This is a genomic window from Pseudomonas sp. 8209 (genome assembly GCF_028682105.1).
Classification (GTDB): domain Bacteria; phylum Pseudomonadota; class Gammaproteobacteria; order Pseudomonadales; family Pseudomonadaceae; genus Aquipseudomonas; species Aquipseudomonas palmensis.
Genome location: NZ_JANIAH010000014.1, coordinates 1 through 57,671, shown reverse-complemented (window position 1 = coordinate 57,671; position 57,671 = coordinate 1). Strand labels below are relative to the sequence as shown.

Annotated in this window: 45 protein-coding genes and 2 pseudogenes (1 of these 47 running past the window's edge); 32 read left to right on the top strand and 15 right to left on the bottom strand. The window is 66.3% G+C overall.

Annotated elements, in window-relative coordinates; translation table 11 throughout:
- The 15 genes and pseudogenes from NP552_RS24800 to NP552_RS24730 form a co-directional block, all read left to right on the top strand.
- Positions 1-5,138, top strand: partial view of a filamentous hemagglutinin family protein gene (locus NP552_RS24800; protein ID WP_274097256.1) — the end only. It extends 7,495 nt beyond the left edge of the window; only the last 5,138 of its 12,633 coding nucleotides appear in the window; the start codon falls outside the window, past its left edge; it ends in the stop codon at positions 5,136-5,138.
- A gap of 288 nt (positions 5,139-5,426) precedes the next feature.
- Positions 5,427-6,218 carry a CHAP domain-containing protein gene (locus NP552_RS24795; RefSeq protein ID WP_274097255.1) on the top strand — a complete coding sequence of 264 codons (792 nt, stop codon included), beginning with the start codon at positions 5,427-5,429 and terminating at the stop codon, positions 6,216-6,218.
- A gap of 76 nt (positions 6,219-6,294) precedes the next feature.
- Positions 6,295-7,431, top strand: a complete 1,137-nt coding sequence (locus tag NP552_RS24790) for a hypothetical protein (RefSeq protein WP_274097254.1) — start codon at positions 6,295-6,297, stop codon at positions 7,429-7,431.
- A 7-nt stretch (positions 7,432-7,438) separates the two neighbouring features.
- Positions 7,439-8,644 (top strand): hypothetical protein, encoded by a 1,206-nt coding sequence (locus NP552_RS24785; protein WP_274097253.1) that lies wholly within the window; start codon positions 7,439-7,441, stop codon positions 8,642-8,644.
- A complete protein-coding gene (locus NP552_RS24780; protein WP_274097252.1) occupies positions 8,641-10,464 on the top strand; it encodes a pYEATS domain-containing protein in 1,824 nt (607 codons plus the stop codon). Before NP552_RS24785 ends, NP552_RS24780 begins: the two co-directional genes overlap by 4 nt.
- A 561-nt stretch (positions 10,465-11,025) precedes the next feature.
- Positions 11,026-11,340 (top strand): annotated as a pseudogene (locus tag NP552_RS26200) (transposase); the annotation flags it as partial.
- Between the two features lie 87 nt (positions 11,341-11,427).
- A complete protein-coding gene (locus NP552_RS24770; RefSeq protein ID WP_274097287.1) occupies positions 11,428-12,966 on the top strand; it encodes a ShlB/FhaC/HecB family hemolysin secretion/activation protein in 1,539 nt (512 codons plus the stop codon).
- A 30-nt stretch (positions 12,967-12,996) separates the two neighbouring features.
- Positions 12,997-14,802 carry a DUF2341 domain-containing protein gene (locus tag NP552_RS24765; RefSeq protein WP_274097250.1) on the top strand — a complete coding sequence of 602 codons (1,806 nt, stop codon included), beginning with the start codon at positions 12,997-12,999 and terminating at the stop codon, positions 14,800-14,802.
- Between the two features lie 10 nt (positions 14,803-14,812).
- The gene (locus NP552_RS24760; protein WP_043860333.1) at positions 14,813-15,238 is read left to right on the top strand and encodes an ExbD/TolR family protein; all 426 of its coding nucleotides are present in this window, start codon (positions 14,813-14,815) and stop codon (positions 15,236-15,238) included.
- Between the two features lie 8 nt (positions 15,239-15,246).
- The gene (locus NP552_RS24755; protein WP_240619904.1) at positions 15,247-15,921 is read left to right on the top strand and encodes an energy transducer TonB family protein; all 675 of its coding nucleotides are present in this window, start codon (positions 15,247-15,249) and stop codon (positions 15,919-15,921) included.
- A gap of 53 nt (positions 15,922-15,974) precedes the next feature.
- On the top strand, positions 15,975-17,657 hold the full coding sequence (locus tag NP552_RS24750; protein WP_054916077.1) for a putative porin: 1,683 nt from the start codon (positions 15,975-15,977) through the stop codon (positions 17,655-17,657).
- Positions 17,658-17,681: 24 nt separating this feature from the next.
- Positions 17,682-18,341 carry a hypothetical protein gene (locus NP552_RS24745; RefSeq protein WP_043860179.1) on the top strand — a complete coding sequence of 220 codons (660 nt, stop codon included), beginning with the start codon at positions 17,682-17,684 and terminating at the stop codon, positions 18,339-18,341.
- Between the two features lie 17 nt (positions 18,342-18,358).
- Entirely contained in the window at positions 18,359-18,835 is a 477-nt protein-coding gene (locus NP552_RS24740; protein WP_043860180.1) for a YbjN domain-containing protein, read from the top strand.
- Entirely contained in the window at positions 18,832-19,788 is a 957-nt protein-coding gene (locus tag NP552_RS24735) for a peptidylprolyl isomerase (protein WP_274097249.1), read from the top strand. Before NP552_RS24740 ends, NP552_RS24735 begins: the two co-directional genes overlap by 4 nt.
- Before the next feature lie 54 nt (positions 19,789-19,842).
- Positions 19,843-20,811 carry a LysR family transcriptional regulator gene (locus tag NP552_RS24730; RefSeq protein WP_078480219.1) on the top strand — a complete coding sequence of 323 codons (969 nt, stop codon included), beginning with the start codon at positions 19,843-19,845 and terminating at the stop codon, positions 20,809-20,811.
- Positions 20,812-20,864: 53 nt separating this feature from the next.
- Here the strand turns inward: NP552_RS24730 and NP552_RS24725 are convergent, their stop codons facing one another.
- Together NP552_RS24725 and NP552_RS24720 are read right to left on the bottom strand one after the other, a co-directional pair.
- A complete protein-coding gene (locus tag NP552_RS24725) occupies positions 20,865-22,490 on the bottom strand; it encodes a methyl-accepting chemotaxis protein (RefSeq protein WP_043860182.1) in 1,626 nt (541 codons plus the stop codon).
- 127 nt (positions 22,491-22,617) lie between these two features.
- Positions 22,618-23,529 carry an AraC family transcriptional regulator gene (locus tag NP552_RS24720; protein WP_274097248.1) on the bottom strand — a complete coding sequence of 304 codons (912 nt, stop codon included), beginning with the start codon at positions 23,527-23,529 and terminating at the stop codon, positions 22,618-22,620.
- Between the two features lie 106 nt (positions 23,530-23,635).
- On the opposite strand from NP552_RS24720, the gene NP552_RS24715 reads away from it, so the two are divergent.
- Genes NP552_RS24715 through NP552_RS24695 form a run of 5 tightly spaced genes read left to right on the top strand, consistent with a single transcriptional unit; the run spans position 23,636 to position 28,074 of the window.
- Complete coding sequence (locus NP552_RS24715; RefSeq protein WP_043860184.1) at positions 23,636-24,196, top strand: carboxymuconolactone decarboxylase family protein; 561 nt, start codon at positions 23,636-23,638, stop codon at positions 24,194-24,196.
- A gap of 51 nt (positions 24,197-24,247) precedes the next feature.
- Positions 24,248-25,315, top strand: a complete 1,068-nt coding sequence (locus NP552_RS24710; RefSeq protein ID WP_058541149.1) for an acyl-CoA dehydrogenase family protein — start codon at positions 24,248-24,250, stop codon at positions 25,313-25,315.
- Positions 25,312-26,160: an ABC transporter ATP-binding protein gene (locus NP552_RS24705; protein ID WP_043860186.1), complete on the top strand. Its 849-nt coding sequence runs from the start codon at positions 25,312-25,314 to the stop codon at positions 26,158-26,160. The genes NP552_RS24710 and NP552_RS24705 overlap by 4 nt, the downstream gene beginning before the upstream one ends.
- Positions 26,126-27,322, top strand: coding sequence for an ABC transporter substrate-binding protein (locus tag NP552_RS24700; protein WP_274097247.1), 1,197 nt, complete (start codon positions 26,126-26,128; stop codon positions 27,320-27,322). Before NP552_RS24705 ends, NP552_RS24700 begins: the two co-directional genes overlap by 35 nt.
- Positions 27,322-28,074 carry an ABC transporter permease gene (locus tag NP552_RS24695; RefSeq protein WP_054916072.1) on the top strand — a complete coding sequence of 251 codons (753 nt, stop codon included), beginning with the start codon at positions 27,322-27,324 and terminating at the stop codon, positions 28,072-28,074. Before NP552_RS24700 ends, NP552_RS24695 begins: the two co-directional genes overlap by 1 nt.
- A gap of 69 nt (positions 28,075-28,143) precedes the next feature.
- Here the strand turns inward: NP552_RS24695 and NP552_RS24690 are convergent, their stop codons facing one another.
- The 5 genes from NP552_RS24690 to NP552_RS24670 form a co-directional block, all read right to left on the bottom strand.
- Positions 28,144-28,974 (bottom strand): AraC family transcriptional regulator, encoded by an 831-nt coding sequence (locus tag NP552_RS24690; RefSeq protein WP_054916071.1) that lies wholly within the window; start codon positions 28,972-28,974, stop codon positions 28,144-28,146.
- The gene (locus tag NP552_RS24685; protein ID WP_043860190.1) at positions 28,971-29,294 is read right to left on the bottom strand and encodes an AzlD domain-containing protein; all 324 of its coding nucleotides are present in this window, start codon (positions 29,292-29,294) and stop codon (positions 28,971-28,973) included. Before NP552_RS24685 ends, NP552_RS24690 begins: the two co-directional genes overlap by 4 nt.
- Positions 29,291-29,989 carry an AzlC family ABC transporter permease gene (locus NP552_RS24680; protein WP_058541146.1) on the bottom strand — a complete coding sequence of 233 codons (699 nt, stop codon included), beginning with the start codon at positions 29,987-29,989 and terminating at the stop codon, positions 29,291-29,293. Before NP552_RS24680 ends, NP552_RS24685 begins: the two co-directional genes overlap by 4 nt.
- 83 nt (positions 29,990-30,072) lie before the next feature.
- Positions 30,073-30,759: a hypothetical protein gene (locus NP552_RS24675; RefSeq protein WP_043860192.1), complete on the bottom strand. Its 687-nt coding sequence runs from the start codon at positions 30,757-30,759 to the stop codon at positions 30,073-30,075.
- A gap of 36 nt (positions 30,760-30,795) precedes the next feature.
- A complete protein-coding gene (locus NP552_RS24670; protein ID WP_078480214.1) occupies positions 30,796-31,749 on the bottom strand; it encodes a LysR family transcriptional regulator in 954 nt (317 codons plus the stop codon).
- A gap of 117 nt (positions 31,750-31,866) precedes the next feature.
- On the opposite strand from NP552_RS24670, the gene NP552_RS24665 reads away from it, so the two are divergent.
- The 3 genes from NP552_RS24665 to NP552_RS24655 all read left to right on the top strand — a co-directional run bounded on the left by NP552_RS24665 (position 31,867) and on the right by NP552_RS24655 (position 36,291).
- Complete coding sequence (locus tag NP552_RS24665) at positions 31,867-33,081, top strand: MFS transporter (RefSeq protein WP_274097246.1); 1,215 nt, start codon at positions 31,867-31,869, stop codon at positions 33,079-33,081.
- 54 nt (positions 33,082-33,135) lie between these two features.
- On the top strand, positions 33,136-35,496 hold the full coding sequence (locus NP552_RS24660; protein WP_274097245.1) for a DNA polymerase II: 2,361 nt from the start codon (positions 33,136-33,138) through the stop codon (positions 35,494-35,496).
- Positions 35,497-35,739: 243 nt separating this feature from the next.
- A complete protein-coding gene (locus NP552_RS24655) occupies positions 35,740-36,291 on the top strand; it encodes a DUF4174 domain-containing protein (RefSeq protein ID WP_043860195.1) in 552 nt (183 codons plus the stop codon).
- Positions 36,292-36,370: 79 nt separating this feature from the next.
- Here NP552_RS24655 and NP552_RS24650 read toward each other — a convergent pair whose 3' ends face one another.
- The gene (locus tag NP552_RS24650) at positions 36,371-36,817 is read right to left on the bottom strand and encodes a GNAT family N-acetyltransferase (RefSeq protein WP_043860196.1); all 447 of its coding nucleotides are present in this window, start codon (positions 36,815-36,817) and stop codon (positions 36,371-36,373) included.
- Positions 36,818-37,055: 238 nt separating this feature from the next.
- Here NP552_RS24650 and NP552_RS24645 point away from each other — a divergent pair, with 238 nt between their 5' ends.
- The gene (locus NP552_RS24645; protein ID WP_054916065.1) at positions 37,056-39,278 is read left to right on the top strand and encodes a TonB-dependent receptor; all 2,223 of its coding nucleotides are present in this window, start codon (positions 37,056-37,058) and stop codon (positions 39,276-39,278) included.
- A 39-nt stretch (positions 39,279-39,317) separates the two neighbouring features.
- Here NP552_RS24645 and NP552_RS24640 read toward each other — a convergent pair whose 3' ends face one another.
- Positions 39,318-40,229, bottom strand: a complete 912-nt coding sequence (locus NP552_RS24640) for a LysR family transcriptional regulator (RefSeq protein WP_274097244.1) — start codon at positions 40,227-40,229, stop codon at positions 39,318-39,320.
- A 120-nt stretch (positions 40,230-40,349) separates the two neighbouring features.
- Between NP552_RS24640 and NP552_RS24635 the strand changes: the two genes are divergently transcribed.
- Positions 40,350-40,958, top strand: a complete 609-nt coding sequence (locus NP552_RS24635) for a LysE family translocator (protein WP_043862636.1) — start codon at positions 40,350-40,352, stop codon at positions 40,956-40,958.
- Here the strand turns inward: NP552_RS24635 and NP552_RS24630 are convergent.
- Positions 40,955-41,125, bottom strand: coding sequence for a DUF6026 family protein (locus NP552_RS24630; protein ID WP_221181553.1), 171 nt, complete (start codon positions 41,123-41,125; stop codon positions 40,955-40,957). The genes NP552_RS24635 and NP552_RS24630 overlap by 4 nt on opposite strands.
- 191 nt (positions 41,126-41,316) lie before the next feature.
- On the opposite strand from NP552_RS24630, the pseudogene gnd reads away from it, so the two are divergent.
- The 5 genes and pseudogenes from gnd to nudC form a co-directional block, all read left to right on the top strand.
- Positions 41,317-42,303, top strand: a pseudogene (gnd, locus tag NP552_RS24625) (phosphogluconate dehydrogenase (NAD(+)-dependent, decarboxylating)); the annotation flags it as partial.
- Positions 42,300-43,799: a glucose-6-phosphate dehydrogenase gene (zwf, locus tag NP552_RS24620; RefSeq protein ID WP_054915455.1), complete on the top strand. Its 1,500-nt coding sequence runs from the start codon at positions 42,300-42,302 to the stop codon at positions 43,797-43,799. The pseudogene gnd and the gene zwf, both read left to right, overlap by 4 nt.
- A 10-nt stretch (positions 43,800-43,809) precedes the next feature.
- Positions 43,810-45,609, top strand: a complete 1,800-nt coding sequence (locus NP552_RS24615) for a glycoside hydrolase family 15 protein (protein WP_054915454.1) — start codon at positions 43,810-43,812, stop codon at positions 45,607-45,609.
- 134 nt (positions 45,610-45,743) lie between these two features.
- Positions 45,744-46,556: a crotonase/enoyl-CoA hydratase family protein gene (locus tag NP552_RS24610; RefSeq protein WP_274097243.1), complete on the top strand. Its 813-nt coding sequence runs from the start codon at positions 45,744-45,746 to the stop codon at positions 46,554-46,556.
- A 30-nt stretch (positions 46,557-46,586) separates the two neighbouring features.
- The gene (gene nudC / locus NP552_RS24605) at positions 46,587-47,417 is read left to right on the top strand and encodes an NAD(+) diphosphatase (RefSeq protein WP_058541138.1); all 831 of its coding nucleotides are present in this window, start codon (positions 46,587-46,589) and stop codon (positions 47,415-47,417) included.
- Here nudC and NP552_RS24600 read toward each other — a convergent pair.
- The 5 genes from NP552_RS24600 to NP552_RS24580 form a co-directional block, all read right to left on the bottom strand.
- Positions 47,385-48,164: a TSUP family transporter gene (locus NP552_RS24600; RefSeq protein ID WP_043859924.1), complete on the bottom strand. Its 780-nt coding sequence runs from the start codon at positions 48,162-48,164 to the stop codon at positions 47,385-47,387. The two genes, nudC and NP552_RS24600, sit on opposite strands and share 33 nt — an antisense overlap.
- Before the next feature lie 166 nt (positions 48,165-48,330).
- Complete coding sequence (locus NP552_RS24595; protein ID WP_043859923.1) at positions 48,331-49,098, bottom strand: SDR family oxidoreductase; 768 nt, start codon at positions 49,096-49,098, stop codon at positions 48,331-48,333.
- A 28-nt stretch (positions 49,099-49,126) separates the two neighbouring features.
- The gene (locus NP552_RS24590; RefSeq protein ID WP_123752467.1) at positions 49,127-50,194 is read right to left on the bottom strand and encodes a phosphotransferase family protein; all 1,068 of its coding nucleotides are present in this window, start codon (positions 50,192-50,194) and stop codon (positions 49,127-49,129) included.
- Positions 50,195-50,372: 178 nt separating this feature from the next.
- Positions 50,373-50,690, bottom strand: coding sequence for an SCP2 sterol-binding domain-containing protein (locus tag NP552_RS24585; protein WP_043859921.1), 318 nt, complete (start codon positions 50,688-50,690; stop codon positions 50,373-50,375).
- Between the two features lie 55 nt (positions 50,691-50,745).
- The gene (locus NP552_RS24580; protein ID WP_043859920.1) at positions 50,746-51,456 is read right to left on the bottom strand and encodes a histidine phosphatase family protein; all 711 of its coding nucleotides are present in this window, start codon (positions 51,454-51,456) and stop codon (positions 50,746-50,748) included.
- A 197-nt stretch (positions 51,457-51,653) separates the two neighbouring features.
- On the opposite strand from NP552_RS24580, the gene sohB reads away from it, so the two are divergent.
- On the top strand, positions 51,654-52,670 hold the full coding sequence (gene sohB / locus NP552_RS24575) for a protease SohB (RefSeq protein WP_054915449.1): 1,017 nt from the start codon (positions 51,654-51,656) through the stop codon (positions 52,668-52,670).
- Positions 52,671-52,739: 69 nt separating this feature from the next.
- A complete protein-coding gene (locus NP552_RS24570; protein WP_274097242.1) occupies positions 52,740-57,662 on the top strand; it encodes an NEL-type E3 ubiquitin ligase domain-containing protein in 4,923 nt (1,640 codons plus the stop codon).
- Positions 57,663-57,671: the final 9 nt, after the last annotated feature.

Here is a 57,671-nt window from a genome sequence, read left to right as displayed (position 1 = left end):
GCGTGCTGCGCGTGGACAGCTACGGCAAGATCATCGACAGCCCCAACCGGGCTACCGTGGAGCTGAATGCCGGTGCCGGGCAACTGACCCTGGCGCGTGACGTGCGTATCGACCTGCGCCATGGCACCGACGCACCACTGGGCGGCGGCGCCGGCCAGCACGATGGCCGCGAGCGCGGCACCCTGGCGCTGTATGCGCCGCGGCTGCGGGCCGACGACCCGACCCATGGCGACATCGCCATCGACGCCTCGCAGGCGCTGTCGATTCTTGGTGCGCAGCGCATCGACCTGTTCGCCATGGCGCGCGATCATGCGGCCCCGCAGGGCGTCGACCCGCATGTCAGCGGCAAGCCCTATGTCCAGATCGACCAGGCCTACCTCGACGCACGCCACGCGCAAAGCGTGCAGTTCATCGACAGCGCCCTGGCCAACACGGCGCTGGTCAACGGCAAGCTCGCCGGCCTGGTCAAGGGTTACGCCCAGCAGTTCCACCTGCGCCCGGGGCTTGAAGTGATCACCGACGGCGACCTGGTGGTCAGCGGCGACCTCGACCTGTCGCGCTACCGCTATGCCAGCCTCAACCCCAACGTGCACAAGACCGGCACGGTGTACGGCTCGGGCGAGGCCGGCAGCCTGAGCCTGCGTGCCGGTGGCGACGTGGAGGTGCTGGGCAGCATCAACGACGGCTTCGCGCCGCCACCCGAGACCCAGGACGACGGCGGCTGGGTGCTGCTGGAAGGGCGCCTGGCCTATGGCGCCCAGGTGGTGGTGCCCAACGGCGGGGTCGAGTTGCACGAGGGCACCGGTTTTCTGGCCGGCCAGGTGCTCAACTACGACCTGCCGATACAGGCGCGCGTGCTGGCCTCGGGCGCTGTGCTGCCAGTGCGTGCAACCCTTTCGGCCGCGATCGAGCTGCCGGCTGGCACCGTGCTCTCGGCGGCGCTCTACAACGCCGACGGCAGCCAGGCACTGGCGGCGGGCACCCGCCTGGAGGCCCCGCTGCGCCTGGAAGCGGGCATGCAACTGGGCGCCGGCACGCGGCTGGTGGTCAACACGCCCGTCACGGCCATGACCTGGCCAAAAGGCGTGGCACTGCCGTCCGATCCGGGCCACCTGCTGAACGGTGGCGCCGATGACCTGGTGCTGCTGGCGGGCAACCTGGTGCTGCAACGCGGCGCGATCATTCCGCCGCGCACCGATATCAAGCTGGGGGGCGTGGGCTCGGTGGCGCTGCGCAGCGAGGGCAAGGGCACCAACTGGGCGGTCGCCAGCATGCTGCCGGCCGGTTCGCAGTCGTGGAACCTACGCGTGGTGGCCGGTGCCGATACCACGGCGGCCGACCCGCGCCTGGCCGACCCGAACGCCAGCGGGCGCCTGCGCCTGGCCGACCACCACGTGGGCATGCTGGCGGTAGGCGCCAGTGCCGGCTGGGTGTGGACCCAGGAAGGCATCGATGGGTTTGGTGTGGACGCCAAGCCCGGCGACCCGATCGACTTCGATGCCATCGGCTACCCCACGCTGTGCGACGAGTTCCCCACCTGGTGCGCCCGGGCACCGGCTGCCGGCGGCGGCCTGGTGTGGACCCAGGAAGGCATCGACGGCTTTGGCGTGGACGCCAGGCCCGGTGACCTGATCGATTTCGACGCCATCGGCTACCCCACGCTGTGCGACGAGTTCCCCACCTGGTGCGCCAGGGCACCGGCCGCCGGCGGTGGCCTGGCCTGGACCCAGGAAGGCATCGACGGGTTTGGCGCAGATGCCAGGCCGGGCGATCTGATCGACTTCGATGCGATTGGCTACCCCACCCTGTGCGATGAGTTCCCCACCTGGTGCGTGATGACCGCGCCGGGCAACACCGAGCACGACACGGTGCCCGGCGGCGCCTCGCGTTACAGCGTGCTGCGTACCGGTACCGGTGACCTGGACCTGATCGCCGCCGGCAACCTGGACATGACCACGCTGTTCGGCGTGTACACCGCCGGTACGGCGACCCCGGTGCCAGCCGCCTATCAACTGGCACGCGGGCAGGCCAATGACGGGCAGGTGCTGCCGGAGTTTCTCGGCGGCTACGAGGCGCTGGTCGATGGCGGCGCGCAGAGCCTGTATCAGGCCTGGTACCCGGAGCAGGGTGGCAACCTGCTGTTGACGGTGGGGGGCAACCTGACGGGCAACTCCCTCAGCCGCGAATATGGCAGCCTGACCCGCCTGGCCTACCAGTTGCCCACTGCACAGGTCGGCAACTGGCTGTGGCGCCAGGGCAGTGGCAACGCGCTGGCGGCAGACGAGCAGATACCCACGGCCTGGTGGATCAACTTTGGCACCTATGTGCGCTACCAGCGCAACAGTGTGGTGGCCGGCTTCACCGGCTTCGGCACCCTGGGCGGGGGCAACCTCGATGTCACGGTGGGCGGGCAGGCCGGCACCCTCGATGTGATCGGCAATACCGCTGACCAGTACCGCACGCAGTGGGACGACAGCGCACGTACCCAGGCCCTGCAGCTGGCAGTGGGCAGCACCGGCCGCGTGGGCCGCGATGGCAGCCTGACGCTGGGCGGTGGCGGCGACCTGAACCTGAAGGTCGGCGGCGCCGTCAACCCGACCCAGGCGGCCCTGGGGCGTGGCGACAACGCCGATGTACTGGGCGTGGCCGCCCATGACCTGCAGGGTACCCTGGTCAACCTGCGCGGCAACCTGCAGGTGTCGGCAGCGGCCCTGGGCGGTATCGACCGTGCCTACGGCGCGCTCGGGATACAGCAGGACAGCCACGAGACCCGCGCGTACGACCCGTTCCAGGCCACCCTGGCCAGCGCCAAAGGCGGCCTGGTGGTGGTGCCCGGCGACGCCACGGTGCAACTGAGCACCCGGGGCGACCTGGTGCTGGGGGCGGCGGCCGACCCGGGCCGTGTGCCCACGCTCAACACCACGCCGTTCGGCACGGCGGCGGGGGGCGGCAACAGCTGGTTCAGCCTGTGGACGGCCAACACTGCCATCGACCTGTTCTCGGCGGGCGGTGACCTGACCCCCAGCACCCAACTGATCGAATTGACCCAGCCGGTCAGCGGTGATGCGCTGTCCGGCCTGGATACCTCGCCCACCGACGGGCGCTTTGTCTACCCGTCGATCCTGCGTGCGGTGGCGGCCTCCGGCAACCTGTACTACGGGAACTCCGCGCAGTACCGGGAGAAGAACCGGCTGCAGGGCGCGAGTGGCTACTCGTTGCTGCTGGCACCTTCGGCCAATGCCCAGTTGCAGCTGGTGGCGCAGGGTTCGATCTACGCCGGTGGCTATGCGATCAACCAGTCCGGCGCCGCACCGTCGGCCCTGGCCACGCCGTTCAACCCGGGTTTCATCGGCAGCTACAACGGCCACAGCGTCAGCAACCAGAGGCCAGACGGGATTGCGGCAGACCTGGAAGCGGGTCGCTTCCCGCTGTTCGCCTTTGGCAGCACCAGCACCGCCAATGCCTACGGGCAGTTGCAGCCGGCGCGCATCTACGCCGTGAGCGGCGACCTGGTGGGGGTGCGCTCGGGCGAGGTCCTGAACTTCGGCAATGCGCGCAATGGGGCCGTCTGGTACGAGGGCGCCGCACCGGTGTGGATGATGGCGGGGCGCGACATCGTGTACAGCGGTACCGGCCTTGGCGAGACCACCTACGTGCCGGCGATGATGTCGGACATCGTCGGTGCGCTGGCGCTGTCCAGCGGCAACCTGTTCGTGCACAACCACGCCACCGATCACTCGCAGGTGGTGGCTGGGCGCGACATCCTGTTCAGTGGCCTGAACGTGGCCGGCCCCGGCACGCTCACCGTTAGTGCCGGGCGTGACCTGCGCCAGGAGGACCGTGCAGCCATCACCAGCCTGGGCGCCATCGTCACCGGCGACAACCGCCCCGGCGCAAGCCTGGTGTTGCAGGCCGGCGTGGGCGCCCAGGGGCCAGGGTATGCGCGCTTTGCCGAGCTGTACCTGAACCCGGCCAACCTTGCCGACAGCAACCAGAGCCTGGCGGCGCAGCCGGGCAAGGTGGCCAAGACCTACGCCGAGGAGTTGCGTCAATGGCTGGCCGAGCGCTACGCCTTCGAGGGCGATGCGGCCCAGGCGCGGGCGCGGTTCGCCAGCCTGCCGGCGACCGAGCAGGCGGTGTTTGCGCGCCAGGTGTACTTTGCCGAGCTGCGTGCCGGCGGCCTGGAGTACAACACCGTGGGCGGGCCGCGCCAGGGCAGCTACCTGCGCGGGCGCAATGCGATCGCGGCGCTGTTCCCCGAGCAGGACGTGGCCGGCAACCCGATCCGCTACGACGGCGACATCCTGATGTTCGGCGGGGCCGGGGTACGTACCCAGGTGGGGGGCGCGATCCAGATGCTCACCCCCGGTGGCCAGCAGGTGTTCGGCGTGGAGGGCGAGGCGCCGCCGGCCGGTGCCGGGGTGATCACCCAGGGCAACGGCGATATCCAGCTGTACGCGCGCGGCAGCATCCTGTTGGGGCAGAGCCGCATCATGACCACCTTTGGCGGGTCGATTCTGGGCTGGTCGGCCGAGGGCGACATCAACGCCGGGCGTGGTTCCAAGACCACGGTGGTCTACACCCCGCCTCGCCGGCTGTACGACACCTGGGGCAACAGCAGCCTGTCGCCCACGGTGCCGAGTACCGGTGCGGGTATCGCCACCCTGGCGCCGGTGGTGGAAGTGCCGCCGGGGGACATCGACCTGATTGCGCCGCTGGGCACCATCGATGCGGGGGAGGCGGGCATCCGGGTGTCGGGCAACGTCAACATTGCCGCGTTGCAGGTGGTGAACGCGGCCAACATCCAGGTGCAGGGTGATGCCAAGGGCATGCCGGTGGTGGCGGCGGTGAACACCGGCGCGATCTCGTCGGCGAGTGCGGCGGCGTCGTCGGCGACCCAGGCCGCCGAAGATGCGGTGCGCCAGCAGCAGGCCGCGGCCCGCCAGCGTCAGCCGTCGGTGATCACCGTGCAGGTGCTGGGGTTTGGTACCGAGCGCCTGGTGCCGGGCAAGGAGGGTGCGAGCCTGGGGCCGCAGTACAACCCGCAGAGCCCGGTGCAGGTGCTGGGGGCCGGGGCGCTGGATGAGCAGGCGCGGGGGCGGTTGACGGAGGAGGAGCGCGGGAATCTGGTGTTGTAGGTAGGGCGCACCCCCATCGACATGCGTCACTTTACACACTTGGCCGGCGAACACGATGTTCGCTGGCTAAGTACTGGCAGTCTTCCCGAGGCGCGCTAGAGTGACTATGTGGGTGCGTTATATCGGGGTATTCGCTCACCGGATTGTTCTTGAGGTGCTTCAGCGCGTCTTGCGTCGACCCGATTGCTTGGTTCTCCAGTAGTGCATCATGAGCGACAGTCAGCATGTCGTAATGCGCCAAAGCCTCTCTCTGGACGTTGAAGCAAGGGATCGGAGGAGGTATGACGCATGCTCAAGTACATGGATCAGGGGCCCCAGGTTCGCGCACTTATCGCGCAATTGCGCACACTCGGCTTCGCACTGGAGGTAACTGACAGGTTTGATGCAACTGTCAAAAAAAGTGTTGAAGCCTTTCAGGTTTCCAACGTGGATGCCTCTGGCCAGCCGCTCAAGGTGGATGGCAAGGTTGGCCCTAACACGCTTTGGGCAATTGATGCCGCCCTCGGCCTTCAAACGTTGCTGATACGTGGCTCGCCCGAGCTTCCCGATCCACCCGATGGGGGCAGCAGGAGCGGGCGCCAGGCGCTGTCGATTGCGCTGCGTGAAGCCACGGCCAATTGTGGCGAGTCGGGCTCCGATAACCACGGGCCTGATGTGCGGCGTTATTTGAAGGGGCACGCCAGCGAGGGTGACAGTTGGTGTGCCGGATTCATCAGCTACTGCTTCCATGAGGCGCTAGGGCATGACGGGGTGATGGGGTACCTGGTGGGTGCCCAGCATATCCATCGGCGCATGTCCGAGCTTGGTCACGCCTATACCCCAGCCCTGTCCAATCCTCCCCAGCCGGGTGACGTGATTGTATGGCGACGCATTGACCCTATCAGGCCCAAGCAGACAAGTTGGCAAGGCCATGTCGGCATTGTCCACAGTTTCACCAACGGCATCCTCTGGACGGTAGAGGGCAATCGGGGTCCGTATCCGGCCATCGTTCGCGCCTTCAGGTATTCCTGGTCCGATCTTGTCGGTTCATCGCAAAGCGACCGCTTCAAAGGGCTGTTCGGCCTGTCGCGACATCCATGAGGTGCGACATCAACTCTGCAATCGGCCCGAGGCTGGCAAGCGCTGCCCAGGTCGGTAAATGACTGTGAGGTGCTCAATGACTTACCTGGTTTTTGTTCACGGTGTCGCAACGCGTGCGGGCAACGAGTATGACCGTGCAGTAAGTAATCGAGATGAGCTACTCAGACGCGTTCTGTTTGCGGGACGCCCCCTGGATATCATCTCGCCGCTATGGGGACCGCTCGTGCCGAGTATCAACGAACAGGTGTATGACACGAGCAATCAGCAAGTCGAAACCTTTCGACTTGGCGCTGTAGATCCGCAGGCCCTCGGTGGCCTGGGCGACGCAGGCGGGGATGGCGAGCACGATGACGTTCTGGTGTCCGCCTGCGCGTTGGGCAAGCAGTTACCGGTAGCGGCGGTTGACGCTGTTTTCGCCGCGTTGATCGAGGACGCCGCGCAACAGGACCGGGCACTGAAACCGGAAGAGCTGGAAGCGTTCGAGCGGGCTGCCGAGCATATTGCCAAGGGCACGTCGCATGAAGTGTTTGCGGGTGACATCACTGACGCGACGCTGGCTGAGCGCCTGAGTGACGATGGGGTGAGCGCCTATAGCCTGGTCGATTCTGTGCGCGACGCCGTGGCGGCGGTGACAGATCGCCTGAGAAACGCCGTTTCGACGCTTGGCTTTGACGCGGTGCGTGGCGCACTGGCGCCGCAGGTCGGGGTGTTCCTGGGTGATGTGTTCGCTTATCTGAAAGACGGTGAAACCCGTTCGAACATCCGCTCGCGGATTGCCGAGGCGTTAGTGAAAGCGCACACGCTTGCCAGACAGCAGAACCGCCCGTTGGTGCTCATGGGCCATAGCCTTGGCGGCGTAATTCTCACGGATATGCTGTTGAACCCCGAGGAAGTCGGCCTGCCGGAGGACTTCAGCGTGGCATCGCTGATAACCGTGGGTTCCCAACCCGGTTTCTTCGGGGCGTTGAATCTTCTTGCGCCCACTGGCGTGCCTGTTGCAAAGCGCGCGCGGCCGGCGTGTGTACAGGACTGGATGAACGTCTTCGATCCAATCGACCCGTTCGCGTTTCGCACGGACATGATCTTCCATGGCGTAAGCGATCTTCGCTTCAACTCCATCACGGGTTTGGCATCTGCGCATACCGCTTACTTCTCACGGCCACAGTTTTACGCGCGTACGCGCAAGCGGCTGCAAACGCTCGGCATTATATAGGTCGACCATGACACTTATATACGAAGAGACCCAGATTGACGGACCGCGAATTCATGCCTTTGTGATGGGAGTGGGCGCTTATCCCGACGCCAAGAGGGGCCGCGGCGTGCTGCCTGAGCTGCGAGCGGTTGCTGATGTTCCCAGTGCTGCCGACAGCGCAAAGTTCATGTGCGACTGGATCGTGGCCAACCGCGAACGCTTTACCGCCAGGCTGGCGACAGTGGAAGTGGTTATCTCGGACCCCGATACCGCGCTCGGCCGCTACGCGTGGGACCCGGCAGTACCGATTGAGGGCGCGACGGCGGCCAATGTTGCCAGGGCTGGGGCGGCCTGGCTGACACGTCTGAATGAGCGGGTTGGCGATATCGCACTTTTTTATTGTTGTGGTCACGGGGCAATCAACGCGGGTCATCCAGTGCTTTTTCTGGAGGATCTGAACCGCGACGAGAGTAACCCGTGGGTCCACCTGAATATGTGGACACTGGCTCAGTCACTGCGCCGCAACACCAGAATAGGCAACGCGTTCATGTTCTCCGATGCCTGTGCAGAGTTTGTTACCAAGTTCGAACTCGGGATGGCGATGGAGTGCCGCTTTTTTCCGGCGCCCCTTTCAAATCGCAACACACGTAACAATGTCTCGCTGATTTGCGCGGCATCCGAAGCCCACCTGGCCTACGATGGCGAAAGACACAATGAGGAGGAGGGCGAGTCCAGTTTTGATGAGCAGATGCTCGACGAACCCGGTGTACGTCTTGGGCGTTTCACTCAAGTCCTGGTAAAAGCGCTGGACGGCGCTTCGGCCCGCTGGAATAGAAATCAATGGCTTGTTGAACCGTCCGCACTGATCCTCGACCTGCGAAAAATTCGTCGGCACTTTTTCAGTCGATGGAAAGAACGCGTCTTCGAGCCCATTGCCTACCTGACGCCGAACGACTTCTACCCCATCGTGCTGTGTGATGGGCATCAGGTCCCCATACTTGTCATCATTGACCCCATGGAGCGCATGGCGGTCTGCGATCTGTACGTCAGTGAACATGATGACCTGGACCAGCCCTGGCTCAAGCACCGGGCTGCGGGCGATGCCGGTGCATGGCTGACATCGGTGCCGGCTGCCAGGCGTCCGTTTTATGCGATCGTCCAGTTCGAACATAGAAAGTACTCACTGTTCTTCACGCCCGAACCCCTGTCGGAACAACTGGTGGGTCTAGTATGAAAACCACGTTGGAGTTTGAAGGCCCATCTGACCTTTCCATCGGCCGCGTGCGTATTGATGACCCCGAGGAAACGGTGGTCGAATGGATTGCCACGCCAGACCAGCGAAGTTTCGTTCGCGAGGACGTCAGGCCAGGTACCTATTCTGTCGAAATCACCCCCTCTGGCGGTACACCGCAGGCCGTTGTGTTTGAAGTCAAGGAAGGCGAAGCGAACAAGGTCCACCTTCCAGAAATTTCAGCCTTGTCATCCACCGGCAGCAATACGAACTTTTACGACACCGCCACCCATCGCACCTCTGCACGGGTTCCGATGTCGGCTAGCGCCATGCTCGAGATGCCAGCGTTGCCGACAGTCGATCTGCCTGTGACCCAACCCCGCAGACCAGAGGTCTTTCCCGCAGTGGCAAAACGCATTTCGGTGGCGCTGTCGCAGGGAGGAGCAGAGCGCCCGGATTCGTATGGCCCATTCATGGGTAAGGCAGGTCTGGAACTGGGGCGTGAAGGGCTGACGATCGAGGTGCAACAACCGCTGGCGGCGCGCCTGGAGGCCTCGACACGTGTTCGGCTTTCAGTCTCGATCGAGGGCAGCCGGATCGAGCGTTGTCTTGTACCCATGTACGCTGGCGGTGCCAGGATCTATATCTCACCTTCGCCGATCACTCCCGCCGATGTGACCATCCAGATCTTGCCCAACGACCCCAGACTTCGCGCGATGGTACGGGCGCTGGGGGCAGGTGCAATCGAAGAGGCGGTTGCCCTGAAGGCCGGTGTGCAGATGCCTGCCCAGACCCTTGATGAGCACGCGTCGGTGGATGTCAGCCCTTGGGAAATGATTATCTACGGGCTCTTGACCCTGCGCTTCCCGGAAGTTTTTACCGAACTTGAAGATGCCTGGGTGCAGGTTCTTTCAACCAACTGTGGCTGGGCATACGACACGCATGTCATTCGAGCGCATCAGGTCGTTGCGTCTGCCGGTGACGACAGCGCTGCGCAAGTGAATGCTGCGGCGTGCGCGGTGGGTTATCTGCTCAAAGCCCAGGTCAGTGGCTCACCATACTTTGCCTATACCAATCAACTGTTCACCGAGATGATCGGGTGGCTTTGCGAACTGGATATGTCCAACCAGCATCCCCTCGCGCCCCGCACGAGTGCGTTGATAAAACAGGTGGCGGCGCGTTGTAAAAGGGAATCTCCTTTGCAGCGCACGGCCGGTGTCGCGTTTTCGTGGCTGCGACGTGATCTGAAGGCGCTCCGGGACTTTGGCTTGCTTTTGCCCAACCGACGCTCTACGGGAGTGTTGCATAGCCGTGGCACAACCGTTGTGTTCCGCGGCACGCTGAAAACGGACAGCATTACGGTGGGGCGGGCTGGAGACAAATCACCCGACAAGGATGTTGGCCTCGATCAGCGCAGCCCCATTGCCGAAAAGGGGTTGCTGGGTTGCCCGGCACTGGGCCGTGAAAAAGGCCCTCTGGATGATCCGAACAAGGGCAGGTTTGGTGGCGCCGCAGTGGATGCAGGGTTGCGCTTTGATGCCTCCTTCAAAACTGCCAAGCGCCGGGGCTGGGTGATCATCACATGTTGTGTAACTGCACAACCGGATGTGCCGATGGAGGTGGGGGCGCTTGCCGTGTTTTTTCTCCACCCCACCTTTTCGCCATCGCAAGTCAATGTTCGCTTCACAGGCCAACGTGCCACCTTGTCAGTTGAGGCATGGGGTGCCTTCACCGTCGGGGTCTGGATCCCCTCTGCGCGGGTAGAGCTTGAGTGCGACCTTGCCGAGCTGCCGAGTGTGCCCAGCCATATCAAAGCGCGGTAACTGGGCCGATTGAGCGGGGCCGTTTCAACGCGGCATATGCCGTTGGAGGCAACCGTGCCCGTTGCTCGATGCCAACCGGGTTCACCAGCGAACCCGGTGCTCGGCTGCATGTGCCGAGGCGCGGCCCCATCGCCTTCCTTAATCTCTCCTGCTTTGTTCATGAAGCTTTAGTGACAAAAGTTCGGTAGCAAAGCGCCACCCCCGTCATGGGTATGTGCAGTCACTGCGCAGCCGCACAGGGACGAAGGGAGTGGAGCGATGGGAACCATGGAACGCTACGCAAAAGTCGGAATGCAGGAACTCGATCAACGCCTGGCGAAGATCGTCGAAGCCGCGCGCAAGCAACCGGTGTCGGTGTACCGCTACGGCGCACCCTGGGTGTGGATCGTGTCCCAGGACGACTGGCAAAGCGCGCTCAAGGAAGTCTCCAGCTGCATCCCGCCAGGCCATTCGCTGGTGATGCTCAAGCCCAGGGTCGAGGAACTGCTGGCCGCCCACGCGCAGGAGCTGGCCGACCTGGCCCGGCGCAACGCGATGAGCATCGCCCCGCACACCCTGATGCACCTGCTGCTGTTGCAGCTGCTGTATTCGGTCCCCAGCGAAAAACAACTCTACGAACAGCTCAACTACAACCTGCTGTTCCGCTGGTTCGTGGGCCTGGAACTCAAGTCGCGGGTGTGGAGCTTCAACCTGTTCAGCCACGACCTCAACGCACTGCTGGCCTGCCAGCAGGCCACGCGCCTGCTGCAGTCGATCGTCAACGAGGTGTGCAACGCGGGCCTGGCGCAGATGCCCGAGTTCAGCCTCAACCTGGCCCAGCTGCACAGCTGGCTGGCCCGCCACGCCGGTCACGGCGGCGCAGACAACCATTTATAAGACACGGCCCTGGGCCAGACGGATTTCCTTGAACGAGGGGGCGGTGTGGAGCATTTGTTTTTCAACGGGTGGCGAGCCGGCGCAGTGATGCTGCTGGTCCTGGGAACCCACCACGCAAGCGCCGAACAGGCCGAGCGTCGCGTCGATATCAACGAGTACGTGGTGCGCGGCAACACGGTGCTCGATGCCCGCGCCATCGAGGAGGCGGTGTACCCCTACCTCGGCCCGCAGAAGACCCTGGTGGATCTGGAAGGCGCCCGCGAGGCCCTGCAGAAACGCTATCAGGCGCTGGGCTATCAGTCGGTGTTCGTCGAGCTGCCCGAGCAGCAGGTCGAAGGCGGCGTGGTGTACCTGCAGGTCAGCGAAACCAGGGTCGGCCGGGTACGAGTGGTCGGCGCCAGGCATTACTCGCCCGTGGAGATCCGCGAGCAGGTGCCGGCCCTGAGCGAGGGCCAGGTGCCGGACTTTGCCAAGGTCCAGGGCGAACTGGCCGCACTCAACCGCGGCCCCGGGCGCCAGGTGATGCCACTGGTGCGCGAAGGCCAGCGCCCCGGCACCCTGGACGTCGACCTGCAGGTCGAAGACAAGCAGCCCTGGCACGCCAGCATCGGCCTGAACAACGACTACAGCGCCGACACCAGAAAGCTGCGCAGCGTGGCCACCGTGGGCTACAACAACCTCTGGCAACTGGGTCACAGCGTGTCGCTGACCTGGTTCACCGCCCCCCAGGACACCGACAACGCGCAGGTGTGGTCCGGTTCATACAGCGCGCCCCTGAACCCGCGCTGGACCCTGCAGGCCAGCGGCTACAAGTCCGACAGCAGCGTGGCCACCGTGGGCGGCAGCAACGTGCTGGGCAAGGGCCATTCCTACGGGCTGTCGGCGATCTACTCACTGGCGCCGGACGGCAACTGGGCCAACTCGTTTTCCGTGGGCATCGACTTCAAGGACTTCGACGAGCAGGTCGAACTGGGCGGCGAGCGCGATACCGTGCCGCTCAAGTACGCACCGATCACCCTGGCCTACAACGGCTTTCGCTACACCGAAGCCTCGCAGCTGGGGCTGGGCCTGAGCCTGGTGGCCGGCACACGCCGGCTGTTCGGCTACGGCAGCGACGACGAGGCCTTCGACTACAAGCGCTACCGCGCCGACTCCAGTTTCGCCGCGCTCAAGGGCGATGCGAACTACACCTTCACGTTTGCCGGCGACTGGCAGAGCGCAACCAAGCTGGGCTTTCAACTGGCCTCCGGGGCCCTGGTGTCCAACGAACAGTTCGCTGCCGGCGGCGCCACCTCGGTGCGCGGCTACCTGGCCGCCGAACGCACCGGCGACGACGGCCTGCTGTTCTCCCAGGAACTGCGCACGCCCTCGCTGGGCCGCTACGTGGGCAGCTACATCAGCGACTGGCGCTTCTATGTGTTCGCCGAAGGCGCGCAGCTGTCGCTGCAGGACCCGCTGCCCGAGCAGGACGACCACTTCAGCCTGGCCAGCGTCGGCCTGGGCACCCGCGCCACCCTCAACGACTGGCTGTCCGGCAGCCTGGACTGGGGCCTGCCGCTCAAGGACGGCGCGAACACCGAGAAAAACCACTCGCGTCTGCACTTCAGCGTACAGGCAACCTTCTGACCCCATCGGCATCGACCCTGGAGACATTCCATGCAACGCCTCATCTTGACCCTGCTCATTTGCCTGGGCTTTGCCCTGCCGGGCAGCGCCAGTGCCTGGTGGCAGGACGACTGGCAGTTCCGCAAGCATATTTCCGTCGACACCACGCCCCAGGGCGCGGCGCTGACCCAGTCGCTGGGCCGCACGGCACTGCTGGTACGCCTGCACACCGGCAATTTCAGCTTTGACGGGGTCAATGAAAACGGCGCGGACATCCGCTTCGTGGCCAGCGACGACAAGACCGTGCTCAACCACCAGATCGAAAGCTTCGACCCGCTGATGGGCATGGCGCTGATCTGGGTCGACGTGCCGGACGTGCAGGGCGGCCAGCGCCAGGACCTGTGGATGTACTACGGCAACCCCAAGGCGCAGCCGGCCAATGCGCAACCGGCCTTCGATGCCGACTACACCCTGCTGATGCACTTCGACGGCGCCGCACCGCGTGACGCCAGCCCCTACGGCAACCAGGCCCAGGGCAGTGCGGCGAGCATCGAGGGCATCATCGGTCGCGCCATCCAGTTCAACGGCCAGCCGCTGCTGCTGGCACCCAGCCCGTCGCTGCAACTGCCGGCTGGCGCCGCCTTCACCTTCAGCGCCTGGGTACGCCAGGACCAGTTGCTGGGCGATCAGTTGCTGCTGGCCCGCCATGAAGGTGAAAACCGCCTGCTGCTGGGTGTGAGCCAGGGCCTGCCGTTCGTCGAGGTCAACGGCCTGCGCAGCGCTGCCGGCCGGGTGCTCGATGCCGGCCAGTGGCAACACCTGGCGCTGGTGGGCGAGGGCGGTACGCTCAGCCTGCTGGTGGACGGGCGCCAGGTCGCCAGCCTGACCGCGGCGGTGCCGGCGTTCAATTCGACCCTGGCCATCGGCGCCGACCTGCCGCCGGCCGAGGGTCAGCCAGCCGGCGCCTATGTGCCGTTCGTGGGGGCGATGGACGAGCTGCGCCTGTCGCGCATCGCCCGCGCCGTGCCGGTGCTGCAGGCCGACGCGCTGGCCCAGGGCGCCGAGTCGCGCCTGGTGGTGTACGGGGTGGATGAAGAGCAGTCCGGTTTCGGTTTCGGCAGCCTGGGCTTTCTGCTCAAGGCGGTGCCGCTGGACGCCTGGATCATCATCGCGGTGCTGGTGCTGATGATGGTGCAGTCGTGGGTGATCATGCTGCGCAAGAACCGCACCCTCAACCACGTCAGCCAGGCCAACCGGCTGTTTCGCGAGCAGTTCGCCAACATCGGCACGCGCCTGGAGATGTTCGCCGACGACACCACCCTGGGCGAGCGCCTGACGCATTCGTCGCTGTGGCGCCTGTACCTGGTGGCGGTCAAGGAGATCCGTACCCGCCGCGCCCAGGGCTTCGACACCTCGGCGGTGTCGGCGGCCACCATCGAGGCCATTCGCTGTTCGATGGACGGAGTGCGCACCCGCGAGAACCAGGCGCTGGGCTCGAAGCTGTCGAGCCTGTCCAACGCGATTGCCGGCGGCCCTTACATCGGCCTGCTGGGCACCGTGCTGGGGATCATGGTGGTGTTCCTGGGCACCGCGATGGCCGGTGACGTGAACATCAACGCCATCGCCCCCGGCATGGCCGCGGCGCTGCTGGCCACCGCCATGGGCCTGTTCGTCGCGATCCCCGCGCTGTTTGGCTACAACCGCCTGATCACCCGCAACAAGGAGGTCAGCGCCGACATGCGCGTGTTCGTCGACGAGTTCATCACGCGCCTGGCCGAGCTGCATGGCGAAGGCCAGGCCGGCGAGGCCAGCCACCGGCGTGCTGCCCACGCTGCCCACCCGTCCGTACCGGCCTGAGGAGAGCGCCATGGCAGCCATGAATGCTTCCCACGACGATGACGACGACGCGGCCGTCGACAGCATCAACGTCACCCCGCTGGTGGATGTGCTGATGGTGGTGCTGGTGATGTTCATCCTCACCGCCACCGCGCAGGTGTCGGGCATCCAGATCCAGCTGCCCAAGGCCAGTGCCTCGGTGTCGCTGTCCCAGCCCAAGACCAAGGCGATCTCGGTCAACGATGCCGGGCAGGTGTTTCTCGACGCCTACCCGGTGACCCTGGCCGAACTGGAAGAGCGCCTGCGCAGCGAGAAGGCGCGCAGCCCGGACTTCCCGATCATCGTGCGCGGCGACGCGGCGGTGCAGTACCAGAAGGTGGTCGAGGTGCTCGACCTGTTGCGTCGGCTGGAGCTGGCCCAGGTCGGGCTGGTGACCGGCAAGCCGAACCAGGGTTGAGGATGCCCATGAACCAGAAGTTCGATAGCCGGCGCCTGCTCAAGTGGGGCGTCGTGGCACTGGTGGGCGCGGGCCTGGCCTGGTTGCTGTGGCAGTGGGCCAACGACATGAGCGGGGTGCGCCGCGAGGCACCGAAGATCCCCGCGATCATTCCGCTGCCGCCCCCCCCACCGCCGCCGCCCCCCGAGCCCCCCAAGGAACCGGAGCCGCCCGTGGAAGAGAAGATTGTCGAGCCGCAGCCGGTGCCCGAGGCCGAGGAGGTCAAGCCGGCCGAGGAGGCGCCGCCGAGCCCGGCCGATGACATGGCCAACCCGATGCAGATCGACGGCGATGCACAGGCGGGCGGGGACGCTTTCAACATCGGTGCCGGCAAGGGCGGCGGCATGGCCGGCGGCGGTGGCGGGCTGGGCAGCGGCAGCTACGGCCAGTTCCTGGCGTATGCCTTCCAGCGCCTGCTGCGCGACAACCCCGAGCTGCGCAACCTGACCTTCAACCTGCAGGGCGATGTTTGGCTCAGCGAAACCGGCGAGGTGACCCGCGTCGAGCTGGTGCGCTCCAGCGGCGATGCCGCGGTGGACGCCCAGGTGCTGGCCGCATTGCGCGCCGCCCCGGCCATGACCCAGCGCCCGCCGGCGAGCCTGACCCTGCCGGTGCGCATCGCCTTGCAGGGGCGCCGCGGATGAACCCGGCGCCCGATCCCTACGACGCACGACTTACCAACAGGAGCGGTAAATCCATGATGTGCTCAGTGAACCGATTGACCCTGGCAGTCGGCCTGGTGGTCGCCGCGGCGGTCGGTCCGGCCGTGGCGCAGACCCCGGCGCCGTCGCAGAACGCGACGATCAACCTGATCCGCCTGCTGGTGCAGCAGGGTGTGCTCAAGCAGGACCAGGCCCAGGCCCTGATCGACCAGGCCGAAAGCGAGGCGGTGCAGGCCCGCGCCAGCGTGGCGGCGGTGCCGGCGGCCAATGGCGAGGTGCGCGTGCAGTATGTGCCGGCCATCGTGCGCGACCAGATCCGCGACGAGGTCAAGGCCGAGGTGATGGCCCAGGCCAGGCAGGAGAACTGGGCCGCGCCCAACACCTTCCCCGACTGGGCCTCGCGCATCAGCTTCGATGGCGACGTGCGCCTGCGCGACGAGTCGCGCTACTTCTCGGGCAACAACAGCAACCAGATCATCGATTTCGCCAAGCTCAACGCCGACGGGCCCTACGACGTCAACCCCAACAACGGGCGCAACCTGCCGCCGCTGCTCAATACCCGCGAAGACCGCGAGAACCTGCTGCGCCTGCGCGCGCGCCTGGGCCTGAAGGCGGTGCTGTCGCCGAGCTGGACGGCGGGTATCCGCATCGGCACCGGCAGCGACAACGGCCCGGTGTCCACCACCCAGACCCTGGGCGGCGGCTTCGGCAAGAAGGACCTGTGGCTCGACCAGGGTTACCTGAGCTGGGTGGCCAGCGAGCGCGTGACCCTGACCGGCGGGCGTATCGCCAACCCGTTCATGTCCACCGACATGCTGTATTCCAACGACCTCAACTTCGACGGCGTGGCGGCCCTGTTCAACCAGCCGCTGAGCGACAGCCTGAGCCTGTTCGGGACCCTCGGCGCGTTCCCGGTGGAGTACAGCGCCGACACCGCCAGCAGCAACGGGCTGGACAAGGAAAGCAGCGACAACAAGTGGCTGTACGGCGCGCAGCTGGGCGCCAACTGGCAGATCAACGACAGCAACCGGCTCAAGGGCGCGCTGGCCTACTACCGCTTCGACGACATTGCCGGCGAACGCTCCGGGGCATGCGAGCCGTGGAACGGCGACCCTGGCTGCGACAGTGACGGCAGCCGCCCGACCTTCATGCAGAAGGGCAACACGCTGTTCCTGCTGCGCGACATCACGCCCAACCCGGCCAACCCGGCCGCCACCCCGCAGCCGCAGTTCGTGGGGCTGGCGTCGGAGTTCAACCTGCTGGACCTGAACGCGGTATGGGACACCGAGCTGCCGCACGACTTCAAGCTGCGCAGCCAGGCCAACTACATCCACAACCTGGCCTACGACGAAGGCGAGATGCGCAAGCGTTCGGCCGGCCAGTTGGCCAACAACCTCGACAGCGACGGCAACATCAAGAGCGGTGCCAATGCGTGGATGGTGCAGTTCACCCTGGGCAACGCGCTGGAGCTGAAAAAGCAGGGCGACTGGAACCTGTTCGCCGGCTACAAGCACATCCAGCCCGATGCCTTGCCCGACGGCTTCAACGATTCCTCGTTCCACCTGGGCGGCACCAACGCCAAGGGCTACATCCTCGGTGCCAACTACGGCCTGGACCAGAACGTGTACGCCACGGCGCGCTGGATGAGTACCGAGGCGGTCTACGGCGCGCCGTTCGATATCGATGTGCTACAACTTGAAGTCAACACGCGCTTCTAGCAGGCGCGCACAGGGAGAAAGAGCATGAACAAGCGAGCCTATCGGGCCTGTTGTTCGTACCTGCTGGTGGCGTTGGGCGTGAGCTGGGCGGGGGTGGCTGCGGCCGAAGGCATGGAAGAGCGCCTGCGCACCCAGCTGCGCAGTACCACCCAGCAGTTGCAGGCGCTGCAGAGCGAACAGGCGCAGGCTTCGGCGGCGCGCCAGAGCGCCGAGCAGCAACGCGATGCGGCCCAGGCCCAGGTGCAGCAACTGACCGCGCAACTGGCCCAGGCCCGTGGCCAGGCCGAGCAGTTGCTGGGCCAGCAGCAGGCCCTGCACGGCCAGGCGCAGGCGCTGGTGGCCAGCAGCAACGCGCAACTGGGCAAGTACAAGCAGGCCTACGACGAGCTGCTGGGCATGGCCAAGGCCAAGGAAGCCGAGCGTGCGCGCCTGGCCGCCAGCCTGGCCGAGCGCGAGCAGCAGGTGTTGGCGTGTTCGGCAAAGAATCAGCAGATGTACGGGGTCGCCAAGGGGATTCTTGCGGCCTACGAAAAGATCGATGTGGCGGATGTGATGAAGATGCGCCAACCCTTTGCCGGGGGCGCCCGGGTAAAGTTCGAGGAACTTGCCCAGGCCTACGGCGATCAGCTGTACCAGACCCAGTTCGATGCCGCGCAGGGCGGCAGCAAACCGCAAGTCAATTGACACAAGGAAGCGAAGCCATGAGCGACAACCAACTGATCGAAACCGTCAGCGCCGACTCTCTGACCACCCTGTTGCAGGATGCAGGTTGCCGAGTCAATCGCAGCGAGCAGAATGCCGTGGTGCAACTGCTCAGTGCCAGCCAGGGCGTGGGCTATGCGGTGCGCTTTGGCAACCGTGCCGAGCGCGAGGGCGAGTTCCTCGACTTCACCTACAGCTGCGCCCTGCGCATCCAGGGCGAGCTGCCGGCCGGGCTGGCCGAACGCTGGAACGTGTCGCGCCGCTTCGCGCGGCTGTCGGTGCAGGGCGAGTTCCTGGTGATGGAGATGGACGTGATGGTGGCCGACGGCGTCAGCCACAAGCACCTGCTGGGCAGCCTGGTGCTGTGGGACCGCCTGCTGCAGGAGTTCATCGTGTACCTGCGCGACTACAGCCGCAACGTGGCCCAGGTGCAGGACGAGGCGGTGGCCGGGGCTGAAGCGGTGAGCGCTTCGTGACTCGACGTACGCTGTGGGCCGGCGCGGGCGCGCTGACCGTTCTGGGCGTGGCAGTGGTGTTGGCACTGCGCACGGGGGATGACCCGGTGGCAGCCAGCGCGAAAGCGCCGGCGGTTGCCGCTGTGGCGAGCGATGCGGGGCCGGCGCTGGCGCGCCTGGGCGACCAGCAGGTCAGCGTGGAGGAGCTCAAGGCGCTGTTCGCCAAGCTGCCGGCGCCGGCGCGCGAGGAACTGAGCGGCAATCGCCAGGCCCTGGAGGGCTGGATTCGCTCGCGCCTGGCGGAAAAGGCGCTGTACCAGCAGGCCCAGGCCCAGGGCTGGTCGGAGCGTCCCGATGTGCAGGCGCAGACCCATGCGGTGGTGGAGCAGATCGTGCTGCGCGACTACCTGAACTCGGTTAGCCAGGTACCGGCCGACTACCCCAGCGAGGCTGAACTGCAGGCGGCCTACGAGAACGGCAAGGCCAGCCTGCAACTGCCCACGCGCTATCACCTGAGCCAGATCTTCCTGGCGGTGCCGGACGAGCAGTCGGTGGCACGCGTGCGCAAGCAGGCGCTGGCCCTGAGCAAGCAGGCCCAGGCTGCCAATGCCGACTTTGCCGCGCTGGCCAGGGCCAACTCGCAGGACCGCGAGAGTGCGCAGCGTGGCGGCGACAGTGGTCTGCAGCCGCTGAGCCAGTTGCTGCCGCAGGTGCGCGATGCGGTGCCGCAGCTCAAGGAAGGGGCGGTGAGCGAGCCGTTGCAGAGTGCGGCGGGCTTTCACATCGTCAAGCTCATCGAGGTGCAGCCGCCGCGTGTGGCCAGCCTGGACGAGGTGCGCGACAGCCTGCGCGACCTGTTGCGCGCCCAGCGCCAGGAACAGGTGGCCCGGGCCTACGTGGACGGCATGTTCAACAGCGCGACGCTGAGTATCGATGGCGCTGCGCTCAATCAGGTCATGGACGCCAGCCGCTAGGCGGCGTCGATCAAGGAAGAGCGGGCCCTGGCCGGGGCCCGGCAGGAGGCGAGGATGCCGATGTTCGATATGCCGCACTACGTGCCCGATTATCCGCCGGCCGAGCCGCTGGCCAAGGTGCGGGCCGGGCTAGGCTGGGTGCAGGACGAGCAGATGCTCAGCTGTTTTCTGGCCAGTGCGCGGTGCGGCTGCTTCATGCAGGCTGCGCGCAGCCTCAACCTCAAGTCCACCCTGTTGCGCAAGAAGCTGGCGCAGCTGGAAGCGCGGGTGGGGTATCCATTGTTCGTCAACCGCGGCCATGCCCTGGTGCTCAGCCGCGAGGGGCGCCAGTTGCAGGCGTTGCTGCAGTCGAGCCTGAGCAGCAAGCCACAGGCCATGACCGCGCTGGATGCGCCGGTGCTGGTGCGCCTGGCGGTGGCCGAGCCGATCATGCAGGACATTCTGGCGCGCAACCTGGTGGCCTTCGTGCGCCAGAACGCCGGGATCCGCCTGGATGTCAGCGGCCTGGATGCACAGGGATTGGCGCAGGCCGATGTGGTGCTGTGGCTCGATGACGAGGCGGGCAGCGTGCCGCTGCCGGGGTTTGCCGGCGAGGCGCCGACGCGCCTGGCGCAGCTGGAGTATCACCCGCACATTGCCAAGCGCTATTCGCGCGAGAGCAACCGGCCGGTGTGCCGGGACGACCTGCGCGACTACATGCTGGTGCAGTGGCAGGGCGAGGCCCAGGTGGCGGCGCTGGCGCCGTGGAACCGCCTGTTGAGCGAGCGCGAGGCGGGGGTGACGCGGGTGCCGGGCTACGACCTGTTCAGCCAGTTGATCAAGTGCAGCGCGTGCATCGGCTTGCTGCCGCATTATGCGGCGCAGCTGGACCGTGGCCTGCTGGCATTGCCGGGGTTGCTGGAGGCGCCGATGCGCCGCACGGTGTGGCTGGCGGTGCATGAGCGTGCGGCGCAGGCGGCGTTGGTGCAGGTGCTGGTGACCATGATCCGGGCCGCGTTCGAGGAGCGTCGCGAGTGGTTCTGAAGGGGCGCGGTGCCCTGTAGGCGCCGGCTTTGCCGGCGAACCGGCGCCGCACCTCAGACGATAAAACGCGTGACCAGCGTGGTCAGTTGCGTGGCCAGCTGCGACAGCGCATGGCTGGCGACGCGGGTCTGCTCGGCGCCCGCCGCCGAGCGGCCCGACAATTCACGAATGTTCAGCAGGTTGCGATCCACCTCGCGGGCCACCTGGGCCTGCTCCTCTGCCGCGCTGGCAATCACCAGGTTGCGCTCGTTGATCTGGCCGATGGCCGTGTAGATGCCCTCCAGCACCTGGCCTGACGCCTGGGTGATGCCCAGCGTGGACTGCGCGCGGCCGGTACTGGCCTGCATCGAGTCCACCGCCGCCTGGGTGCCCTGTTGCACGCTGTTGATCATCTGCTCGATTTCCTGGGTCGATTGCTGCGTGCGGTAGGCCAGGGTCCTGACCTCATCGGCCACCACCGCAAACCCGCGCCCGGCCTCGCCGGCACGCGCCGCCTCGATGGCGGCATTGAGCGCCAGCAGGTTGGTCTGCTCCGACACCGAACGGATCACCTCCAGCACCGTGCCGATCTCGCGAATCTGCACCGCCAGCTGTTGCAGGCGCTCGCCGCTGATCGCCACTTCACGAGCCATGGCCTGGGTGCCGTCGATGTTGTCGGCCACCTGCTGGCGGCTCTGTTCGGCCAAGGCATTGGAGGCACTGGCCGCCTGGGAGGTGGACACCGCATTGCGCGCCACTTCCTCGACCGCCGTGGTCATCTCGGTAACCGCCGTGGCGGCCTGTTCCAGCTCCTGGTCCTGCTGGCGCAGGCTCTGGGTGCTCTGCTCGGTCACGCTGTCCAGGGCCTGGGCGGCGCTGGACAGCTGCGTGGCGCAGGCGGTGATCTGCCCCAGGGTATCGCGCTGGCTGTGCTGCATGCGCTCCAGTTCGGCGAACAGCTGGCCGATCTCGTTGTGGCTGCGTACCGTCACCGGCACGCTCAGGTCGCCCCCGGCAATGCGCTGAAAATGCACGCCGGCCTCGCGCAGCGGGCGCAGCACACGGGCGACGATAAAGGCCCAGCACACGGCGGCCAGCACCAGGGTCAACAGCCCCAGCAGCACGCTCAGCCACTGGGCCGTGGCCAGGCGCTGGTCGGACTCGGCCATGATCTGCCGGCTGCGCTCGGCCAGGGCTGCCACCAGTTGCTGACGCAGCGCCTGCAGGGCACGCATGGCGTTGCCGGCATCCACGTTGACGGTGAAGTAGTCGTCCAGCGAGCCCTTGAGCGTGGCGGCGCGCTGCCCGGCCACGGCGTTGGCGTAGTCGGCGAAGGTGCGCTGCAGGTCCTGGGCCAGGGCCTTTTGCGCCGGCTCATGGGTGTTGGTGACGAAGGCGTCGACCAGCGCCTGGCTGTCGCCCAGCAGCTTTTGCGACATGGCCAGGCGCGCCTTGGCACTGTCGAGGTGGCCGCCTTGCTGCTCGATAAAGCCCGACGACACGTTGGCACTGGCGCGAATCGCCATCAGCAGCGCGTTGTTGAGGCGGTCGGACTGCTGGGCGGTCTGGTCCAGCTCGTTGATCTGCGCGTCGCTGCCCACCGCCGCCCGCCAGGCGCTGACGGTGGAAAACAGCAGGGTGGCGCTGAACAGCAGCAGCACCCAGAACATTCCGGTGCGGATCTTGAGGTCGGCAAGCATGCGGGCATTACTCCTGGCAGTAAAAAATACCCCCACTCTGTGCGGTGGGTAGGCTGCTATCGGAGGCGTGGCGCATGACTTTAGGGGGCGACGACGGGTTCTGTTCGATTACCGCACAGCCTTTGTTTCAGCGGCCCTCGTGCTGGCGGCGGTAGGCGCCGGGCTGCACGCCGATGGCCTTGCCGAACGCCCGGGTGAAGGCGGCGATGGACTGGTAGCCCACCGCTGCGCAGACCTGCTCGACGGTGTTGTTGGCCTTGAGCAACTGGCAGGCGTGACGCATGCGCAGCGCCAGCAGCACCTGGCCCGGCGACTGGCCGGCCAGCTCGTTGAAACGCTTGAAGAAGGCCGAGCGCGACAGCCCTGTGCAGGCGGCCATGCTCTCCAGCGACCAGGGCTGTTCGGGGTGTTCGATCAACTGCTCCAGCAGCGGGGCGAACGCGGGGTGACGGGCCAGGGCGACCAGGCCGCCAAGGTCCTGGTTGTCGCTCACCTGCTGGCGCAGCACGTACAAGAACAGCAACTGGCTCAGGCGCTCCAGCAGGGTGGAGGAGGGTGCGGGGGTGCGCTGGCATTCCTCCAGAATCAGCTCGAACAGCGCCCGCGCCGCCTGCAGCGACGGGTCGCCGGTGCGCAGGATGATCCAGTCGGCCAGCGACTCGGCCATCAGCGACGACAGCCCCGGCTGGAAGTGAAAGAACCCGCACACCAGCCCCACGCCATCCGCCGCCTGGCTGTCGAGTGCCTGCATCGGGATGCGCGGCTGGCAGCGCGCGGTGTCGCTGTCGGCGCTGTCGGACAGGCGATAGGGCAGGTCGCGCAGCAGGAACACCGCCTCGCCGGCCTCCAGCCGCTGCGGCTCGGGCTGGCCGTCGATGTGCAGCCAGCAGTGGCCCTGCACCACCACGTGAAAGCTGGCCCGGGCCAGGCCCTGGGTGCTGGCGTGCCAGCCACCGCAGTAGCGCCCCACATGGAACAGGCTGGCGTCCAGTTCCAGATGCTCTAATAACCAATCGACCAAAACGCTAGAAGAAATCATCTAATGGAAACACTCAGGAGCAAGTAATCGCGACTGTAGAATATGGATCGGTTTTCTTATAACCAACAGACTTGGCGAACACCTTCAGTATGCAGGAGACCACGCCATGTCACGCATCACTCTACACACCGTGCAAAGCGCCCCGGAAGCCGCGCGCCCGTTCCTGGAGAACGCGCAGAAGAATTCCGGCTTCATTCCCAACCTGCTGGGCGTGCTGGCCAACGCGCCGGCCGCGCTGGAAACCTATGTGACGGTTTCGGCGCTCAATGGCAAGGCCGAGCTGAGCCTGGCCGAGCGCGAAGTGGTGCAGCTCATTGCCGCCACCCAGCACGGCTGCGACTTCTGCGTGGCCGGCCATACGGCGGTGGCGCTGAACAAGGCCAAGCTGCCCGAAGAAGTGGTGCAGGCCCTGCGTGCGCGCGGCGAGTTACCATCGCCCAGGCTCGAAACCCTGGCCAAGTTTGCCCGCGAAGTGATTGCCACCCGTGGCAATGTGAGCGATGCCACCTACGCTGAGTTTCGCGAGGCCGGTTACACCGAAGGCCATGCCCTGGAAGTTATCCTGGGGGTGAGCCTGGCCACGCTGTGCAATTTCGCCAACGTGTTTGCGCGCACGCCGCTCAATGACGAGCTGGCCAAGTACCGCTGGCAGGCCGACGCTCAGTGAGCCCCGTGGCGCCAGTGTGTGGCTGGCGCCCTGTTCTAAGGAGGAAAGAACATGCTTGATCCCGTATTGCAGCACTGGCTGGAGGCCAATGCCGAGGCGCTCGACCAGGGCCGGTGCGACCCGCAGCAGGTGCTGGGGCAACTGGCCGCAGCCAAGGTGCTGGGTGTGGGTGTGGACCCGCGTCAGGGCGGCAGCGGCGCCAGTGTGGCCGACGCCGTGGAAACCGTGGCCAGCGTTGCCAGCTATTCGCTGGCCGCCGCCTTCGTGTTCTGGGGCCAGCGGGCCTTTATCGAATACCTGCTGCACAGCCCCAACAGCGCCCTGCGCGAGCGCCTGCTGCCGTCGTTGCTCAGCGGTGAGCTGGCCGGTGCCACCGGGCTCTCCAACGCAATGAAGTTTCTGTCCGGCATCGAGTCGCTGCAGGTCAGCGCCACGGCGCGCGGCGAGCAGGGCTGGGCGCTCAACGGGCGCCTGCACTGGGTCACCAACCTGCGCAAGGGCGGCTTCGTGGTGGCGGCCGCCATCGACCGCGCCGAAGGCGGTGCACCGTTCGTGGTGGCGATCCCCGACGGCATCGCGGGGGTGCAGCGCTCCCCCGACCTGCAACTGATGGGCCTGCAGTCGAGCAATACCGCCGCGCTGGATTTCGATCAGGTGGCCCTGGGCCGCGACTGGCTGCTGCATGAGGATGCCCGGCAGTTCCTGCCGGCGGTGCGCCCGGCGTTCCTGGGCCTGCAGTGCGGTATGGCCATCGGCCTGGCGCGGCGCGCCTTGCAGGAAGCGCAGGGGCACCTGCAGGGGGTGCGTTCGGTGCTGGCGCAAACCCTCGAGGCGCAGCGCGAGCTGCTGGCCGATGTGGTGAGCGAGCTCAAGGCCGGCCTGCTCGACGGGCGCTTCCTGGGCAACCCGGCGTCGCTGTTCAAGGTGCGCATCAGCCTGGCCGAGATCGTTGGCGAGGCGCTGCAACTGGAGCTGCAGGCCAGCGGCGGCAAGGCCTACCTGAGCGAGTACGGCGCAGGCTTTGCGCGGCGCTGGCGCGAGTCGGCGTTCGTGCCGATCGTGACCCCGAGCCTGGTGCAACTGCGCGCCGAGCTGCAACGCCAGGCACGCGCAGCATGAGCAAGGTGGTACTGCAGGCCCGCGGTATCAGCCTGGGCTACGCCCGCGAGCAGGGCTGGCAAACCCTGCTCGAAGGCTTCGACCTGGACCTGGCGCCGGGCGAAGTGGTGTCGATCCTGGGCCCCAGCGGGGTGGGCAAGTCCAGCCTGCTGCGGGTACTGGCCGGCTTGCAGGCGGCGCGCGATGGTCGCGTGAGCCTGCTCGGCGAGCCGCTGGACGGCCCGCATCCACGGGTGGCGGTGGCGTTCCAGGACCCCAGCCTGCTGCCCTGGCTGAGCCTGGAAAGCAACGTTGCCTTCGGCCTGGATTTCGCTCGCCAGCCGCGTTTGGCCAAGGCCGAGCGCGAGGCGCGCATCGACCATGCGATCGCCGCCGTGGGCCTGCAGCATGCACGCCAGCATTACCCGGCGCAGTTGTCCGGCGGCATGGCCCAGCGCACCGCGCTGGCGCGCTGCCTGGCGCGCCAGCCCCATGTACTGCTGCTGGACGAGCCCTTTGGCGCGCTGGACGAAGTGACCCGCGCCGACATGCAGCAACTGCTGCTGAGCGTGATCGCCGAACACGGCACCGCTGCGGTGCTGATCACCCACGATATCGACGAGGCCCTGCTGTTGTCCGACCGCATCCTGCTACTGGGCGACCACCCGGCGCGGACCCTCGGCCAATGGCCCATCGACCTGGCGCACCCGCGTGAGCAGCAGGTCGAGGCACTGGGCGCGTTGCGCATCGAGATTCTCAAGACCCTTCGGCGGGCGAGCCGCACCCACACTTCCCCAACCGATTCTTTGCCTACGCCGTCGGAGACTGCCCATGTGCCTGGACGACTTCACCCACACTCGTCGTGATTTTCTCAAACTCAGCGCGGTGCTCAGTGCCGCCGGTGCGATGCCGCTGCTGAGCAGCCTGCAGGCGCGTGCCGCCGCCGAGCCGGATGCGCCGGTGCGCATCGGCTACCTGCCGATCACCGACGCCACGCCGCTGCTGGTGGCGCACAACAACGGCCTGTTCGAGGCCGAGGGCATCAAGGCCGAGCGCCCGGTGCTGCTGCGCAGCTGGGCGCAGGTGATCGAGGCGTTCATTTCCGGGCAGGTCAACGTGATCCACCTGCTGTCGCCGATGACCGTATGGGCGCGTTACGGCAGCAAGGTGCCGGCCAAGGTGGTGGCCTGGAACCACGTGGGCGGCTCGGGGCTGACCGTGGCCCCGGACATCACCGAGGTGAAGCAGCTGGGCGGCAAGACGGTGGCGATCCCGTTCTGGTACTCCATTCACAACGTGGTGGTGCAGCAACTGTTCCGTGATAACGGCTTGGAGCCGGTGTCGCGGGCGGCGGCTGCGGTGGCGGCCAACGAGGTCAACCTGGTGGTGCTGCCGCCTTCGGACATGCCGCCGGCGTTGGCCAGCAAGCGCATTGCCGGCTACATCGTCGCCGAGCCGTTCAATGCCCTGGCCGAGGAACTCAAGGTCGGGCGCGTGCAGCGCTTTACCGGGGACGTGTGGCGCAACCATGCATGCTGCGTGGTGTTCATGCACGAGCACGACCTGAACAACCGCCCCGAGTGGTCGCAGAAGGTGGTCAACGCCATCGTCAAGGCCCAGCTGTGGACCCGCGACCACCGCGCCGAGGCGGCGCAGATTCTGTCCAAGAGCGGTGCCAACCGCTACACCCCGCATGCCCCCGAGGTGCTGGGCCGGGTGCTCACGCCGGCTGCCGACAGCCGCGAACAGTATGTGCAGAGCGGGGCGATCCGGCATGCGCAGTGGGACGAGCAGCGCATCGACTTCCAGCCGTACCCGTTCCCCAGCTACACCGAGGAACTGGTGCGCCGCCTCAAGGACACCCTGATCGAAGGCGACAAGGGCTTCCTGGCCGCACTGGACCCGCAACAGACCGCCCGCGACCTGGTGGATGACCGCTTCGTGCGCAACGCCATCGGTGCCGTTGGCGGGCTCAAGGCCTTCGGCTTGCCCGACAGCTTCGAGCGCAGCGAGGAGTTCGCGGTCTGATGGTCAAGCCAGTCAAACACGCGGCCCTGGGTATCGCCGGGCTGCTGGTGCTGTTGTTGCTGTGGTGGGGTGGGATCGTGCTGTTCGGCGGTGACGGGCTGGCCTTGCGGTTTGCGCCGCAGGCCACCTTTGCCAGCCTGCTGGAGCTTTTGGGGCATGCCGAGCTGTACGAGCATGTGGCGGTGAGCCTCAAGCGCATTCTGGTGGGGTTGGTGCTGGCGTTGCTGGTGGGCGTGCCGCTGGGTTTGCTGGTGGGCAGCTACCGGCGCCTGGACGCGGCGACCACCCCGGCGTTCCAGTTCCTGCGCATGATCTCGCCGCTGTCGTGGATGCCGGTGGTGGTGATGCTGATGGGGGTGGGTGATGCGCCGATCTACTTCCTGCTGGCGTTTGCCGCGTTGTGGCCGATCTTGCTCAACACGGCGGCGGGTGTGCGTCAGCTCGACCCGCGCTGGTTGCAGTTGAGCCGCAGCCTGAGCGCCACGCGCTGGGAGACCTTGCGCAAGGTGATCCTGCCGGGGGTGGTGGGGCATGTGCTGACCGGCGTGCGGCTGGCCATCGGCATATTGTGGATCGTGCTGGTGCCGTGCGAGATGCTCGGGGTGAGTGCGGGGCTGGGGTATTTCATTCTGGATACCCGCGACCGGCTGGCGTACTCGGAGCTGATGGCGATGGTGCTGGTGATCGGGGTGCTGGGCTTCATGCTGGATGCACTGGCGCGAGGGCTGCATCGGCGCTGGGTGCATGGGTGAGGGGCTGATCCCTTCGCCGGCAAGGCCGGCTCCTGCATTGGCTCCAGGTCGTGGGGGCAGCCCGACACCTCACACCGAACACGCCCGCCGATACTCCCCCGGCGTCACGCCGTACGCCTGCTTGAATTGCCGGTTCAGATGACTCTGGTCCGAATACCCCAGCGCAAACGCAACGTTGAACGGCAGGCAATCAGCCTTGAGCAGTTCCCGCGCACGGCTCAGCCGGCGCTGCTTGAGCCAGGCATGCGGCGGCAGGCCGGTAGCCTGGCGAAACACCCGGGCAAAATGAAACGGCGACAAGCCCACCGCAACCGCCAACTCCTCCAGCGACGGCGGGTAGGCCAGCCGGCTTTCCATCAGCTCCTTGGCCCTGGCCACCGACTGCGGCTCCTGCCCCGGTGCCCGCGCCTCGCGCGCCCCGGCATGACGCTGCACCAGCAGCAACACCGCCTCGCGCCAGGCGGTCTGCTGCTCCAGCGCACTGGCGCCATGCTCGGCCAGGCTGTGCAAGCCACTGAAGGCACGCGCCAGCTGCGGGTCGTGCAGCACGCTGGCCTTGAAGATGGGCAGGCCGCCGCGCTTGAGCTCCAGCTCGTCCAGCACCGAGGTGATGCGCTCCTGCTCGGGGTAGTAGCCACGGTAGCGCCAGCCATGGGCATGCGCCTTGGCACCGGTGTGCAGCTCGTCCGGGTTGATCAGCACCATGCTGCCCTCGGGCGCCAGGTGCTCGCTGCCACGGTGCCAGAAGCGCTGTGCACCGGACTCGATGATGGTGATCACGTAGCCTTCGTGCACATGCGGGGCGAAGCGCTGCTGCACGTAGCGCGCATGCAGCATCTCGATGTCGCCCAGTGCCTGGGCCTGCCACAGGCGGGTCTGTTCACGCAGCACGGTTTTCATGGGGCACCGTTCAACCACCAGCGCAGCACGAAGAACAACCCCATGCTCAGCAACATGCTCAGCAGCACGCTGCGGGTCCACAGCACCAGCACGACGGCCACGATCGCGCCCAGCAGGTAGGGGTTGGCCAGGCTCAGGTCGAGCTGGTGGTCAGGCATGAACACGATCGGCCCGCAGATGGCGGTGAGCATGCCCGGCACGGCAAACCCCAGGAACTGCCGCGCATTGGAACTCAGGCGCAACGGCAGGCGGGGTTCGAGAAAGGCGTAGCGGTTGAGAAACACCAGCAGGCCCATGGCAACGATCAGCAGCATGATCATGTGCGTGCTCCGGTCAGTTTCTGGCAGATGAAGCCTGCGCTCATGCCCAGCAGCCCGGCCAGCACCAGCGCGGTTTCCCAGTGCCAGTAGCTGAACAGCACCGAGCTGAACAGGGCCACCGCCACGCACACCACGGTGGCCAGGTTGCGTACCAGCGGCGCGATCAGCGCCACGAAGGTGGCGACGATGGAGAAGTCCAGGCCCAGCTGGTCCAGGTGCGGGATGTTGCGCCCCAGCACGATGCCGGCCAGGGTGAACAGGTTCCAGGCAATGTAGAAGGTCAGGCCCACGCCCAGCGCGTACCAGCGGTTGAACTGCTGGCGGTCGTACTGGCTGGTGAGGGCGAAGAATTCGTCGGTCAGCAGAAAGCCCAGGCCCAGCCGCCAGCGCAGCGGCAGGTCGGCGATCACCGGGCGCATCGACAGGCCGTACAGCAGGTGCTGGGAGGTCAGCAGCAGGGTGGTGAGCAGGATCGAGAACAGGTTGGCGCCGCCCTTGAGCATGCCAATGGCCACCAGTTGCGCGGCGCCGGCGAACACGATGGCCGACAGGCCCTGGCCTTCGAGCGGGGTGAGGTTGGCCTCGATGGCCATGGAACCGGCCAGCAGCCCCCAGGGGGCCACCGCCAGCGACAGCGGCAGGCAGGCGATCGCGCCTTGGATGTAGGCAGTGCGGGCAACGGCAGAACGGGACATGACAACACACGCTTGGGGTCGGTTGCACAGGATGCCAGAGCCGTGGGCGCTTGCCTTGTACGATCTTGCGGTGCCCGCGTACTTCAGCGCTGGCTGGTGAGGCGTCGCTGCGCCGGCAGGCAGCCGTTGATGTCGACGGCCTTCTGGTAGTAGGTAAGGCGCTGACCCGGGTCGATGGTGCCCAGCAGGCGGTAGACCTCGGCCTGGAAGTCACGCTGGCGCCCCCACTGCATGTTCAGCCCCTGGGGCTGCTGGCGATTGCATTCCAGGCGCACCGCCGGCTGCGGGTAATAGGGGGCGTACAGGGTGTTGTTCAGCGGTATGCGTTCCAGCGCCTGGCGGTAGTCGGCGCTGTCGCTGAAAGCCGGGCACCAGGTGGTGATGCCCAGGGCGGCCGGGGCGAAGCCCTGGCGAATGCTGGCTTCGAGCAGCGGGCAGGCGGACCTGGCGATGTCGTTCTGCGGCAGGTAGGTGATGTAGAACAGCGCCAGGCGGTACTGCGCCACCGGGTGGTCGAGTTCGGCCGCCTTGCGCAGCAGCGCCACCGCCGGTTCCAGGATGCGCCCCAGCGCCTCGACCTCGCCGATCAGCTCCTGGTCGCCGGGCTCGGGGGTCAGTGGCAGGGCACGGCTGCGTGCATCGGCCTGCTCCAGAAACGGCAGGGCCTGGCGGTACAGCAGGTCGGCGTGGGGGTCGATGCGCACCTCATCGGCCAGGGCCAGGGCGGGCAGCAGACAGAGCAGGCTGATGTAGCGACAGGCAGAAAACACGTTAACGTTCCATCCGCGAAAAAAGGGCAGCGCTGGTCATGTCGGTATCCGGCTATCCATGGTTGGGTGGGGCTCCTGGGTCGGCATTCTAGCGGTTGGCGGCACCGGGGCAAACAGCCGTTGCTCCATGAAGTCGATGAATACCCGCAGCTTGGGCGACATCTGTCGCCCCGATGGCCACAACAGGTACAGACAACCGCCGTGGTCCAGGTGTTCATCCAGTACCGTCACCAATTCGCCGCGTTCCAGTTGCTGGGTGATGGTGAAGTCCGGCAGGCAGGCGATACCGTGGCCGCGCATGGCAAAGCAGATGCGTGTTTCCAGGTGGTTGCACACCATCGACACCGGCACCTCGTGGTCGGCGCCGTTGTCGGCGCGGCGCAGTGGCCAGCGCTGGAGTTTGCCGGTGGTCAGGAAGCGGTAGTGCAGCCCGGCGTGACGGGCCAGCTCGCGGGGATGGCGCGGTGTACCGTGCTCGGCGAAGTAGGCCGGCGAGCCCACCAGCACATGCCGGAAGTCGCCCAGGCGGCGGGCATTGAGACGCGAATCGGAGGGTTCGCCGGCCCGCAGTACCACGTCGAAACCTTCGCCGACGATATCCACCATGCGGTCGCTGAAGTCCAGGTCCAGTTCGATCTGCGGGTACTGCCCGATGAAGTCGCTGAGCAGCGGCACGATCATGCTGCTGACCTGGGGCAGGCTCACCCGCAGCTTGCCGCGCGGGGCCTGGCTGGCCTGGGACAGCTCGGCTTCGGTGGCTTCGATTTCGGCCAGGATGCGCCGGCTGCGCTCCAGAAACAGCGCGCCCTCGGCAGTGAGGGTGATGCTGCGGGTGCTGCGGTGGAACAGGCGTACCGCCAGCCGGCTCTCCAGCCGCGCCACGCGCTTGCCCACCGCCGAGGCGCTGACCCCCAGGGCCTTGCCGGCGGCCACGAAACTGCGGGTTTCGGCCACTTTCACAAACACCACGAAGCCGCTGAGGCTGTCCATGGTCGTTCTCCGATTGCGGACAGGTGTGTCCGGATTGTGCGGAATTCTACCCGTCTTTTTCCGCAGTGGCGGGAAGGATTACCGTGCAGTCACTTTTTTATTTCAGGAGTTTGCACCATGTCCCAGAGCAGTTGCCCGGCCCAGGCCGCAGCAGGGGTGGAGGCCGAACCGGCGTTCCCGTTGTCCGGCCTGCTGGCGTTGTCGATGGCCGGCTTCATCGCGATTCTCACCGAGACCCTGCCGGCCGGCCTGCTGGGGCACATCGCCAGCGGCCTGCAGGTCAGCGAGGCGATGGCCGGGCAACTGGTCACGGCCTATGCGCTGGGCTCGCTGCTGGCGGCGATCCCGCTGGTGACCCTGACCCAGGGCTGGCGCCGACGCAGGGTGCTGATGCTGGCGGTGCTCGGCTTCGGCGTGTTCAACACGGTGACGGCGGTGTCCGAGCACTACAGCCTGACCCTGGCGGCGCGCTTCATGTGCGGGGTGGCGGCCGGCCTGGCGTGGGGCGTGATCGCCGGGTACGCACGGCGCATGGTCAGCGTGAGCCAGCAGGGCCGGGCGATGGCGGTGGCCATGATCGGCGCGCCCCTGGCGCTGTCGCTGGGGGTGCCGGCGGGCACCTGGCTGGGCGACCTGCTGGGCTGGCGCAGCACCTTCGTGCTGGTGTCGCTGGCGACCCTGGGGCTGATGGGCTGGGTGCTGCTCAGCGTGCCGGACTTCGACGGCCTGCCGGCCGGCAGGCGTGCCGCCATCGGTCAGGTGCTGGCCACCCCCGGGGTGAGCGCGGTGCTGGCGGTGATCTTCACCTGGGTGCTGGCGCACAACGTGCTGTACACCTACATCGTGCCGTTTCTGCAGGCCGGCGGCATGGCCGGCAGCACCGGCCCGGTACTGCTGCTGTTCGGCTGCGCCGCGCTGGTGGGGATTGGCGTGGTGGGCGTGCTGATCGACCGCCACCTTCGCCGGCTGGTGCTGGGCAGCCTGGTCGGTTTCGGCGTGGCGTCGGTGCTGCTGGGCCTGGCTACCGGTGCGCCGCTGCTGGTGTACTTCAGTGTGGCGCTGTGGGGCCTGAGCTTCGGCGGCGCCGGCACCCTGCTGCAGACCGCCAGTGCCGATGCGGCGGGCGAGGGCGCGGACGTGGCGCAGTCGATGATCGTCACCGTGTGGAACCTGGCCATCGCCGTGGCCGGGCTGGTGGGCGGCGTGCTGCTGAGCCACTGGGGCGTGCAGAGTTTCCCGTGGCTGCTGCTGGCGCTGGTGGGGCTGGCGTTGACCCTGACCCTGCGTTCGCACCGGCACGGTTTTCCGCTGGGGCGGCGCAATGCCGGGTAAGCCCGGCACTATCAGGTAGAATCGGCGCATTGACAGGGGTACGAGGTTGCAGCGGTGGAGGTTCAACAGGGCTTTGTCCTGACCCGGCACTGGCGGGATACGCCAGAGGGCACATGCGTGGAGTTCTGGCTGGCGACCGACCAGGGCCCGCGCCAGTTGCGCCTGCCCGTGCAGACGTCGGTGGCGTTCGTCGCCGCCACCCAGCGTGCCCATGTCGATGCGGTGCTGCGCACCGAACGCGACGTCGAGCTGCGCGAGCTGGCGCTGTGCGACTTCCGCCACCGACCGGTGCTGGGCCTGTACTGCCGCCAGCATCGCCAGCTGATGCAGCTGGAAAAACGCCTGCGCGCCGCGGGCGTCGACCTGCTGGAAGCCGACATCCGCCCGCCCGAGCGCTACCTGATGGAGCGCTTCATCACTGCCCCGGTGACGTTCAGCGGCCGCCCCGATGCCGACGGCCTGCTGCTCGACGCCCAGCTCAAGCCGGCCCCGGACTACCGGCCGAACCTGCGCCTGGTGTCGCTGGACATCGAGACCACCGAGCGCGGCGAGCTGTACTCGATTGCCCTGGAAGGTTGTGGCCAGCGCCAGGTGTACATGCTCGGCCCGGCCAACGGCGACGCCAGTGGCGTGGACTTCGACCTGGAGTACTGCGCCAGCCGTGCCCAGCTGCTGGAGCGCCTGAACGACTGGATGGCCCGGCACGACCCCGACGCGATCATCGGCTGGAACCTGGTGCAGTTCGACCTGCGCGTGCTGCACGCCCATGCCCAGCAGTTGCAGGTGCCGCTGCGCCTGGGGCGCGGCGGCGAGGTGATGGAATGGCGCGAGCACGGCAGCCGCACGCACTTTTTTGCCGCCGCTGCCGGGCGCCTGATCATCGACGGCATCGAGGCGCTGCGGTCGGCGACCTGGAGCTTCCCCTCGTTCAGCCTGGAGAACGTCGCCCAGACCCTGCTCGGCGAAGGCAAGGCCATCGATACGCCGTACCAGCGCATGGACGAAATCAACCGCATGTTCGCCGAGGACAAGCCGGCCCTGGCGCGCTACAACCTCAAGGACTGCGAGCTGGTCACGCGCATCTTCGCCAGGACCGAGCTGCTGACCTTTCTGCTCGAACGCGCCACGGTCACCGGCCTGCCGGCCGACCGCAGCGGCGGTTCGGTGGCGGCGTTCTGTCACCTGTACATACCGCTGATGCACCGCCAGGGCTTCGTCGCCCCAAGCCTGGGCGGGCGCCCGGACGAGGCCAGCCCCGGCGGCTTCGTGATGGATTCGCGCCCCGGCCTGTACGAGTCGGTGCTGGTGCTGGACTACAAGAGCCTGTACCCGTCGATCATCCGCACCTTTCTGATCGACCCCATCGGCCTGGTCGAGGGCCTGCGCGAGCCGGATGACGAACACTCGGTGCCGGGTTTTCGCGGCGCACGCTTCTCGCGCACCCGGCATTGCCTGCCGGCCATCGTCGAGCGCGTGTGGCAGGGCCGCGAGCAGGCCAAGCGCGAACACAATGCGCCGCTGTCGCAGGCGCTGAAGATCATCATGAACGCCTTCTACGGGGTGCTTGGTTCCAGTGGCTGCCGCTTTTTCGACCCGCGCCTGGCGTCGTCGATCACAATGCGCGGGCACGCGATCATGCGCCGTACCCGCGAGCTGATCGAGGCCCAGGGCTACACGGTGATCTACGGCGATACCGACTCGACCTTCGTGTGGCTCAAGCGGGCCCATGACGAGGCGCAGGCCGGGGAGATCGGGCGTGCCCTGGTGCAGCAGGTCAACCAGTGGTGGCGCGAGCAGCTGCGCGATGAGTACGGCCTGGACAGTGCGCTGGAGCTGCAGTACGAAACCCACTACAAGCGCTTTCTGATGCCCACCATCCGCGGTGCCGAGGAGGGCAGCAAGAAGCGCTATGCAGGCCTGGTGCACCGCGAGGGCGGGCCCGACGAGATGGTCTACAAGGGCCTGGAGGCCGTGCGCACCGACTGGTCGCCGCTGGCCCAGCACTTTCAGCAGGAGCTGTACCAGCGCATTTTCGAGCGCAGGCCGCACCAGGCCTATGTGAAGGACTACGTGCAGCGCACCCTGGCCGGCGAGCTGGACGATCAGCTGGTCTACCGCAAGCGCCTGCGCCGGCCCCTGGACGACTACCAGCGCAACGTGCCGCCGCATGTGCGGGCGGCACGCATGGCCGACGAGTTCAACGACAGCCAGGGGCGGCCACGCCAGTACCAGAATGGCGGGTGGATCAGCTACGTGATGACCCTGGCCGGGCCCGAGCCTTTGGAAAACCGGCGCAACGGCATCGACTACGAGCATTACCTGACCCGGCAGCTGCAGCCGGTGGCCGATGCGATACTGCCGTTTGTGGGGGATAACTTCAGCACCCTGATCGATCGGCAGATGGGGTTGTTCTGATGGGGCTGTTGCGCCCCTGCACACCACCATTGAGCGAACCTGCAGGAGTCGGCCTGGCCGGCGGAGGGGCCAGTGGCCCGACACATCCCTGACCTTCAGCTATCCTCTGCACATGCACAGCTACCCTTGAAACCGAAAGTTACTTTTGTAAACGTCCACACACGCGGGCAGTCGTTTAGGCTCGCTCGGATCTTTCGCTTTGATCTGTAGTCTTTGGTGCATGGAAACAAGAAGGAGATGCACATGCTTGTTCGGTCACTGACCTTCGCCACCCTACTGGCAGTCGCCAGCCCGCTGCTCGCCGACGACGCGCCCCTGGCCGTTGACCTGGGCAAGTCCAGACCCCTGATCGTGATTGCCCCCAGCACCGCCGACCCGACCTTGCGCACCCTGAACGAGGCCCTCAAGGACCCGGCGACCAAGAGCAAGTTCGAGGAGCGCAACCTGGTGCTCTACAGCGTGGCGGGCATGGTCGGCAAGCGTGACGACAAGAACCTCGAGCAGCAGACCACCATGGCGCTGATTCGCGAACTCAGCCTGGGCGCGCGCAAGGGCACCCAGGTGGTGCTGGTGGGCAAGGACGGAGAGAAGCACATCATCGAGCATGACGGCACGGTGGAGCCGGAGCAGATCTTCGCGGCGGTCGACCAGTTGCCGGCCAGCGAAAAGGCCATTGTGGCGCCGACGGTCGCAGCGCCCGCCGCCGAGCCTGCGCCAGAGGGCAAGCCGGGCAAGCATGCCAAGCCGGCCAAGCCCGCCAAGCCGGCTGCGCCGCCCAAGCCGCTGGAAGACTGAGACACCCCTTCGCCGGCAAGGCCGGCGCCTACAGGTTCAGCGCTACGCCTGTAGACGTCGGCCTTGCCGGCCAGGCACTTCAGTCGCCCAGCCGCTTCTCCATGAACACCCGCCGAAACCCCGCCTGCTCGGCCCTGTGGGTTTCGCGATAACCCAGCCGCTCATACAGCCCCAGGTTTTCGCTCATCGCTTCATTGGTGTACAGCCGCACCACCTCCAGCCCCAACTGCCGGGCCCGCGCTTCGGCATGCGCCATTAGTTGTCGCCCCAGCCCGCGGCCCTGAGCGGCCGGGCTTACCGCGACATTGTCGAGCAACAGGCCATCGGCCTGGGCGATCAGTACCAGCACACCGAGCACCTGACCCTGCTCTTCGAATACCTCGACCCGACCCTGGGCGATCAGCGCGGCGTAATCCTCCAGCATCGGCCCCGGCCTGGCACCGATGCGTGGAATGTACAGCGCATAGGCAGCCTCGATCAGTGCCTGTACAGGTGCAACGTCGTGGGCGGTGGCGGGGCGGATCATCGGCAGGCTCCTGGTGGGTGGCAGCAAGCGCCTACCTTAAATCAAGGCGTTGTCGCAGGGCAGCATTTTGCCGGTGAACAGGCCCTGATGCCTGGCACACAACCCACTGCTGCCTCACTGTTGCCTGGCCAGCAGTACGCTCGCTGTTTATCCATAAAACTCATATAAATCAAGTACATGTCTCATTGGCACGCCGCTTGCGATAGTCCGCTTACCCTGACTCATCGGAACCCCCGCCATGCCTGCCCCTACCGCCTATCTACCCCTTGCCCTGGCCATTGCCGCCACGTTGCACGGCGCCGCTGCGCTTGCCGCCGCACCGCCCGCCGACGCCTTGCCCACCGTCACCGTGACCGCGCAGAAGCGCGAAGAATCGGTACAGGACGTACCCTCGGCGATCTCGGTGGTCAGTGACCGCCAGATCGACCGCAGCGGCGGCGGCTTCAGTGCCGGCAAGGCCCTGCAGAACGTGCCCAACGCCATCGCCCCCGAGTTCGCCGGGCACCAGCGCCCGCGCTGGTACATCCGCGGCATGGGCTCGGGCGACATGGCCTCGACCACCGTGTACCCGGTGGGCATCTATACCGATGACGTGTACATCGACCCGCACGTGGCCACCGGCTTCCCGCTCTACGACATGGAGCGCGTCGAGGTGCTGCGCGGCCCGCAAGGCACGCTGTGGGGCAAGAACACCACCGGTGGCGCGATCAACTTCGTGTCGCGCAAGCCAAGCTTCGAAGACGGCGCCAACGGCTACTTCAAGCTCGACCTGGGCAACTACAATTCGCGCCTGTACGAAGGTGCCTACGGCGATACCCTGGTCAAGGACCGCCTGGCCGCGCGGGTGGCGTTCATCGACCAGAGCAGCGACGGCCAGCTCAAGAACGAGGTAGATGGCCACACTGCCGGCGACATCCACGACCAGGCCCTGCGCCTGCAACTGCTGGCCCAGGTCAACGACGACCTGCAGGCCACCCTGCAGCTGCACGCCCGTGACTACAAGGGGCAAGGTATCGTGGCCCGCGCCTGGGGTGCCGGGCCGGGCGGCAGCACGCTGTTCGGGCCTGCGCCCAAGCCTGCCTCCGACAAGGTCGCCTTCACCGGCAAGGCCGATGACCGCATCGAGCACAACGGCCTGCAACTGGCGCTCAAGTGGGACCTGGGCGAGCTGCAACTGGACTCGATCACCGCCTTCGACGACGTGCACGAAAAGGCCCAGAGCCCGAACATGAGCATCTACGAGTTCGGCCGTGGCTATAACGACGACCGCTGGAAGCAGGTGTCGCAGGAGCTGCGCCTGTCGTCGGCGAAGAACCAGCCGGTGAGCTGGATCGTCGGCACCCACCTGTTCCACGAACAGCTCGACAGCCACAACAGCAACGCGCTGTTCCCCGAAGCCTACAACCAGGCCTTCGGCGTGGCCGACTTCGGGCGTACCGACATCGACCAGAAGACCGACAGCTTCGCGCTGTTCGGCAGCAGCACCTGGCAGGCCACCGACGACCTGAGCTTCACCGCCGGCCTGCGCTGGACCCGCGAAACCAAGGACATCGACCTGCGCCGGGTGGCCGCGCCGGATGCTGCCAGTGTCGACTTCAGCAACCGCAACGACTGGTGGAAGCATTACAGCGGGCCGCTGGCGACCACGGTGGTGCAGGACGAGAAACGCACCTGGAACAAGCTGACCTACGATTTCACCCCCGAATACCAGCTCAACGACAACGCGCGGGTGTACTTTCGTTATGCCAAGGGCTTTCGTTCCGGCGGCTTCAGCGGCGGGGCGCAGGTGCAGGCCGAGGCCTCGGTGGTGGCGCCGGAGAACGTCGACGCCTACGAACTGGGGGTCAAGAGCGAGTGGTTCGACGAGCGCCTGATCGCCAATGCCAACGTGTTCTACTACGACTATTCGGACATCCAGGTGAACGCGGTGTCGGTGCGCAACGGGCAGGTGGTGTCGTTGCTGACCAACAGCGGCCAGGGCGTGATACGCGGTGCCGAGTTCGAGTTGCAGGCGCTGCCCTTGGCCAACCTGGAACTGCATGGCTCGCTGGGGCTGCTGCACACCGAGTTGCAGGACTTCGAGTCGGGGGGGGTGGACTACTCGGGCAACCGCATTGCACGTTCGCCGTCGCGCACGCTGGCGGTGGGGGGCAGTTATCGCATTGCGCTGGAGAACGGCGACGACATCACCCTGGGCACCGACTGGCGCTACCAGAGCCGGATCTTCTTTCTGCCCACCGCGCAGGCCGACCACAGCGTGTCGCAGGGTGGCTACACACTGGGCAATGCCAGCGCCACGTACCATGTGGGCGGGCAGTATGACCTGGACTTCACCGCCTACGTGAACAACCTCACCGACAAGCAGTACAAGACCGACAGCGTGCCGCTGCCGTTCGATGTGGCGTGGGATGCGCGGGGGGATCGCAGGACGTTCGGGGTGAGTGCCACGACGCGGTTCTGAGGTCGCTCTTGCGGGCCTCTTCGCCGGCAAGGCCGGCTCCTACAAGGTTGCGCCGTCTGTAGGTGCCGGCCTTGCCGGCGAAGAGGCCAGCAGGTACACCCGCAATCGCTCGATGCTCTCGCGCCACGCACTGCCCACCGGCCACACCAGGTAGTAGGCATCTCCCGTTGCCACCGCCTGTTCGAACGGCAACGCCAGCCGCCCGGCGCGGACATCGTCGCTCACCAGCGCCAGGTCGCCGATCGACACGCCATGCCCGGCCATGGCCGCCGCAATCCCTTGCTCCAGCGTATCGAACAGCGTGCCGCGCTGCAGGTCGACCTGCTCGAGCAGGCCCGCCTCGCGCAGCCAGCGCTGCCAGTCCCGCCGGTCATTGGACGGGTGCAGCAACGCCACCCCGGCCAGCCGCTGCGCATCCCACACGCCATCCCCCAGCAACCCCGGCGCACAGATCGGGATCAATCGTTCATCGAACAGCTTGCACACCTCGACCTGCCCACCGAACTGCCCATTGCCCAGCAGCACCGCGCAGTCGTAGGGCTCGCTGGCAAAATCCACGCTGTCGACGTCCATCCACACGCTTGCCAGCTGCACGGTGTCGGCCTGGGCGTAACGCTGGATGCAGCCCAGCAGCCAGCGCATGGTCAGGGTGGAGGGCGCCTTCAGGCGCAGGTGGCGCGAAGCGCTGCGAAACGGCTGGCAGGCCTGTTCGATCAGGGCAAAGCCCGCCCCCAGTTGCTCGGCCAGACGCCGCCCGGCATCGGTGAGGCGCAGGCGCGGGCCGTGGCGCTCGAACAGGCGGCAACCGAACTGGGCTTCCAGGGTGCGGATATGGCGGCTGATGGCGCTCTGGGTCAGCGCCAGCTCTTCCCCGGCGCGGGTGAACGAACAGGTGCGCGCCGCCACTTCAAAGGCGCGCAGTGCATACAACGGGGGCAGACGTTCAACCATGCCAGGGGCAGTCCATTATTAGTATTTGTCGTAGTAGGGCAGAGCATTTTGCGTTTTTCAAGGGCGATGCAGCTGCGCACACTTTGCACCTGACCTGCATTGACGACAAAGGAGCCTCTTTTGAACACCACGCTGCTGTTGGCCTACCTGGGCACTGTACTCATTCTGATCGCCACCCCTGGGCCGGTGGTGGCGCTGGTGGTCGGCACCAGCGGGCGTTCGGGCACCGGGGCGGCCATACGCACGGCGCTGGGGGCCAATGCCGCCTCCCTGGTGCTGGTGGCCGCCGCTGCGCTGATCCTGGCCGGCAGCCTGGCACTCAGCCCGGTGGTTCTCAACGCGGTGGCGCTGGTGGGGTGCGTGTTCATGGCCTGGCTGGGGCTGGGGGCGCTGCGTGCGCCAGCCGTGGAGGATGCGCCGCCGCCCAGGGCAAGTGGCTGGTGGCACGGCTTTGCGGTGGGTATCGCCAACCCCAAGGACATTCTGTTCTTCGTGGCGTTCTTCCCGCAGTTCATCCACGTCACGGCCTCGTTCGGCACCAGCATCGGGGTGCTGGCGGCGTTGTGGCTGGTGGTCGACCTGGGGGTGCTGGCGCTGTACATCGCGCTGATGCGCGGCGCCCTGGCGCAGCGGCACCGGGCGCTGGTGGCCCGGCTGTCGGGGCTGGTGCTGTTGCTGGTGGCGGTGGCCGGCGCTGTGTATTCGGCGCGGGCGCTGCTGGCCGCCTAGAGGGTGACCACGGCCTTGTCGCTGCCCTGGGCCTGTTGCAACAGCAGGCTCAGCTGCGCCACCTGACGCTGCAACTGGTCGCGTTCTTCCTTGAGGCGGCGCAGTTCGTCGCGGCGCACGCTCACGTAAAGGGTCTGGGGTGGGCTCGCTGACATCAAGGTTCCCATTGCACACCTCGCAATTGGTTTGGTACATGGTTTGAGCGTAGACGCTCGATCGGCCGCGATTCTGAATTCTTTTTCCTGTCATGGGAACTTTTTTGTTTATCGCTGTCGTGCCGTTGGTCGATGAAACCAACCCGGGCCTGCCCGGACTAACCTTGAAGGCCTGAGCAGGCTTTCTACACTTTACGGAGCATCGGCACATGCAACTGGGAATCGTGGGGCTGGGCCGCATGGGCGGCAATATTGCAAGGCGCCTGATGCGCGAGGGGCACCACACCGTGGTGCATGACCGCAACGCGCCCGCCATCGATACGCTGGTGGCCGAGGGCGCCACAGGCGCCGCCGACCTGGCCGCACTGGTGCAGCAACTGGACGCGCCGCGCGCGGTCTGGGTGATGCTGCCGGCGGGCGAGGCCACCGAGCAGACCATCGCGCAACTGGCCGACCTGCTGGAAGCGGACGATGTGATCATCGACGGCGGCAATACCTTCTACAAGGACGACATCCGCCGCGCCCAGCACCTGGCCGAGCGCCAGTTGCACTACGTGGACGTCGGCACCTCCGGTGGCGTGTGGGGCCTTGAGCGCGGCTACTGCATGATGATCGGCGGCGAGCAGGCGATTTTCGAACGCCTCGAGCCGCTGTTCGCCACCCTGGCACCGGGTGAGGGCGACATTCCACGTACCCGTGGCCGAACCGGCCCCAGCGAGCGCGCCGAAAAGGGCTATATCCATGCCGGGCCACCCGGCGCCGGGCATTTCGTCAAGATGATCCACAACGGCATCGAGTACGGCCTGATGCAGGCCTATGCCGAGGGCTTCGACATTCTCAAGACCAAGGCCAGCGAGAGCCTGCCGGCCGACCAGCGCTTCGACCTCAACCTGCCCGAAATCGCCGAGGTGTGGCGCCGCGGCAGCGTGGTCACCTCGTGGCTGCTGGACCTGACCGCCGATGCACTGGTGGCCGACCCGCAGCTGAGCAGCTACAGCGGCTCGGTGTCCGACAGCGGCGAAGGGCGCTGGACCATCGATGCGGCGGTGGAGCAGGCGGTGCCGGTACCGGTGTTGTCCAGCGCACTGTTCGCGCGCTTTCGTTCACGCCAGCAGCAGGGCACCTACGGTGACAAGCTGCTGTCGGCGATGCGCTTCGGTTTTGGTGGCCATGTCGAGAAGCCCGAATGAGTGAACACGACGTCGAAGCGGCACCAGCCTGTACCCTGTTCCTGTTTGGCGCCAATGGCGACCTGGTCAAACGCCTGCTGATGCCGGCGCTGTACAACCTGCACCGCGACGGCCTGCTGGACAAAGGCATGCGCATCGTCGGGGTCGACCACAACCCGGCCACCGACGGCGAATTTGCCGAGCGCCTGGAAACCTTCATGCGTGAACGCGACCAGGGCGAGGGCGCCACCCGGTGCCTGGACGACAAGCTGTGGAAGCGCCTGGCCAAGGGCATCGGTTACCTCACCGGCGACTTCATGGAGCCCTCCACCTACCAGGCCATCGCCGAGCGCATCGACAAGGGGCGCACCGGCAACGCGATCTTCTACCTGGCCACCTCGCCGCGTTTTTTCAGCGGCGTGGTGCAGCAACTGGGGGCGGCCGGGCTGCTGGACGAGGCCAACGGCTTTCGTCGGGTGGTGGTGGAGAAGCCCTTCGGTTCGGACCTGGCCAGCGCCGAGGCGCTGAACGCCTGCCTGCTCAAGGTGATGAGCGAAAAGCAGATCTACCGCATCGACCACTACCTGGGCAAGGAGACGGTACAGAACATCCTGGTCAGCCGTTTTTCCAACGGCCTGTTCGAGGCGTTCTGGAACAACCACTACATCGATCACGTGCAGATCACCGCTGCCGAGACGGTGGGCGTGGAAACCCGTGGTGCCTTCTACGACACCACCGGGGCACTGCGCGACATGGTGCCCAACCACCTGTTCCAGCTGCTGGCGATGGTGGCGATGGAGCCGCCCGCCGCCTTTGGCGCGGACGCGGTGCGCAGTGAAAAGGCCAAGGTGATCGGTGCGATTCGCCCGTGGTCCAAGGCCATGGCCCTGAAGAACTCGGTACGCGGGCAGTACACCGCCGGCAAGCAGGGGCGCAAGAAGCTGGCCGGTTACCGCGAAGAGCCACGGGTCGACCCCGATAGCCAGACCGAAACCTACGTGGCGCTCAAGGTGATGATCGACAACTGGCGCTGGGTGGGCGTGCCGTTCTACCTGCGCACCGGCAAGCGCATGAGCGTGCGTGACACCGAGATCGCCATCTGCTTCAAGCCGGCGCCCTATGCGCAGTTTCGCGACAGCGACGCCGAGCGGCCCAAGCCCAACTACCTGAAGATCCAGATCCAGCCCAACGAAGGCATGTGGTTCGACCTGCAGGCCAAGCGCCCGGGGCCGACCCTGGCCATGGAGAACGTCGAGCTGGGTTTTGCCTACAAGGACTTCTTCAAGATGCAGCCCTCCACGGGCTACGAAACCCTGATCTACGACTGCCTGACGGGCGACCAGACGCTGTTCCAGCGTGCCGACAACATCGAGAACGGCTGGCGTGCGGTGCAGCCGTTCCTGGACGCCTGGGCGCAGGGCGGCGAGGTGCAGCCGTATGCGGCCGGGGAAGACGGGCCGCAGGCGGCCGACGAACTGCTGGCCCGCGATCGGCGGGTCTGGCACAGCATTGGTTGACGGGAGGTTCATGACGGGCGCCATCGAAGACTACGCACTACTGGGCAATTGCCGCAGCGCAGCACTGGTGGGCCGTGACGGCTCGCTGGACTGGCTGTGCTTTCCACGCTTCGACTCGCCGGCCTGCTTTGCCGCGCTGCTGGGCGACGAAGAAAACGGGCGCTGGCAGATCGCGCCGCGTGAAGCGCCGCTGGAGGTAACCCGCGAGTACCAGCAGGACACCCTGATCCTGCACACCACCTTCGTGACTGCCAGCGGCCGTGCGCGGCTGATCGACTGCATGCCGCTGGACGACGCGCACCACAGCGTGCTGCGCATCGTCGAAGGGCTGGAGGGCGAGGTGGCCTTCGACATGGACCTGGTGATGCGCTTCGACTATGGCAGCAGCGTGCCCTGGGTCGAGAAGCTCGACCCGCTGACCCTGACGGCGGTGGCAGGGCCGGACCGCCTGACCCTGCGCAGCACGGTAAGCACCCACGCACGCGATCACCATACCGGCAGCCGCTTCAGCGTGAAGGCCGGGCAGCGCCACACCTTCAGCCTGAGCCACCAGCCATCGCACCTGCCGTTGCAGCCGGCCTTCGAGCCGGAGCAGGCGCTGCTGGACACCGCGCACAAGTGGCGCGAGTTTGCTGCGCGCTGCCCGCAGGTGGGCGAGCACACGGCGCGGGTCAAGCGCTCGCTGATCACCCTCAAGGCGCTGACCTATGCACCCACCGGCGGCATCGTGGCCGCGGCCACCACCTCGCTGCCGGAGCACCTGGGTGGCGAGCGCAACTGGGATTACCGCTACTGCTGGCTGCGCGATGCCACCATGACCTTGCTGGCGTTCATGAACCTGGGCTACTTCGAGGAGGCCCAGGCCTGGCGCGAATGGCTGCTGCGCTCGGTGGCGGGCAACCCCGAGCAGATGCAGATCATGTACGGCCTGGCCGGCGAGCGCCGGCTGCCGGAGTACGAGCTGCCCTGGCTGGCCGGCTATGCCGGTTCGCAGCCGGTGCGGGTGGGCAATGCCGCGGCGGTGCAGCACCAGCTGGACATCTATGGCGAGGTGGCCGATGCGCTGTGTCAGGCCATGCGCGGCGGCCTGCCGCGCTTGCCACGCAGTGCGGCGATCGGGCGGGTGATCATGCCGTACCTGGAGACCATCTGGCGCCAGCCCGACGAGGGCATCTGGGAGGTGCGCGGGCCGCAGCAGCATTTCACCCACTCCAAGGTGATGGCCTGGGTGGCGTTCGATCGGGCGGCCAGCCTTAGCGAGCCGACCGAGGAGGGCAAGGCCCAGGCTGCGCACTACCGCGAGGTGGCCGCGCAGATCCATCGCCAGGTGTGCGAGCAGGGCGTCGATGCGCAGCTGGGCTGTTTTGTGCAGGCCTATGGCTCGCAGGAGATGGACGCGAGCCTGCTGCAGATTGCCCTGACCGGTTTTCTGCCAGCCGACGACCCGAGGTTTCTGGCAACCCTGGCGCAGATCGAGAAGCGCCTGCTGCATGACGGGCTGGTGCGCCGCTACGACAGCGACAGCGGCTGCGATGGGCTGGCGCCGGGGGAGGGTACGTTTCTGGTGTGCTCGTTCTGGCTGGCGGACGTGTACGTGCTGCTGGGGCGTCAGCAAGAGGCCCAGGCGTTGTTCGAGCGCCTGTGCGGGCTGTGCAACGATGTGGGGCTGCTGGCCGAGCAGTACGACCCGCAAGGTGGCCGCATGCTGGGCAATTTCCCGCAGGCCTTCAGCCATATCGGCATCATCAACACGGCGCTGAACCTGCACCGGGCGCAGTGTCCGGTGCGCGACAGGGCCCGCTGCGGGTGACTGCGGCGGCCGCTTCGCCGGCAAGGCCGGCTCGTGCAGTGCAGGAGCAACAGCCCAGCCTTTGGCACAAGCGCCGCCTACGGTCTGCGATATAGTCCAGCCACCTCATCCCGCGTCAGCCCAAGGAGTGCCACGTGACCGACTACACCGCGTTCAAGGTCGAACTGTCGAACAGCATCGCCCACGTCCAGATCAACCGCCCGGAAAAGATCAACGCCATGAATGCCGCGTTCTGGAGCGAGATCGTCGAGATCTTCCAGTGGATCGACGAGACCGACGCGGTGCGCGTGGTGGTGATCAGCGGCGCCGGCAAGCATTTTTCTTCCGGCATCGACCTGATGCTGCTGGCCTCGGTGGCCAACGAAATGGGCAAGGACGTAGGCCGCAACGCGCGCCTGCTGCGGCGCAAGATCCTGCAGATGCAGGCCTCGTTCAATGCCGTGGATACCTGCCGCAAGCCGGTGCTGGCAGCCATCCAGGGCTACTGCCTGGGCGGCGCGATCGACCTGATCGCCGCCTGCGACATGCGCTACGCGGCTGCCGATGCGCAGTTCTCGATCAAGGAAATCGACATGGGCATGGCCGCCGACGTCGGCACCCTGCAGCGCCTGCCACGCATCATCGGCGACGGCGTGCTGCGCGAGCTGGCCTACACCGGGCGCACTGTCGGCGCCGACGAGGCGCGCCAGATCGGCCTGGTCAACCGCACCTTCGACGATCAGGCCAGCCTGCTGGACGGGGTCTTTGCGATTGCCGCCGAGATCGCGGGCAAATCCCCGATTGCCGTGGCCGGCACCAAGGAGATGCTCAGCTACATGCGCGATCACCGCATCGACGACGGGCTGGAATACATTGCCACCTGGAACGCTGCCATGTTGCAATCCACCGACCTGCGGGTGGCGATGGCCGCCAGCATGAGCAAACAGAAACCGCAGTTCGACGACTGAGCCCGGTCGCGAACCCTCAAGGAACGCAACATGTCAGCGCGCTGGACCACTGCAGTACTGGACCCCAATACCCCCGGCGGCCTGGCCGTCGCCCACTGTGCCGAGGGCTTTCTGGTGGACGCCAACGGCGCGCTGTTCCCGCGGGACTGGCTCAGGCGCCAGGACCTGGACGTGGTGTGCGAGCACGGCATCGGCCACTTCGACGGCCAGCCGGTGTTTCTGCTCGAACTGCGCTCGGCACAGGCGCCGCAGGGCTGCAGCTGGCGCGGCCTGCGCCAGTTCATGCTGGAAGGCGATTCCGATACCTACACCCTCCTTGGTTATGCCGCGCAGATCGCCACCTGGGCCCGCGAGCACCGCTTTTGCGGCAGTTGCGGGCAGGCGATGGTGCAGATCCAGTGGGAGCGCGCGATGTACTGCGCCGGCTGCGAGCTGCGCAGCTACCCGCGCATTTCGCCGAGCATGATCGTGCTGATCACCCGTGGCGACGAGATACTGCTGGCGCGCTCGCCACGCTTCGTGACCGGCGTGTACAGCACCCTGGCCGGGTTTGCCGAGCCGGGCGAGTCGGCCGAGGACTGCCTGGTGCGCGAGGTGCGTGAAGAGGTGGCGCTGGAGGTGAAGAACCTCCAGTACGTGGGCAGCCAGTGCTGGCCGTTCCCGCATTCGATGATGCTGGGCTTTCATGCCGAATACGCCGGCGGCGAGATCGTGATGCAGGCCGACGAGATCGAGGATGCCCAGTGGTTCAGCGTGCATGCGCTGCCGCCGTTGCCGGCGGGCCGCTCGATTGCGCGTTACCTGATCGACCTGTACGTGGCGCGCCGCCTAGGCCTGGCCGAACCAGTGCTGCCACGCTAGGCGCACGGTCAGGGCCAGCACCACGGTGATGAACACCGGGCGGATGAACTTGCTGCCGCCGCTGATGGCGGTGCGTGCGCCGAAGAACGCGCCGACCATCAGCGACGAGCCCATGGCCAGGCCCACCGCCCAGTCCACCTGGCCGGAGAAGATGAACACCGACAGTGCTGCGGCGTTGCTCACGAAGTTCATGCTGCGCGCCACGCCGCTGGCCTTGACCAGGTCGATGGGGTACAGCAGCAGGGTGCTGACGGTCCAGAACGCGCCGGTGCCCGGGCCGGCCACGCCGTCATAGAAACCCAGGGTCAAGCCCTGGGGCAGTTGCCACTTCTTCTTGATCGGCGCATCGGCGTCCAGCGGCGCCTTTGGCGTGCCGCCGAACAGCAGGTAAACGCCGCAGGCGAACACCACCACCGGGAGCATCTTGTTCAGCCATTCGGCCGGCAGGTAGTGGGCAACGATGGCGCCGATGAAGGCCCCTACCAGGGTGCCGACCAGGGCGTGTCGCCACTGCGCGGGGTGGAACAGCTTGCGCCGGTAGTAGGTGAAGCCGGCGGTGGCCGAGCCGAAGGTGGAGCTGAGCTTGTTGGTGCCCAGCACCAGGTGCGGCGGCATGCCGGCGGTGAGCAGGGCGGGGGTGGTGAGCAGGCCGCCGCCGCCGGCGATGGCGTCGATGAACCCGGCCACGAAGGCCACGGCGGCAAGAATGGCTAGGGTGGTGAGATCTACGCTGAGTTCGAAGGGCATGGTGTTGGGCTTATTCGACTGGGGCGCAGAACGGTAAAGCTGCGCCTGAGGGGCGCTATGGTAAAGGAGATGGTGCGTGCCTGTCAGGGCCCTATCGCGGGTCAAGCCCGCTCCCACAGAAATAGCGGTGATCCTTGTGGGAGCGGGCTTGACCCGCTTTGCGGTATCAGGACAGGAACCCCCCATCCACATTCAACGCCGTACCGGTGGTGTAGCTGGACGCATCGCTGGCCAGGTACAGCACCGCGCCCGCCATCTCCTTCGGATCGGCCACGCGCTTGAGCGGGATCTGCTGCAGCGCCGTGTTCAGGATCGCTTCGTTCTTGACCAGCGCCGAGGCGAACCTGGTGTCGGTCAGCCCCGGCAGCAGCGCATTGCAGCGGATGCCAAAGGGGGCGCATTCCTTGGCGAACACCTTGGTCATGTTGATCACCGCCGCCTTGGTCACCGAGTAGATCCCCTGGAACACCCCCGGCGATACGCCATTGATCGACGCCACGTTGATGATGCTGCCGCCGCCGTTTTCGCGCATCAGCTTGCCGGCCTCGACCGACATGAAGAAATAGCCGCGGATGTTCACGTCGACGGTCTTCTGGAAGGCGCTCAGGTCGGTGTCCAGCACGTTGCAGAACTGCGGGTTGGTGGCGGCGTTGTTGACCAGGATGTCCAGGCGCCCGAACTGCTCGCGAATGCCGGCGAACACCGCGCCGATCTGTTCCATCTCGCCAATGTGGCAGGCCACCGCCGTGGCCTTGCCGCCGGCGGCGATGATCGCGTCGGCCACGTGCTGGCAGCCGTCGAGCTTGCGGCTGGACACGATCACGTGGGCACCCTGCTGGGCCAGCAGGTGGGCAATCGCCTCGCCGATGCCGCGGCTGGCGCCGGACACGAAGGCGATCTTGCCGTCGAGGTCGAACAACTGGGTCTTGGACATGGGGCGGGTTCCTTGTAGTTGTAGGGCGTCAGAGCGTGGATTTGCCGATGACCTGCAGGCTCATGTGCTCCAGCAGCTTGTTCATGTGCACGAACTGGGCGAAGCGCTTGTCCTGGGTCTGGCCATGGAAGAAGCGGTAGTAGATCTGCTGCACGATGCCGGCCAGGCGGAACAGGCCGTAGGTGTAGTAGAAGTCGAAGTTGTCGATCTGCAGCCCGGCACGTTCGGCGTAGTAGTCGACGAACTGGCGCCGGGTGAGCATGCCCGGTGCGTTGCTCGGCTGGCGACGCATCAGCTGCACGGGCGCAGGGTCGCCGGCTTCGATCCAGTAGGCCAGGGTATTGCCCAGGTCCATCAGCGGGTCGCCGAGGGTGGTCATTTCCCAGTCCAGCACGCCGATGATGCGCATGGGGTTGTCGGCGTCGAGGATCACGTTGTCGAAGCGGTAGTCGTTGTGCACGATGGCGGGGCGTGGGTGGTCGGCCGGCATCTTCTCGCGCAGCCAGGCGATCACCGTTTCCCAGCGCGGCGCATCCGGGGTCAGGGCCTTTTCATAACGTGCGCTCCAGCCTTCGATCTGGCGCTGCACATAGCCTTCGGGCTTGCCCAGGTCGGCCAGGCCGCAGGCGGTGTAGTCCACCTGGTGCAGCTCGACCAGGCGGTCGATGAAGCTCTTGCACAGGGCTTCGGTGCGCTGGTTGTCCAGGCCCAGTTCGGGGGGCAGGTCCGAGCGCAGGATGATGCCCTTGACCCGGTCCATCACGTAGAACTCGCCGCCGATCAGCGATTCGTCGGTGCAGTGCACGTAGGCCTTGGGGCAATAGGGGAAGCCGCTGTTGAGCTGGTTGAGGATGCGAAACTCGCGGCCCATGTCGTGGGCCGACTTGGCCTTTTGCCCGAACGGCGGGCGGCGCAGCACGAACTCGCGGTCCGGGTAGCTGAGCAGGTAGGTGAGGTTGGACGCGCCACCGGGGAACTGGCTGATCACCGGCGTGCCGCTCAGGCCTGGAATGCTGGCCTTGAGATAAGGGTCGATGAGGGCGGCATCGAGTTCTTCGCCGGGGCGAACCTGGGTCGACTGGTCGGTGAGCGTCATGCTTTTCCCTTATTCTGAAAGTCGCTGATTATTGTTTAATCTAATTCTCGTGGATAAACCGAACAAGTGTTTGACTGTGTTATAGGCCAGCGTGTTGCACCACGATCACCACCCCTGATGCCGGGCGAAAAAAAACCGAAGCACAAGGCTTCGGTTCTGGTCGGCATCAGCGCAAGGCTCAGGCCGGGAACAGCTCGCTGAGTTTCATCGACAGCATCATGTCGCCTTCGACGCGCAGCTTGCCGCCCATGAAGGCCTGCATGCCGTCGGTTTCGCCGCTGACGATGCCCTTGAGGGTTTCGCTGTCCAGCACCAGGGTGCAGTTGGCGTCAGGGTTTTCGCCTTCCTGCAGGTCGCAGGTGCCGTCCTTGACGATCAGCGAGAAGTGCTTGTCTTCGTCGGTGATGTTGAAGCCGAACACCAGGTCCAGGCCGGCAGCGGCGGCAGGGTTGAACTTCTCTTGCATGGCTTGAACGGCTTTAGCTACGTCGGTCATGGTGTATTCCTTATTAAGTGATGTAAGCGACCCTGGGGCCGCAACAGGCCGGTGCTCATCGGTAGGTGATGAGCGCCGGCACCCTCAGCAACTGCACGTGGGCCTGGTTGTTGAAGGAAGCCAGCGCCACCTCGCGGCCACGAAACTTCAGCTGGCTGAGCGAGGTGTTGACGATCTGCCAGTTCAGCGCGAACGCCTGGCTGGGGGTGATGCCGGTGATCAGGTGGAGCAGGGCGGTGATGGTGCCGCCGGAGGTGAAGATGGCAATGTTGTCGCCTTGCCCGGCCTCGCGCAGCAGGCGTTGCAGGCCGTCGTGCACCTGCTCGACGAAGCCCTGCCAGCTTTGCAGGCCGTCGACATCGTGCTCGCCGCCGTGCCAGCGCTGCACCAGCAGGGCGAACAGGCGCTGGAACTCGCTGCGGTTGTCGCGGGCATTGCGCAGGATGTGCAGCGCCTCGGGCTCGTCCGGCAGCAGGCCGGGCAGCAGCGCGCGGATGACGGCGTCGGCGTCGAATTCGTTGAAGGCAGGGTCGGTTTCCAGGCTGGGTACCGCGCTGCCGGCAGCCTGCAGGCGGGCCAGGGCCAGGCGTGCGGTGTGCTGCTGGCGGCGCAGGTCGCCGGCCACGCAGCGATCCAGGCGCAGGCCCAGCTGGGCGAGGTGATCGCCCAGTGCTTCGCTCTGGGCAATGCCGGTCGGCGACAACACGTCGTAGTCGTCGGCACCAAAGGAGGCCTGGCCATGTCGAATGAGGTAGATGCTGCCCACGTCGTATGCCTGGAGTGAAGGTTCTGGCGAGGGTAGGTGGCCGATGGCGGCCTGTCAACGAAAAAACATACAAGCGTTTGAAAAGGTCGTTTGAACTGCGTTTCGGGGCGTTGCCCACGCTGGTGGAGGCGTGGCCGCGCCGGTATGCTTGGGCCACGTTTGGCGCCGTACGGGCGCAGACATGTTAAGGAGCTACTGTGGATTTTCTTGCTGAATACGCCAGCTTTCTGGCCAAGACCGCGACCCTGGTGATCGCGCTCCTGGTGGTGTTGTCGGCCATTGCCGGGTTGCGCGGCAAGGGCCGGCGCAAGGCCGGGGGGCAGTTGCACGTGACTCGCCTCAACGATTTCTACAAGGACCTGCGCGAGCGCCTGGAGTCGGGTCTGCTCGACAAGGCCCAGCTCAAGGCCCTGCGCAAGCAGCAGGCCAAGCGCGACAAGCAGCAGAAGAAAAAGCCCGAGGACAAGCCGCGGGTGTTCGTGCTGGATTTCGACGGCGACATCAAGGCCTCGGCCACCGAGAGCCTGCGCAATGAAATCACCGCGCTGCTGACCCTCGCCACGCCCAAGGACGAAGTGGTACTGCGCCTTGAAAGCGGTGGCGGCATGGTGCACAGCTACGGCCTGGCGTCCTCGCAGCTGGCGCGTATCCGCCAGGCCGGCGTGCCGCTGACGGTGTGCATCGACAAGGTGGCGGCCAGCGGCGGCTACATGATGGCCTGCATCGGTGACAGGATCGTCAGTGCGCCCTTCGCCATTCTGGGCTCCATCGGGGTGGTGGCGCAGTTGCCCAACGTCAACCGCCTGCTGAAAAAGCACGATGTAGACTTCGAGGTTTTCACGGCGGGTGAGTACAAGCGCACCGTGACCGTGTTTGGCGAAAACACCGAGAAGGGCCGCGAGAAGTTCCAGGAAGACCTGGACGTGACCCATCAGCTGTTCAAGGATTTCGTCTCGCGTTACCGCCCGCAGTTGCACATCGATGAGGTGGCCACCGGCGAGGTCTGGCTGGGGGTGGCGGCATTGAACAAGCAACTGGTGGACGAGCTGCGCACCAGTGACGAATACCTGAGCGAACGCGCTCGCGATTCGAACCTGTATCACCTGCATTTTGCCGAACGCAAGAGCCTGCAGGAGCGCGTTGGCCTGGCTGCCAGCGCCTCCATCGAGAACACCCTGGTGGGCTTGTGGAGCCGTCTGGGCCGCTGGCGCTGAGCAATATGTAGCACTTCACCTGCGTCATGATGGGGTCTGCTTGGGGTTCAATCTACCCCGAGGACCATCATGACCACTCCCACCGATTCCACCGACACCTATGTCACCCCGGGGCCGCACGGCCCCTTCATCCATCAGCGCATGCCTGACTGGCTCAAGCACTCCACCCCTGCAAGTTTCGCGGCCCTGAGCCGGCCCTGGGGCGCCGAACAGCACCAGGGCGCAGGGGATGCGCCGGCGCCCTGGTTCAGCAATGCCCGCGAGGACCAGCGCCAGGCACTGCTCGCCTGCCAGCAGCACGCCCGCGCCTGCGCCGACGCGTTGGCGCGTACCCTGCGCCCCCTCAAAGGCATCGTCGAGTTCGCCGAGCCGCTGCTCAAGGCCAGGCTCAAGCGCGACTTGCAGCGCGACGACGACGTCAACACCCACGAATTCGTGCACGTTACCCACGACACCGAACTGCTGGGTGCGCTGGTGCGCGTGGTGCCCAGGCGCCAGAGCCTGCTGCAGGCGGCGCTGCAGAACTTTGCCCGGGATGCCGAATTCGACGCCGGTACGGCCCTGGCGGCCAAGGGCGCATTTTCCATGACGCTGGTACCTGGCAGCGAGCACGCGCCGCGCTATCGCTACGTTTACAGCAGCAAGCTGGCGGTGGCCCCGCGCGACTTTGCCCGTGTGTGCCATGAGCTGGACCTGGGCAAGCAGTACCAGGACCACCTGGCTGCGGTGTACGAGGCGCCGGCCACCCATGATCGGGTTCGCCGGCAGTCCATCGAGGCCTACAAGGCGCGCCTGCGCGTGCGCACCTGGATTGCGGCGATGAAGGGCGAGATTGGCGAGGCTGCCCGCAGCGCCTTGCTCGGCTGGCTCGATGGCACCGGTGCCGCCCAGTACAACGGCAAGCCCCTGGTGTTCAGCACCCTGGAAATGTTCGGCATTGGTTTGTCCGGTATCTGGGTGGCCAGTGCCGACCGCCTGCTCAGCGAGCAGACCGAGCCTGTGCTGGTGTATGTGCCTGGCGCGCCCCTGTACCCGCTCAAGGAATACCCGAGCATCGAGGCGTTCAAGCGCGACCTGCGCATCAACCTGATTTCGCCCGCCTATCAGCAGGCCATGCGCGGTTGTGTGGCACGGGCCGATGAAGAGCGCTTCTTCGGGCTGCTGGAAAGCAATCTGTTTCACCTGGTCGATGGCCAGCACGGGCTGCTGGAGCGCCAGCCCAACCTGGAGGCGGACCTGTACCTGCGTGAACACCGGGTGGAAGAAGACCTGTTCGAGTTGCAGCATCGACGCCTGATCGAGAAGGCCAGGGCTGATGCGCGGCACCTGGCCGTGCCCAGTGCCGACGCGGACGAAGCGGCCCGCGAGGCGCGCCTGGCGTACTGGGAAAGCATCGGTCTGAACGTGCTCAACAGCGCCGCCTTCTTCGTACCCGGGCTGGGGGAGGTGATGGCGGTGGTGGCGGCCGGCCAGTTGATCGGGGAGGTGGTCGAGGGCATCGAGGACTGGGAGGTGGGTGATCGCGAGCTGGCCATGGCGCACCTGCAGTCGGTGGCACTGAACATTGCATTCGCCGTGGGCCTGGGGCTTGCCCTCAAGCCGTTGGCCGTCGGGCCGGGCAGCGAGTTGCTGGAAGGCACAGTCCAGATCAGGCTGGCCAACGGGCAGTACCGGCTGTGGAAGCCGCAGCTGGAGCCCTATGCCGCGGATGTCGATCTGTCGGGGGTCGTGCCGGACCTTCAGGGGCGCTACAGCGTGGGCGACAAGACCTACATTCGTGTGCAGGGCCGCGCCTACGAGGTGGTCGGCACCGAAGCGGGCCAGTACCAGGTCCGCCATCCTCGCGATGACGCCTACCAGCCGCCGGTGGTGCACAACGGCGCCGGGGCCTGGCGCCTCGAGGCCGAAGACCCGCAGCAGTGGGAAGGCCTGACGTTGTGGCGGCGCTTGGGCCATCTGGTGGACGGCATGGGTGACGAGGACCTGCTGAACATGGCCGCCATCACCGGCATCGACGAGGCACGCCTGCGCCGCCTGCACAGCAACAACGAGCCTTTGCCGGCGTTGCTCGGCGACAGCCTGGTGCGCTGGCAGATGAGCCGCAGGGTGGCGGATGTGATTGCGGCCATGCGCGACGGGCAACCACTGGCCACCGAGCTCGATGCCTTGCCCCTGGCCTTGCTCACACGCATGCCGGGTTGGCCGGCCGGTGTGCTGGTGCGGGTGATGGAGGACGGGCAGCTGGTCAAGGAGTACGGTACGCCGCTGAGCGCCGACAACCGGACCCTGTCGATCACGCGCCAGGAACTGGTCGACGGTCGCTTCCTGACAACGCTGCTGCAGGGCTTGACCGAACAGGAAGAGAAGGCCCTGTTCGGCCCCTACCTGGCCAGGACCGAGGCTGGTCGCCTGACGCAATTGCGTGAAGCCTATGCCCGTTACGCCAGCGTCAACCGCAGCCAGGTGTTCGACAGCCTCTACCGCGCCGACCCGGTGCAGGAGGTGGCGGGCATGGCGGTGGTACGCAAGCAGTTTGCCGGGCTGGCGTGGCGGCAGGCCAGAGAGCTGGTCGAGAGTGCCAGCGTCAGCGAGCGAGCGCAGCTCACCGCCAACCCGCCGCGGGTGCCGTTGCGCCTGGCCGAACAGGCCCGCTGGCTGGTGGAGCAGGCGCGCGTGGTGCGTGCCCGTGAGGGCCTCTACCTGGGCTACACCGATCGCCTGGACTGCCTGAAGGTTGCCATGGACCAGTTGCAGGCCTTGCCGGGTTGGTCTGGCGATGTGCTGTTGCAGGTACGTGAGGGCAGCCCGTGGGGCGATGAGCTCAAGGCGGTCGGGAGCAGCACGGCCACCGGCACCAAGCGTATTCTCGCGCGGCTGGACGAAGGCTATCAGGCTTATGACAGCGAGCATAACGCGCTGGGCGGGGTGGAGCCGTTGTGCGCCGCCATGCTGCATGCGCTGCCCGACAGCGAGCGCGTGCTGCTGGGCCTGAACATCAACCAGGCCGACGCGTTGCGCCTGATGTTGGCCGAGAATGCCGCCAAGGATACGGCTGCGGTGCGTAGCAGCATCGGCGTGCGTCCGCGCACGCGCTGGTTCAAGCCGCCAATGCGCATGCTCGATGGCCAGATCGGTTATCCGCTCAGTGGCCGGCGCCCGTTCGGCAGGCCGCAGACGCCGATGCAGAGGGTCCGGGCGCTGTACCCCGACCTGGCGGTGGACGAGGTGCAGGCCTTTTTGCAGGAGCTAGGCGAGGGGCTCAGTGAGGAGGAGCTGCTGGTCAAGCTTGAGGGGCGTCGCCAGGAACTGTTCAAGCTGATCGATGAGCTGACCGCCTGGCGCAACGATCAGTCCGTGAGTTTCGCCACCCGTCGCCACCGGGAGGTGGCGGCCGATCGCATCGAGCGTTGCTGGCGGCGCCAGACCAGCCCGGTGGTAACCTTTGAAGGGCGAACCGTCGGCTACACCCTCAACCTGTCGGAGACGCGCCTTGAAGGTCTGCCGATTCTGAGTGCCGATTTCAGCCATGTGGCGTCGCTGTTCATGCGCGACATGCAGTTGAGTGAGTTGCCCGAAGCCTTTGTCGAGCAGTTTGCCAATACGCGCTGGCTCAACCTTTCCAACAACCTGTTCAGCACCCTGCCTGCCGCGCTGGAAGCCATACCGCGCATCACCCGGCTGACGTTCAGCTACAACAGCCTGGTCATGGATGCTGCTGCCAATGCGGTGCTGGCCAAACTGGTTCGCCTGAGAATCCTCAACCTGGACCATAACCCGTTGATAACCGCGCCCGATGTTTCGACCCTGGTCGACCTGCGCGGGCTCAGGCTGCAGCACACGGGCATCAGTACCTGGCCGACCGGCCTGATGGACCTTGACATGCTCGAAGAGGTCGACCTGCGCGCCAACAACATTCAGGTGGTGCCGCAGGACGTGCTGGCGCCCGCAGCCGAGCGTGTCGATCGGGTGTTGAGGATCAATCGGGTCACCAGCCTGCACGGCAACCCGATCGATGCCGACAGCCAGGTCAGGCTGACGGTCTATCGTCAGCGCACGCGTATCAGCTTTGGCGTGACGCCGAACCTGCGCGTCCATTTTGCGCCCGAGCCGATGGCTGCCGGTGCCACGGCCTGGCTTGCCGGTGCAGATGCGGTGCAGGCGGCCGAACTGCAGGCGATGTGGGATGCGCTCAAGGCCGAACCGGGCACCGGCGAACTGTTCCGGCTGTTCGATGACCTGGGGGAGACGTCCGATTTTCGCGAGACCTACGACGACCTCAAGCAGCGGGTGTGGGCGCTGATCAAGGCAGTGAGCGCCAACACGGCGCTGCGCGAGGAGGTACTGCAGACCCTGGACAGCGTGCGCAATTGTGGCGATGCGGTGATCCTGGTGTTCAGCCAGCTTGAGGTGCAGGTGCTGATCAACCACGCCCTGGCGCTGGGTAGCCAGTTGGGTGCCGAGTGGTCACTGATGAAGCTGGCGCGTGGGCTGTATCGTCTGGAGCAGGTCGAGCTGATTGCCCAACGGGTCATCGATGCACGTGTGCGTGCTGGCACGGTGGTGGACGAGGTCGAAGTGCGGCTGGCTTACCGTACCGCGCTGACCGAGCCGCTCGAACTGCCGGGGCAGCCCAACACCATGCGCTACCGAGCCACTGCCCAGGTCACCGATGCCGATATCAAGGCTGCGCAGAAGGAGATCGAAGAGGGCGAGACGCCGGCAGTGCTCAAGGCTTCGATTGCCCAGCGCGACTTCTGGGTCAGCTACCTGAAGGTGCAGTATGCCGAGCGCTACCAGCGCATCGCCAAGCCGCTGCACGCCCGCATGGAGGCCTTGCAGGCAGATGCAGATGCAGGGCACATCACCGAAGCGGCGTACCTGCGCCAGAGCCACGTACTGCAAGCCAACCTGGCCAAGGAGGAGAAAAAGTTGCTGGAGACGCTGACGGCAGAAATCTGGAACAGCGTGCCCGACCAGGTCACCCGGTTGTAAATTCGACGC

Bases quoted from the DNA above. Each gene is read 5' to 3' on its own strand.
- NP552_RS24740 (WP_043860180.1), top strand. From the start codon at position 18,359: ATGAGCGACAACCAACTGATCGAAACCGTCAGCGCCGACTCTCTGACC.
- NP552_RS24655 (WP_043860195.1), top strand. From the start codon at position 35,740: ATGCTTGTTCGGTCACTGACCTTCGCCACCCTACTGGCAGTCGCCAGC.
- NP552_RS24640 (WP_274097244.1), bottom strand. From the start codon at position 40,229: ATGGTTGAACGTCTGCCCCCGTTGTATGCACTGCGCGCCTTTGAAGTG.
- NP552_RS24790 (WP_274097254.1), top strand. From the start codon at position 6,295: ATGACTTACCTGGTTTTTGTTCACGGTGTCGCAACGCGTGCGGGCAAC.
- NP552_RS24595 (WP_043859923.1), bottom strand. From the start codon at position 49,098: ATGTCCAAGACCCAGTTGTTCGACCTCGACGGCAAGATCGCCTTCGTG.
- NP552_RS24755 (WP_240619904.1), top strand. From the start codon at position 15,247: ATGAACCAGAAGTTCGATAGCCGGCGCCTGCTCAAGTGGGGCGTCGTG.
- NP552_RS24745 (WP_043860179.1), top strand. From the start codon at position 17,682: ATGAACAAGCGAGCCTATCGGGCCTGTTGTTCGTACCTGCTGGTGGCG.
- NP552_RS24570 (WP_274097242.1), top strand. From the start codon at position 52,740: ATGACCACTCCCACCGATTCCACCGACACCTATGTCACCCCGGGGCCG.
- NP552_RS24760 (WP_043860333.1), top strand. From the start codon at position 14,813: ATGGCAGCCATGAATGCTTCCCACGACGATGACGACGACGCGGCCGTC.
- NP552_RS24585 (WP_043859921.1), bottom strand. From the start codon at position 50,690: ATGACCGACGTAGCTAAAGCCGTTCAAGCCATGCAAGAGAAGTTCAAC.
- NP552_RS24730 (WP_078480219.1), top strand. From the start codon at position 19,843: ATGCCGATGTTCGATATGCCGCACTACGTGCCCGATTATCCGCCGGCC.
- NP552_RS24615 (WP_054915454.1), top strand. From the start codon at position 43,810: ATGACGGGCGCCATCGAAGACTACGCACTACTGGGCAATTGCCGCAGC.
- NP552_RS24725 (WP_043860182.1), bottom strand. From the start codon at position 22,490: ATGCTTGCCGACCTCAAGATCCGCACCGGAATGTTCTGGGTGCTGCTG.
- NP552_RS24780 (WP_274097252.1), top strand. From the start codon at position 8,641: ATGAAAACCACGTTGGAGTTTGAAGGCCCATCTGACCTTTCCATCGGC.
- NP552_RS24710 (WP_058541149.1), top strand. From the start codon at position 24,248: ATGCTTGATCCCGTATTGCAGCACTGGCTGGAGGCCAATGCCGAGGCG.
- NP552_RS24690 (WP_054916071.1), bottom strand. From the start codon at position 28,974: ATGAAAACCGTGCTGCGTGAACAGACCCGCCTGTGGCAGGCCCAGGCA.
- NP552_RS24650 (WP_043860196.1), bottom strand. From the start codon at position 36,817: ATGATCCGCCCCGCCACCGCCCACGACGTTGCACCTGTACAGGCACTG.
- NP552_RS24670 (WP_078480214.1), bottom strand. From the start codon at position 31,749: ATGGACAGCCTCAGCGGCTTCGTGGTGTTTGTGAAAGTGGCCGAAACC.
- NP552_RS24785 (WP_274097253.1), top strand. From the start codon at position 7,439: ATGACACTTATATACGAAGAGACCCAGATTGACGGACCGCGAATTCAT.
- NP552_RS24705 (WP_043860186.1), top strand. From the start codon at position 25,312: ATGAGCAAGGTGGTACTGCAGGCCCGCGGTATCAGCCTGGGCTACGCC.
- NP552_RS24665 (WP_274097246.1), top strand. From the start codon at position 31,867: ATGTCCCAGAGCAGTTGCCCGGCCCAGGCCGCAGCAGGGGTGGAGGCC.
- NP552_RS24715 (WP_043860184.1), top strand. From the start codon at position 23,636: ATGTCACGCATCACTCTACACACCGTGCAAAGCGCCCCGGAAGCCGCG.
- zwf (WP_054915455.1), top strand. From the start codon at position 42,300: ATGAGTGAACACGACGTCGAAGCGGCACCAGCCTGTACCCTGTTCCTG.
- NP552_RS24695 (WP_054916072.1), top strand. From the start codon at position 27,322: ATGGTCAAGCCAGTCAAACACGCGGCCCTGGGTATCGCCGGGCTGCTG.
- NP552_RS24720 (WP_274097248.1), bottom strand. From the start codon at position 23,529: ATGATTTCTTCTAGCGTTTTGGTCGATTGGTTATTAGAGCATCTGGAA.
- nudC (WP_058541138.1), top strand. From the start codon at position 46,587: ATGTCAGCGCGCTGGACCACTGCAGTACTGGACCCCAATACCCCCGGC.
- NP552_RS24645 (WP_054916065.1), top strand. From the start codon at position 37,056: ATGCCTGCCCCTACCGCCTATCTACCCCTTGCCCTGGCCATTGCCGCC.
- NP552_RS24700 (WP_274097247.1), top strand. From the start codon at position 26,126: ATGTGCCTGGACGACTTCACCCACACTCGTCGTGATTTTCTCAAACTC.
- NP552_RS24770 (WP_274097287.1), top strand. From the start codon at position 11,428: ATGCTGCTGGTCCTGGGAACCCACCACGCAAGCGCCGAACAGGCCGAG.
- NP552_RS24600 (WP_043859924.1), bottom strand. From the start codon at position 48,164: ATGCCCTTCGAACTCAGCGTAGATCTCACCACCCTAGCCATTCTTGCC.
- NP552_RS24680 (WP_058541146.1), bottom strand. From the start codon at position 29,989: ATGTCCCGTTCTGCCGTTGCCCGCACTGCCTACATCCAAGGCGCGATC.
- NP552_RS24685 (WP_043860190.1), bottom strand. From the start codon at position 29,294: ATGATCATGCTGCTGATCGTTGCCATGGGCCTGCTGGTGTTTCTCAAC.
- NP552_RS24765 (WP_274097250.1), top strand. From the start codon at position 12,997: ATGCAACGCCTCATCTTGACCCTGCTCATTTGCCTGGGCTTTGCCCTG.
- NP552_RS24630 (WP_221181553.1), bottom strand. From the start codon at position 41,125: ATGGGAACCTTGATGTCAGCGAGCCCACCCCAGACCCTTTACGTGAGC.
- NP552_RS24795 (WP_274097255.1), top strand. From the start codon at position 5,427: ATGCTCAAGTACATGGATCAGGGGCCCCAGGTTCGCGCACTTATCGCG.
- NP552_RS24750 (WP_054916077.1), top strand. From the start codon at position 15,975: ATGATGTGCTCAGTGAACCGATTGACCCTGGCAGTCGGCCTGGTGGTC.
- NP552_RS24590 (WP_123752467.1), bottom strand. From the start codon at position 50,194: ATGACGCTCACCGACCAGTCGACCCAGGTTCGCCCCGGCGAAGAACTC.